General features: G+C 67.1%; 49 protein-coding genes and 1 tRNA gene (2 of these 50 running past the window's edge). 17 read left to right on the top strand and 33 right to left on the bottom strand.

Going from position 1 to position 57,365, the window contains the following annotated elements:
- From BLS50_RS14375 to BLS50_RS14360, 4 genes are all read right to left on the bottom strand, one after another.
- On the bottom strand, positions 1–228 hold the beginning of the coding sequence (locus BLS50_RS14375) for an L-threonylcarbamoyladenylate synthase (RefSeq protein WP_006487045.1). The gene continues 405 nt to the left of window position 1, outside the view; only the first 228 of its 633 coding nucleotides appear in the window; the start codon lies at positions 226–228; its stop codon lies off the left edge, out of view.
- A 72-nt stretch (positions 229–300) separates the two neighbouring features.
- Positions 301–1,131, bottom strand: coding sequence for a 3',5'-nucleoside bisphosphate phosphatase (locus BLS50_RS14370; protein ID WP_027805809.1), 831 nt, complete (start codon positions 1,129–1,131; stop codon positions 301–303).
- An 80-nt stretch (positions 1,132–1,211) separates the two neighbouring features.
- Complete coding sequence (locus BLS50_RS14365) at positions 1,212–2,102, bottom strand: alpha/beta fold hydrolase (RefSeq protein ID WP_006478412.1); 891 nt, start codon at positions 2,100–2,102, stop codon at positions 1,212–1,214.
- Between the two features lie 173 nt (positions 2,103–2,275).
- Entirely contained in the window at positions 2,276–3,136 is an 861-nt protein-coding gene (locus tag BLS50_RS14360; protein WP_176934202.1) for a ferritin-like domain-containing protein, read from the bottom strand.
- Between the two features lie 143 nt (positions 3,137–3,279).
- Between BLS50_RS14360 and BLS50_RS14355 the strand changes: the two genes are divergently transcribed.
- From BLS50_RS14355 to BLS50_RS14345, 3 genes are all read left to right on the top strand, one after another.
- Entirely contained in the window at positions 3,280–3,804 is a 525-nt protein-coding gene (locus BLS50_RS14355; RefSeq protein WP_006478410.1) for a gamma carbonic anhydrase family protein, read from the top strand.
- Between the two features lie 30 nt (positions 3,805–3,834).
- Positions 3,835–4,785, top strand: a complete 951-nt coding sequence (gene hslO / locus BLS50_RS14350; RefSeq protein WP_012328811.1) for an Hsp33 family molecular chaperone HslO — start codon at positions 3,835–3,837, stop codon at positions 4,783–4,785.
- A gap of 138 nt (positions 4,786–4,923) precedes the next feature.
- Positions 4,924–5,289: a hypothetical protein gene (locus BLS50_RS14345; protein ID WP_074802814.1), complete on the top strand. Its 366-nt coding sequence runs from the start codon at positions 4,924–4,926 to the stop codon at positions 5,287–5,289.
- Between the two features lie 89 nt (positions 5,290–5,378).
- Here BLS50_RS14345 and ftsB read toward each other — a convergent pair whose 3' ends face one another.
- The 9 genes from ftsB to BLS50_RS14300 form a co-directional block, all read right to left on the bottom strand.
- Positions 5,379–5,804 carry a cell division protein FtsB gene (gene ftsB, locus BLS50_RS14340; protein WP_011549473.1) on the bottom strand — a complete coding sequence of 142 codons (426 nt, stop codon included), beginning with the start codon at positions 5,802–5,804 and terminating at the stop codon, positions 5,379–5,381.
- 81 nt (positions 5,805–5,885) lie between these two features.
- A complete protein-coding gene (gene eno / locus BLS50_RS14335) occupies positions 5,886–7,169 on the bottom strand; it encodes a phosphopyruvate hydratase (protein WP_006478406.1) in 1,284 nt (427 codons plus the stop codon).
- A 106-nt stretch (positions 7,170–7,275) separates the two neighbouring features.
- Positions 7,276–8,130 carry a 3-deoxy-8-phosphooctulonate synthase gene (gene kdsA / locus BLS50_RS14330; RefSeq protein ID WP_006478405.1) on the bottom strand — a complete coding sequence of 285 codons (855 nt, stop codon included), beginning with the start codon at positions 8,128–8,130 and terminating at the stop codon, positions 7,276–7,278.
- A complete protein-coding gene (locus BLS50_RS14325; protein WP_006478404.1) occupies positions 8,127–9,785 on the bottom strand; it encodes a CTP synthase in 1,659 nt (552 codons plus the stop codon). Before BLS50_RS14325 ends, kdsA begins: the two co-directional genes overlap by 4 nt.
- 191 nt (positions 9,786–9,976) lie before the next feature.
- Positions 9,977–10,822, bottom strand: coding sequence for an alpha/beta fold hydrolase (locus BLS50_RS14320; RefSeq protein WP_074802485.1), 846 nt, complete (start codon positions 10,820–10,822; stop codon positions 9,977–9,979).
- Between the two features lie 190 nt (positions 10,823–11,012).
- On the bottom strand, positions 11,013–13,502 hold the full coding sequence (locus BLS50_RS14315; RefSeq protein ID WP_074802484.1) for a DNA internalization-related competence protein ComEC/Rec2: 2,490 nt from the start codon (positions 13,500–13,502) through the stop codon (positions 11,013–11,015).
- Between the two features lie 56 nt (positions 13,503–13,558).
- Complete coding sequence (locus tag BLS50_RS14310) at positions 13,559–14,347, bottom strand: TatD family hydrolase (RefSeq protein WP_074802483.1); 789 nt, start codon at positions 14,345–14,347, stop codon at positions 13,559–13,561.
- A 66-nt stretch (positions 14,348–14,413) separates the two neighbouring features.
- Positions 14,414–15,109 (bottom strand): lipoprotein-releasing ABC transporter ATP-binding protein LolD, encoded by a 696-nt coding sequence (lolD, locus tag BLS50_RS14305; protein ID WP_034174517.1) that lies wholly within the window; start codon positions 15,107–15,109, stop codon positions 14,414–14,416.
- Positions 15,110–15,167: 58 nt separating this feature from the next.
- On the bottom strand, positions 15,168–16,421 hold the full coding sequence (locus BLS50_RS14300) for a lipoprotein-releasing ABC transporter permease subunit (protein ID WP_074802482.1): 1,254 nt from the start codon (positions 16,419–16,421) through the stop codon (positions 15,168–15,170).
- A 149-nt stretch (positions 16,422–16,570) separates the two neighbouring features.
- Between BLS50_RS14300 and BLS50_RS14295 the strand changes: the two genes are divergently transcribed.
- The 5 genes from BLS50_RS14295 to BLS50_RS14275 all read left to right on the top strand — a co-directional run bounded on the left by BLS50_RS14295 (position 16,571) and on the right by BLS50_RS14275 (position 23,293).
- On the top strand, positions 16,571–17,647 hold the full coding sequence (locus BLS50_RS14295) for a regulator (RefSeq protein ID WP_074802481.1): 1,077 nt from the start codon (positions 16,571–16,573) through the stop codon (positions 17,645–17,647).
- A gap of 14 nt (positions 17,648–17,661) precedes the next feature.
- Positions 17,662–19,359, top strand: coding sequence for a single-stranded-DNA-specific exonuclease RecJ (gene recJ / locus BLS50_RS14290; RefSeq protein ID WP_011694323.1), 1,698 nt, complete (start codon positions 17,662–17,664; stop codon positions 19,357–19,359).
- Positions 19,360–19,512: 153 nt separating this feature from the next.
- Positions 19,513–20,617 (top strand): peptide chain release factor 2 gene (prfB, locus tag BLS50_RS14285; RefSeq protein ID WP_102961735.1). Its coding sequence is split into 2 segments (ribosomal slippage): positions 19,513–19,593 and positions 19,595–20,617, totalling 1,104 coding nucleotides; the frame shifts between segments, so codons are not numbered across the junction.
- 73 nt (positions 20,618–20,690) lie between these two features.
- Entirely contained in the window at positions 20,691–22,217 is a 1,527-nt protein-coding gene (lysS, locus tag BLS50_RS14280; RefSeq protein ID WP_006478395.1) for a lysine--tRNA ligase, read from the top strand.
- A gap of 347 nt (positions 22,218–22,564) precedes the next feature.
- Complete coding sequence (locus BLS50_RS14275; protein WP_027813471.1) at positions 22,565–23,293, top strand: glycine zipper 2TM domain-containing protein; 729 nt, start codon at positions 22,565–22,567, stop codon at positions 23,291–23,293.
- Positions 23,294–23,450: 157 nt separating this feature from the next.
- Here BLS50_RS14275 and iscX read toward each other — a convergent pair whose 3' ends face one another.
- The 12 genes from iscX to BLS50_RS14215 form a co-directional block, all read right to left on the bottom strand.
- Positions 23,451–23,660 carry a Fe-S cluster assembly protein IscX gene (gene iscX / locus BLS50_RS14270; RefSeq protein WP_006478393.1) on the bottom strand — a complete coding sequence of 70 codons (210 nt, stop codon included), beginning with the start codon at positions 23,658–23,660 and terminating at the stop codon, positions 23,451–23,453.
- Between the two features lie 19 nt (positions 23,661–23,679).
- On the bottom strand, positions 23,680–24,021 hold the full coding sequence (gene fdx, locus BLS50_RS14265; RefSeq protein WP_006478392.1) for an ISC system 2Fe-2S type ferredoxin: 342 nt from the start codon (positions 24,019–24,021) through the stop codon (positions 23,680–23,682).
- 87 nt (positions 24,022–24,108) lie between these two features.
- Positions 24,109–25,977: a Fe-S protein assembly chaperone HscA gene (hscA, locus tag BLS50_RS14260; RefSeq protein WP_074802480.1), complete on the bottom strand. Its 1,869-nt coding sequence runs from the start codon at positions 25,975–25,977 to the stop codon at positions 24,109–24,111.
- 54 nt (positions 25,978–26,031) lie between these two features.
- Positions 26,032–26,559 (bottom strand): Fe-S protein assembly co-chaperone HscB, encoded by a 528-nt coding sequence (gene hscB / locus BLS50_RS14255; RefSeq protein ID WP_006491598.1) that lies wholly within the window; start codon positions 26,557–26,559, stop codon positions 26,032–26,034.
- A gap of 96 nt (positions 26,560–26,655) precedes the next feature.
- Positions 26,656–26,979 (bottom strand): iron-sulfur cluster assembly protein IscA, encoded by a 324-nt coding sequence (gene iscA, locus BLS50_RS14250; RefSeq protein WP_011549461.1) that lies wholly within the window; start codon positions 26,977–26,979, stop codon positions 26,656–26,658.
- Between the two features lie 65 nt (positions 26,980–27,044).
- A complete protein-coding gene (gene iscU / locus BLS50_RS14245; RefSeq protein ID WP_006478389.1) occupies positions 27,045–27,452 on the bottom strand; it encodes a Fe-S cluster assembly scaffold IscU in 408 nt (135 codons plus the stop codon).
- 67 nt (positions 27,453–27,519) lie between these two features.
- Positions 27,520–28,743: an IscS subfamily cysteine desulfurase gene (locus BLS50_RS14240; protein ID WP_011549460.1), complete on the bottom strand. Its 1,224-nt coding sequence runs from the start codon at positions 28,741–28,743 to the stop codon at positions 27,520–27,522.
- A 65-nt stretch (positions 28,744–28,808) separates the two neighbouring features.
- Entirely contained in the window at positions 28,809–29,348 is a 540-nt protein-coding gene (gene iscR / locus BLS50_RS14235; protein ID WP_006401955.1) for a Fe-S cluster assembly transcriptional regulator IscR, read from the bottom strand.
- A 114-nt stretch (positions 29,349–29,462) separates the two neighbouring features.
- Positions 29,463–29,945: a low molecular weight protein-tyrosine-phosphatase gene (locus BLS50_RS14230; protein WP_074802479.1), complete on the bottom strand. Its 483-nt coding sequence runs from the start codon at positions 29,943–29,945 to the stop codon at positions 29,463–29,465.
- A gap of 101 nt (positions 29,946–30,046) precedes the next feature.
- The gene (locus BLS50_RS14225; RefSeq protein WP_006478387.1) at positions 30,047–30,274 is read right to left on the bottom strand and encodes a hypothetical protein; all 228 of its coding nucleotides are present in this window, start codon (positions 30,272–30,274) and stop codon (positions 30,047–30,049) included.
- Between the two features lie 128 nt (positions 30,275–30,402).
- On the bottom strand, positions 30,403–31,815 hold the full coding sequence (locus BLS50_RS14220) for a lactate utilization protein B (protein ID WP_074802478.1): 1,413 nt from the start codon (positions 31,813–31,815) through the stop codon (positions 30,403–30,405).
- A gap of 37 nt (positions 31,816–31,852) precedes the next feature.
- Positions 31,853–32,575 carry a (Fe-S)-binding protein gene (locus BLS50_RS14215; protein WP_074802477.1) on the bottom strand — a complete coding sequence of 241 codons (723 nt, stop codon included), beginning with the start codon at positions 32,573–32,575 and terminating at the stop codon, positions 31,853–31,855.
- 183 nt (positions 32,576–32,758) lie between these two features.
- Between BLS50_RS14215 and BLS50_RS14205 the strand changes: the two genes are divergently transcribed.
- A complete protein-coding gene (locus BLS50_RS14205; protein WP_006478384.1) occupies positions 32,759–33,568 on the top strand; it encodes an IclR family transcriptional regulator in 810 nt (269 codons plus the stop codon).
- A gap of 118 nt (positions 33,569–33,686) precedes the next feature.
- Here BLS50_RS14205 and pbpG read toward each other — a convergent pair whose 3' ends face one another.
- The gene (pbpG, locus tag BLS50_RS14200; protein ID WP_027805345.1) at positions 33,687–34,853 is read right to left on the bottom strand and encodes a D-alanyl-D-alanine endopeptidase; all 1,167 of its coding nucleotides are present in this window, start codon (positions 34,851–34,853) and stop codon (positions 33,687–33,689) included.
- Positions 34,854–35,507: 654 nt separating this feature from the next.
- Here pbpG and BLS50_RS14195 point away from each other — a divergent pair.
- Positions 35,508–36,074 carry a phasin family protein gene (locus BLS50_RS14195; protein ID WP_006478382.1) on the top strand — a complete coding sequence of 189 codons (567 nt, stop codon included), beginning with the start codon at positions 35,508–35,510 and terminating at the stop codon, positions 36,072–36,074.
- Between the two features lie 191 nt (positions 36,075–36,265).
- Here the strand turns inward: BLS50_RS14195 and lpdA are convergent, their stop codons facing one another.
- The 3 genes from lpdA to aceE form a co-directional block, all read right to left on the bottom strand.
- Positions 36,266–38,026: a dihydrolipoyl dehydrogenase gene (gene lpdA / locus BLS50_RS14190; protein ID WP_074802475.1), complete on the bottom strand. Its 1,761-nt coding sequence runs from the start codon at positions 38,024–38,026 to the stop codon at positions 36,266–36,268.
- 288 nt (positions 38,027–38,314) lie between these two features.
- Complete coding sequence (aceF, locus tag BLS50_RS14185) at positions 38,315–39,958, bottom strand: dihydrolipoyllysine-residue acetyltransferase (RefSeq protein ID WP_074802474.1); 1,644 nt, start codon at positions 39,956–39,958, stop codon at positions 38,315–38,317.
- 68 nt (positions 39,959–40,026) lie between these two features.
- On the bottom strand, positions 40,027–42,723 hold the full coding sequence (gene aceE / locus BLS50_RS14180) for a pyruvate dehydrogenase (acetyl-transferring), homodimeric type (RefSeq protein ID WP_074802473.1): 2,697 nt from the start codon (positions 42,721–42,723) through the stop codon (positions 40,027–40,029).
- A 273-nt stretch (positions 42,724–42,996) separates the two neighbouring features.
- Between aceE and fixL the strand changes: the two genes are divergently transcribed.
- The 4 genes from fixL to BLS50_RS14160 all read left to right on the top strand — a co-directional run bounded on the left by fixL (position 42,997) and on the right by BLS50_RS14160 (position 49,659).
- A complete protein-coding gene (gene fixL, locus BLS50_RS14175; protein ID WP_074802472.1) occupies positions 42,997–45,513 on the top strand; it encodes an oxygen sensor histidine kinase FixL in 2,517 nt (838 codons plus the stop codon).
- On the top strand, positions 45,510–46,148 hold the full coding sequence (gene fixJ / locus BLS50_RS14170) for an oxygen response regulator transcription factor FixJ (protein ID WP_006493245.1): 639 nt from the start codon (positions 45,510–45,512) through the stop codon (positions 46,146–46,148). Before fixL ends, fixJ begins: the two co-directional genes overlap by 4 nt.
- A 252-nt stretch (positions 46,149–46,400) precedes the next feature.
- Entirely contained in the window at positions 46,401–47,261 is an 861-nt protein-coding gene (gene folD, locus BLS50_RS14165; protein WP_023477455.1) for a bifunctional methylenetetrahydrofolate dehydrogenase/methenyltetrahydrofolate cyclohydrolase FolD, read from the top strand.
- 310 nt (positions 47,262–47,571) lie between these two features.
- Positions 47,572–49,659, top strand: coding sequence for a M3 family metallopeptidase (locus tag BLS50_RS14160; RefSeq protein WP_074802471.1), 2,088 nt, complete (start codon positions 47,572–47,574; stop codon positions 49,657–49,659).
- A gap of 67 nt (positions 49,660–49,726) precedes the next feature.
- Here the strand turns inward: BLS50_RS14160 and dinB are convergent, their stop codons facing one another.
- Positions 49,727–50,902 (bottom strand): DNA polymerase IV, encoded by a 1,176-nt coding sequence (dinB, locus tag BLS50_RS14155; RefSeq protein ID WP_074802470.1) that lies wholly within the window; start codon positions 50,900–50,902, stop codon positions 49,727–49,729.
- 180 nt (positions 50,903–51,082) lie between these two features.
- Between dinB and BLS50_RS14150 the strand changes: the two genes are divergently transcribed.
- Both BLS50_RS14150 and BLS50_RS14140 read left to right on the top strand, forming a co-directional pair.
- Positions 51,083–51,775 carry an aspartate/glutamate racemase family protein gene (locus BLS50_RS14150; RefSeq protein ID WP_074802469.1) on the top strand — a complete coding sequence of 231 codons (693 nt, stop codon included), beginning with the start codon at positions 51,083–51,085 and terminating at the stop codon, positions 51,773–51,775.
- Positions 51,776–52,072: 297 nt separating this feature from the next.
- Positions 52,073–52,876 (top strand): DUF3472 domain-containing protein, encoded by an 804-nt coding sequence (locus BLS50_RS14140; RefSeq protein ID WP_074802467.1) that lies wholly within the window; start codon positions 52,073–52,075, stop codon positions 52,874–52,876.
- Positions 52,877–52,973: 97 nt separating this feature from the next.
- Here the strand turns inward: BLS50_RS14140 and BLS50_RS14135 are convergent.
- Positions 52,974–53,050 (bottom strand) — tRNA-Met (locus BLS50_RS14135).
- A 171-nt stretch (positions 53,051–53,221) separates the two neighbouring features.
- Here BLS50_RS14135 and xth point away from each other — a divergent pair.
- Positions 53,222–53,998, top strand: coding sequence for an exodeoxyribonuclease III (gene xth / locus BLS50_RS14130; RefSeq protein ID WP_053524796.1), 777 nt, complete (start codon positions 53,222–53,224; stop codon positions 53,996–53,998).
- 25 nt (positions 53,999–54,023) lie between these two features.
- Here xth and BLS50_RS14125 read toward each other — a convergent pair whose 3' ends face one another.
- Both BLS50_RS14125 and ntrC read right to left on the bottom strand, forming a co-directional pair.
- Positions 54,024–56,132 (bottom strand): prolyl oligopeptidase family serine peptidase, encoded by a 2,109-nt coding sequence (locus BLS50_RS14125; RefSeq protein WP_074802466.1) that lies wholly within the window; start codon positions 56,130–56,132, stop codon positions 54,024–54,026.
- 87 nt (positions 56,133–56,219) lie between these two features.
- On the bottom strand, positions 56,220–57,365 hold the 3' portion of the coding sequence (ntrC, locus tag BLS50_RS14120; protein WP_074802465.1) for a nitrogen regulation protein NR(I). The gene runs 366 nt beyond the window's last position; 1,146 of the gene's 1,512 nt are visible here — the last part of the coding sequence; its start codon lies beyond the right edge, outside the window — the gene reads right to left on this strand; the stop codon is at positions 56,220–56,222.

Raw genomic sequence — 57,365 nt, 5'->3', positions numbered from 1 at the left:
GGCGAGCTCCGACAGGTCGCGCACGAGCAGCGACAGGTGCTGCTTCTCGTCGAGGCCGCGAATCCGCCGCACGCGCTCGACCGCATCCTTGTCGTCGAGATGGCACGCGAGCGCATAGCTCGAATCGGTCGGCATCGCGATCACGCCGCCCTTGCTGACGATCTCCACCGCCTGCTTGATCAGGCGCGGCTGCGGATTATCCGGATGAATCCTGAAGAACTGGGACATGGGGACACGTAAAGAGGGAGAAGTCGGATGTGCGCATCAACGGCAACGCGGGCGGGCCGAAGCCGCCCGGCGTCAGAGCCAGCGCTCCCAGACCGGTGTCAGGTCGGGCGGCAACGGTGGCAGGCTGCCGAGCTCGATGCGGCCCTCGCCCGGTGCGTGGAAATCCGAGCCGCGCGACACTTCGAAGCCGAAGCGGCGCGCAACGTCCGCGTATTCGCGGTACTGGTCGGGCGTATGGCTGCCCGTGATGACCTCGATCGCGCGGCCGCCGAGATCGATGAACTCGCCGAAGAACGCGTCGAATTCGACCGGCGTATAGCGATAGCGGCCCGGATGCGCGACCACCGCTTCGCCGCCGGCCGCGCGAATCCAGCCAACCGCGTCGGACAGGGACGCCCAGCGATGCGGGACGAAGCCGGGCTTGCCGTCGCCGAGCAGGCGATCGAATACGTCCGACGTCGATTCAGCGTGGCCGTTCTCGACGAGAAAACGCGCGAAGTGCGTGCGCGAGATCAGGTCGGGATTCGATACGTATTTGAGTGCACCTTCGTACGCGCCGGGGATGCCAAGCGTCGCGAGTTGCTCCGCGATCGCCACCGCGCGCGCCGCACGGCCGTGGCGCGTGCGATACAGGCCGTCGACCAGCGCCGGATGGGCGGGATCGATGTTCAGACCGACGATGTGCACGGTGCGCGATGCCCACGTGACCGAAATCTCGACGCCGCTCAGGTAGCGCATGCCGAGCGCTTCCGCCTCGCTGCGCGCCGCCGCCTGGCCGCCGATCTCGTCATGGTCGGTCAGCGCCCACAGGGTCACCCCGCCCGCATGCGCGCGGCGCGCGACGTCGGCAGGCGACAGCAACCCGTCGGAAACATTGGAATGGCAGTGGAGATCGGCGTTCATTGTCGGCATGGCAGGTAAGGCCTCATTCTACTGCAACGCGGCAATTGCGCCGCCCGCCTGCCTGCCGCGGCGCCACGCGCCTACGCGCAGAACGCCTCGATCAACGCCGCGATCTGCTCGGGCTGGTCGTGATGCACCATGTGGCCGGCATCCTCGATGAGCTTCTCGCGCCAGTCGGGGAACGCGTTGAAGCGCGCCTTGAATTCGGGCAGCGGGATGTCGCCGGCCAGGTGCGCGAGCGTCGGAGAATTGACGGCCTCGACGTGCAGCACCTTTGCGCGCACCTGCTTCCAGGTCGCCATCACTTCGTCGAGCCGGTACAGCAGCGGGCCCGGCATCTTGTGCGCCGGATCGGCCAGCAGGTGGTAGAGGCCGTCATCGCCGCGTTTCGACCAGTGCGCGGCCAGAAACGCGGCGCGGCGCGGATCGAGCCGCGGATTGGTCTTGATCAGGCGCGCCGCCACGTCGTCGAGGGATGCGTATGGCCGCAACGCGGGCGGCTCGCGCAGCTCGTCGAGCCAGCCGCGCAGCCGGCGCGGCGCCTGTTCGGCGCGGGCCGGCGCGAGCCCGAACCCTTCGAGATCGACCACGCGGCGCACGCGTTCCGGCCGGGCGCCGGCATACAGGCACACGACGTTCGCGCCCATGCTGTGTCCGACCAGGTTGACCTCGCCGGTCGGCGCGTAGCGGTCGACGAGCGCATCGAGGTCGCCCAGGTATTCGTGGAACCAGTAGTGGCCGCCGCCCTGCCGCGCGACCGGCCAGTCGGACAGCCCGAAGCCGCGCGCATCGGGCGCGATCACCTGCCAGTCGCCCGCGAGCGCATCGACGACGAACTGGAACGACGCCGCGACGTCCATCCAGCCGTGCAGCATGAACAGCGTCGGCGCATCGGGCCGGCCCCAGCGCCGCACATGCAGCTGGACGCCGCGCACCGTGACGAAATCGGAAACAGAACTCGAGGCACTCATCGCAGCCGCCAAAAAAAGAATGGTCGTTCGATTATAGCGGCGACACCCCGGTTCAGGCGGCCGGCAATCGAGGTAGCGCTCTAGCGGCGAGGTCGTACGGCGCCAGGCGGAAAGAGGCTGTCGATTGGGCGCGCAAGCAGGCGGCCCACCGGACGCAGCCGCACGCGAGCTGGCTAATGCGCGGTGCGCCCGTCCGCCGCGTCCTGCGCGGCCAGTTCGTCGAGTTCGGCCTGCTCGAAGCCGGCATCGCGGCGCGCATCGAAATTGAACGGGCCGCGCAGCCGCGGCGCGTGGTATTGCTCGGCGAGCTGCCGATAGGTCGGCACGGGGTCACGGCCGGCTGCGTCGCACAGATGGCGGAACCAGCGGTTGCCGATCGCGACATGGCCGATTTCGTCGCGCAGGATCACGTCGAGGATCGCGGCCGACGCGTCGTCGCCCGCCTGCACGAGTCGCGCGCGGATCGGCGGCGAGGCGTCCAGCCCGCGCGCCTCGAGCGTGCGCGGCACGAGCGCCATGCGCGCGAGCACATCGTCCTTGGTCCGCTCGCACATCTCCCATAGCCCGTTATGCGCGGGAAAATCGCCGTACGCATGCCCGAAGCCGTCGGCGAGCCGGTCGGACAGCAGCGTGAAGTGATAGGCCTCCTCGGCCGCGACCTTCAGCCAGTCCGCATAGAACGCGTCGGGCATGTCCGCGAAGCGCCAGACCGCGTCGAGCGCCAGGTTGATCGCGTTGAACTCGATATGGGCGAGCGCGTGCAGCAGCACGGCGCGCCCTTCGGGCGATCGCATGCTGCGCCGCTGCAGCTCGCGCGGCTCGACCAGCAGGGGCCGCGCCGGGCGCCCCGGCAGACCGGCCGGTTCGCGCAATTGGAGCGCCGGCGCGATCGCCGCCTGCCCGGCGCGCAGCGCATCGTGCAGCGCGCGCACCCGCGCGGCCTTGGCCGCCGGCTCGGCAATACGCAGCGCATCGAGTGCCACGCTGCGCACACAGGCCTGCGGCTGGTCGAAAGAAGAAGACTCCATGCTCATAAACGGGGACACCTTGCGTACGCATCGCGGGAGCATCGGCACGCGACGGTTTACAATATGCGTTTGTTCCGCGGCGCCAGGCGCCGGGCAAACCGGACGCGCCATTCTACCGGCGCCCATCATTGAAGAGACAAGGAGACTCCGTGACGATCTACAAGCTGGGCGAGACGGCCCCGACGATCCACGAAAGCGTATTCGTCGCCGATACGGCGGCCATCATCGGCAAGGTCGTGCTCGAGGAAAACGCGAGCGTGTGGTTCGGCGCGACGATTCGCGGCGACAACGAGACGATCACGGTCGGCGCCGGCAGCAACGTCCAGGAAGGCGCGGTCCTGCATACCGACCCCGGCTTTCCGCTGACGATTGCCGAGAACGTGACGATCGGGCACCAGGCGATGCTGCACGGCTGCACGATCGGCGAAGGTTCGCTGATCGGGATTCAGGCGGTGGTCTTGAATGGAGCGGTCATTGGCCGCAACTGTCTGGTGGGTGCCGGCGCGGTCGTGACGGAAGGCAAGACGTTCCCGGACAACTCGCTGATTCTCGGTGCACCGGCGAAAGTCGTGCGCGAGCTGTCGGCCGAAGACGTCGCGCGGCTGCGCGCGAACGCGAAGACGTATGTCGAGCGACGCGCGCATTTCAAGGAGCAACTCGTGCGGATCGGGTGATTCGATTCGTACGGATTTCAAGGAAGAAGAGTGAGCGACCAGTTACAGAAATTCATGTTCAATGCGGCGCCCGTGCGCGGCGAGATCGTTTCGCTGCGCAACACGTGGCAGGAAGTGCTCGCCCGCCGCGACTACCCTGCCCCGGTGCGCACGGTGCTCGGCGAGATGATGGCCGCGTGCGCGCTGCTGTCCGCGAACCTGAAATTTCACGGCACCCTGATCATGCAGATCTTCGGCGACGGGCCGGTCCAGATGCTGGTCGTCCAGTGCGGGTCCGATCTGTCGATGCGGGCCACCGCGAAGTTCTCCGGCGACGCCGCGCAGACGATCAGCGACGACACGAGTTTCGCGTCGCTCGTCAACGCGAGCGGCCACGGCCGCTGCGTGATCACGCTCGATCCGGCCGACAAGCTGCCGGGCCAGCAGCCGTATCAAGGCATCGTGCCGCTGAACGGCGTCGACGGCCCGCTCGAATCCGTGTCGCAGGTGCTCGAGCACTACATGCATCACTCGGAGCAGCTCGACACGCGGCTGTGGCTCGCAGCCGATCGCGACCGCGCGGTCGGCATGCTGCTGCAGAAGCTGCCGGGCGACGGCGGCATCGTGCCGCGCAACGCCGAAACCGATATCGACACGTGGGAGCGCGTGTGCACGCTCGGCGGCACGCTGTCCGCGAAGGAACTGCTCGAAGTCGAACCGGAAGTCGTGTTCCGCCGGCTGTTCTGGCAGGAAAACGTGCAGCACTTCGAACCGGCCGGCACGCGCTTCCAGTGTTCGTGCTCGCGCGAGAAGGTCGGTGCGATGCTACGCATGCTCGGTCGTGAAGAAGTCGACAGCGTGATCGTCGAGCGCGGCCACGTCGAGATCCACTGCGAGTTCTGCAACCAGCGCTACGAATTCGATCCGGTCGACGTCGCGCAACTGTTTGCCGCACCCGGTGTCGAAACCGGCATCGCGCCCGCGACCGACCAGCGTCACTGAGCCATGCGCCCGTGCCCGCCACCGGCGCGGCACGGGCGCATAATGACGCACGAGCGCCGCACGCGCGGCTCAGGCGCCCAAGGCCCGGCCTTCGGCGCAAGCCGCTTTCCCACGGTCGGCGCGCTGCAGGAGAAACACATGAATCGCCCTCACCCCTTGCTCACCATCCGCACCGTCGTCCTGACGGGCATGGCCGTCGGCACGCTCGCGCTGGCCGGCTGCGCGATGCCGCCGCCGACTTCCACGATCCTGAGCCGCCTGCCCGAACCGGGCGCGTCGGGCGGCCAGCCACCCGTGTTGTCGAGCGCCGAACGCAAGCGCTACGACGAGATCGACCAGCAGGTGCTGCGCGAACAGAACAGCGCGATAGCAGCCGAAGCGGCCGCGCGCGCGTGGGCGTATTACTCGCCGCCGCCCGTGACGGTCTACGGCGGGTACTACGGCGGATGGGGCAATCGCTGGGGCACGGGCGTCAGCTACGGCTACCCGGGCTGGTGGTGGTGAGCGGGCGTCGCCCGATCGATTGACGACTGGCAGGAAATAAAAAAGCGCGGCATTTCCCGCGCTTTTTCAATGGATTCGACGTACCGCGCTCAGTGATGCGCCGGCTTGCCCTTGTCGCCGCCGTGATGGCGCGACGGCTTCGCGATCGACTGCGGATTCGGCACGACCCGCACCGGCGCGGCCGAAACCGCGCCGCGCGTCGACGTATTCGATGGCGTGGTGTTCACCGGCCCTGCCGGCGCATTCGGCGACACGAACTGCACGAATACTTCGCCGTCCTTCACCATGCCCATCTCGTAGCGCGCACGCTCCTCGATCGCCGCGGTGCCGCTCTGCAGATCCTGCACTTCGCCCGCGGTGCGCTCGTTGCGCAGCTTCTCGTCCGCGTTCTTCTGAAGCTGGTCGTCGAGCTGCTGACGCAATTCGTGCACCCGCAGCCAGCCGCCGTGTCCCCACCATAGGGGGTACTGAATGAGCGCCAGCAAGGCAATCAGGACGACAGTGACAAGCCGCATGTAAGAGACGCAGATATAAGAAGCGCCGCTCCGCGCACAGGCACAGAGCGGCGTCGAGATGACGAACCCGATAGTAGCGCGTTAGCGCAGGTTATAGAAAGCCGATTTGCCCGGGTAGCTTGCGATGTCGCCGAGATCTTCCTCGATGCGCAGCAGCTGGTTGTACTTCGAGATGCGGTCGCTGCGCGACAGCGAACCCGTCTTGATCTGACCGGCGTTCAGGCCGACCGCGATGTCCGCGATCGTCGAATCTTCCGTTTCGCCCGAGCGGTGCGAGATCACGGCCGTGTAACCCGCGCGCTTCGCCATTTCGATCGCCGCGAACGTTTCGGTCAGCGTACCGATCTGGTTGATCTTGATGAGGATCGAGTTCGCGATGCCCTTCTCGATGCCTTCCTTCAGGATGCGCGTGTTCGTGACGAACAGGTCGTCGCCGACCAACTGCACCTTCTTGCCGAGGCGGTCGGTCAGCAGCTTCCAGCCGTCCCAGTCGCTTTCGTGCATGCCGTCCTCGATCGACACGATCGGGAACTTGTCGGCGAGCGTCGCGAGGTAGTCGGTGAATTCGGCCGACGACAGTTGCAGGCCTTCGCCGGCGAGCTGGTACTTGCCGTCGTGGTAGAACTCGGATGCCGCGCAGTCGAGTGCGAGCAGCACGTCTTCGCCCGCACGGTAGCCGGCCTTCTCGATCGCCTGCAGGATCGTCGACAGGCACTCGTCGTTGCTGCCGAAGTTCGGTGCGAAACCGCCTTCGTCGCCGACGGCCGTGCTCATGCCGCGGTCGCTCAGGATCTTCTTCAGCGCGTGGAACACTTCCGCGCCGCAACGCAGCGCTTCACGGAACGTCGGCTGGCTGACCGGAACGATCATGAATTCCTGGATGTCCAGGCTGTTGTTCGCGTGCGCGCCGCCGTTGACGATGTTCATCATCGGCACCGGCAGTTGCATCGCACCCGAACCGCCGAAGTAGCGGTACAGCGGCAGGCCGGCCTCTTCGGCGGCGGCCTTCGCGACGGCCATCGACACGGCCAGCATCGCGTTCGCGCCCAGGCGCGACTTGTTGTCGGTGCCGTCCAGCTCGAGCAGCGTCTTGTCGAGGAACGCCTGTTCCGACGCGTCGAGGCCCATGATGGCTTCGGAGATTTCGGTGTTGATGTGCTCGACTGCCTTCAGCACGCCCTTGCCGTTGTAGCGGCCGGCTTCGCCGTCGCGCAGTTCGATCGCTTCACGCGAGCCGGTGGACGCGCCCGACGGCACCGCCGCGCGGCCCATCGTGCCCGATTCGAGCAGCACGTCGCATTCGACGGTGGGGTTGCCGCGCGAATCCAGAATCTCGCGGCCGATGATATCTACGATTGCACTCATGGGTTTCCTCTGAGAATGACGATGGATTCTTCAAACTGCGACGGCGTGCGTGCCGGAACCGCTTTCGCTACAGACGCGCGAAGCCGTCGCAAGGTTCATTCGATCTTTAATTGAAATCGTTTTCCAGGAACGGATTGCGCTTCACCGCCTGGTCGAGCGTGACGAGGGTCTCCAGCAACGCGCCCATCCGGTTCAGCGGTACCGCGTTCGGGCCGTCCGACTTCGCCTCGGCCGGATTCGGATGCGTTTCCATGAAGAGGCCCGCGACGCCCGTCGCGACCGCCGCACGGGCGAGCACCGGCACGAATTCGCGCTGGCCGCCCGAGCTGGTGCCCTGCCCGCCCGGCAACTGCACCGAGTGGGTCGCATCGAACACGACCGGTGCGTTCGTCTCGCGCATGATCGCGAGCGAACGCATGTCCGACACGAGGTTGTTGTAGCCGAACGAGACGCCGCGCTCGCACGCCATGAAGCGGTCTTCCGACAGCCCCGCCTCACGCGCCGCGTCGCGCGCCTTGTCGATCACGTTCTTCATGTCGTGCGGCGCGAGGAACTGGCCCTTCTTGATGTTGACGGGCTTGCCCGAGCGCGCGCACGCATGGATGAAGTCGGTCTGGCGGCACAGGAACGCCGGCGTCTGCAGCACGTCGACGACCGACGCGACCTGCTCGATCTCGTCGATCGAATGCACGTCGGTCAGCACCGGCAGGCCGAGCTGACGCTTCACCTCGCCAAGAATCCGCAGCCCCTCGTCCATTCCGAGGCCGCGAAACGACTTGCCCGAGCTGCGGTTCGCCTTGTCGTAGGACGACTTGTAGATGAACGGAACGTTCAGCTTCTCGCAGATCTCCTTCAGGCGGCCCGCCGTGTCGATCGTCATTTGCTCCGATTCGACGACGCAGGTACCCGCGATCAGGAAGAAAGGCTGGTCGAGACCGACCTCGAAATCGCACAGCTTCATGCTTGCACTCCGCGCGCTTGCTTGTTGGCAAGCGCCGCTTCGACGAACGACTTGAACAGAGGATGACCGTCACGCGGCGTGGACGTGAATTCCGGGTGGAACTGGACGCCGACGAACCACGGGTGCATCGAACGCGGCAGCTCCATCATTTCCGGCAGATCCTCGCTCGGGGTACGGGCGCTGATGATAAGGCCGCCGGCTTCGAGCTGGGGCACGAAGCGGTTATTGACTTCATAACGGTGGCGATGGCGCTCGTTCACGTCCTTGCCGTAGATTTCTTCCGCCATCGTGCCCGGCTTGATCGGGCAGCGTTGCGAACCCAGGCGCATCGTGCCGCCGAGGTCGGATTCCTCGGTGCGCGTCTCGACCTTGCCTTCGCGGTCGTACCATTCGGTGATCAGCGCGACCACGCGCTCCGGCGTGTCCGGATCGAATTCCGTGCTGTTCGCCTGCTTCAGGCCGACGACGTCGCGCGCGAATTCGATCACCGCGAGCTGCATGCCGAGGCAGATGCCGAGGTACGGCACCTTCGACTCGCGCGCGTAGCGAACCGCGGCGATCTTGCCTTCCGTGCCGCGACGGCCGAAACCGCCCGGCACCAGCACGGCGTCGAGATGCTTCAGGCTGTCGACGCCGTTGGTCTCGAGCTCTTCCGAGTCGATGTACTCGATGTTGACCTTGGTCGACGTGTGGATCGACGCATGGCGCAGCGCCTCGATCAGCGACTTGTACGACTCGGTCAGGTCGACGTACTTGCCGACCATGCCGATCGTCACTTCCTGCTTCGGGTTCTCGAGCTTCTCGACGAGCGCCGACCACATGCTCAGGTCGGCGTCCTTCGGCGACAGCTTCAGCTCTTCGCAGATGATCCGGTCGAGGCCCTGGTCGTGCAGCATCTGCGGAATCTTGTAGATGCTGTCGGCGTCCCACACCGAGATCACGGCGTCTTCGGGCACATTCGAGAACATCGAGATCTTCTTCGATTCGTCGTCGGGGATGCGGCGATCCGCACGGCACAGCAGCACGTGCGGCAGGATGCCGATCTCGCGCAGCTTCTGCACGCTGTGCTGGGTCGGCTTCGTCTTCAGCTCGCCGGCCGTCGCGACGTACGGCACGAGCGTCAGGTGCACGAAGCACGCGCTGTTGCGGCCGAGGCGCAGGCTCATCTGGCGCGCGGCCTCGAGGAACGGCAGCGACTCGATGTCGCCGACCGTGCCACCGATCTCGACGATCGCGACGTCCGGCTCGCCGCAGGTGGCCGATGCGGCCCCGCGCTCGATGAACGCCTGGATTTCGTTCGTGATGTGCGGAATGACCTGCACGGTCTTGCCGAGATAGTCGCCGCGGCGTTCCTTGCGGATCACCGATTCGTAGATCTGGCCGGTCGTGAAGTTGTTGGCCTTGCGCATCTTCGTGCTGATGAAGCGCTCGTAGTGGCCGAGGTCGAGGTCGGTCTCCGCTCCGTCTTCCGTCACGAACACTTCGCCGTGTTGAAACGGGCTCATCGTGCCGGGGTCGACGTTGATGTAGGGATCAAGCTTGAGGAGGGTGACTTTCAGACCGCGCGATTCGAGGATCGCGGCGAGGGAAGCGGCGGCAATGCCCTTGCCAAGGGAAGAAACTACGCCGCCGGTGACGAAAACATATTTGGTCATCGCTGGATGCTCGCGGGAAAAACGGATTATACCGTAAAGCCCGCCCTTCTCTCAGCAATTGGCGTGATGATCGCGCCCCGTTCGGGCCGACCCGTGCCGACCCGCGCCGGCCGTGCGCGCCGGTACGAACCGGCCGGCCGGTCGGCGCCGCACGCATGCGCCGGCGGGCGTTCCAGCCGCCCGGCGAAACGTCAGGCGCGCTTCGCGAGCGGCGCGCCGGCCTGCGAAACGCCGCCCTCTTCCGCCTTCAGCGAATTCAGCATCCGCTGCAATGCGCGGGCGGTCTCGATCGGCCGCTCCATCGGGAACAGGTGGCTGCCCTCGAGCCATTCGATGCGCCCCCGCGTCGCGCGGCGCGTCGCATCGAGCCCGACCTGCCGCACCTCGCGCGAGCGCGTGCCCGCGAGAAAGCCGAGCGGCACCGGCGCGCCGTGCGCGAGCCGCGGGCCGAGCGTGTGCGGCAGCGTCCGGTAGATCAGGTATTCGACCTGCCGGTCGAACGCGAGCGCGCGCTCGCCGTCGGCGCCGGCCTGCGGAATCCCGTAGTCGATATAGTCGGCCAGCATCCGTTCGTCCCAGCGCGCGAACGCAGGCTTCTCGCGGAAGTGCCGCCAGACTTCGTCGCGGCTCATCCAGCGGGTGCGCCGGTTGCGCGTCGCCGCGGCCGGCGACAGCCGCTCGTCGAGCCCCGCCCACTGGCTCGCGCGCAGCGCGCCGGCACGCCAGCCCGCGATGATCGGCGAATCGATCATCACGACGCCGCGCACCCACTGCGGCTTCTTCAGCGCGGCCATCAGCGACAGGTAGCCGCCGAGCGAATGACCGACCAGCCAGACCGGACGCTCGTAGCGGCTGCCGATGTCGTCGAGCAGTTGCTCGACGAGATGCGGCCAGTCGCGCGTCACCGGGTAGCGGCGGTCGTGGCCGATCCGTTCGATGTAGCGCAGCTCGTAGTCGTCGGCCAGTTCGGCGAAGATCGTCCGGTACGTCGACGCCGGGAAGCCGTTCGCATGCGAGAAGTGGAGGATGTCCTTCAAACGCCGATGTCTCCTTTGTCGGCGGGAGTTACTGCTTCAGCACTTACTCCCACCCCATGCTTCGCGGTCGACCGGCGTTGGCGCTTTGGCTCTCACGCCAGTCCCATGCTTCGTATTCTGTCGGAACCGTGCCTCGGCACGGCACGCCGGCCCCGGGCTTTCCATCCCGATACGGCGGCCTTCGCCGCGCTCACCGGTCCATCCAGTACCTGCGCCGTTCGTCGCGATAGCGCGCGAAGGCAAACCCGCCGCCGGCCGGCGCGACGTCGAATCGCACGGCGCCGTCGCGATCGGTGCGCGGCAGCGGAATCCCGCGCGCCTCGTAGCGGGCCAGCACGGTCCGGTGCGGATGCCCGAAACGATTGCGATAGCCTACAGGAAATACCGCGACGCGCGGCCCGACCGAATCGAGGAAAGGCTCGACCGACGACGTGCGGCTGCCGTGGTGCGGAACGATCAGGATCTGCGCGGCCAGTGCGTCGCGCGCGTCATTCACGAGCCGCCGTTCGCCGCGCGCATCGATGTCGCCCGTCAGCAGCGCGGACGTGCCATCCGCATCGATGCGCAACACGCACGACTGCCCGTTCGACGACCCCGTGCCCACCCCGCCCGGCGGCCACAGCATCGTGAAGGCGACACCATCCCAGGTCCAGCGCTGCCCGGCCGCGCAGGGCAGCCGGTCGGCCACGCCCGCGGCTGCCGCGTCGCGCCACAGCCGGCTCTTCGGCGCAATGCCGGCCAGCAGCTGGCGCACGTCGGCGGCCGCATAGACGGCCGGTGCGCCGCCCGCGTGATCGGCGTCCGCATGACTGAGCACGAGCGAATCGATCGTCGCGATGCCGCGCGCCCGCAACGCCGGCGCGACGATCCGCGTACCGGCATGGGACGACTCCGCCCCCGGCCCAGCATCGAACAGCAAGGTCCGCCGCGCGGTTTCGACCAGCACCGCCGCGCCCTGCCCGACGTCGAGCACGGTCATCCGGAAGCCGCCGGGCGGCGGCGCATCGGGCGCCGGCGCGACCAGCGGCAGCCACGTGAGCGGCGCTGCCCAGCGCAACGGCCAGCCGCGCGGCATCAGCGCCCACGCGACGCCAACGCATGCGAGCGCCAGCACCGGCCAGTCGGGCATGCGCAGCCAGAACACGCCGGCCGGCCAGTCGGCCAGGTGCCCGAGCAGCGTCATCATCGGCGCGAGCGCCGCATGCGCAAGCCGGAAGGCCGCCGCATCGAGCGGCGGCGGCAACGCGATGCCGGCCAGCACGACCGGCGTCACGACCGAGCTGACCCACGGAATCGCGAACGCATTGCCGAACGGGCCCGACAGGGAAACCTGCGCGAACCACGCGGCGGTGAGCGGCGCGAGCCCGATCGTCACCGCGTACTGCACGCGCGTCGCCTCGGCGAGGCGGCGCCGGCCGCGCGTCGCCCACCCGCGCAACCGGCTCCGCAGGCCGGTCGTGCCGCCTTCCGCACCCGCTTCATCGATATCGTCGACCTCGCGCACCGGGCGCCAGCCGGCAATGGCCAGCAGGATCACGGCGACCGCGCCGAACGACAGCCAGAACCCGGCCGACAGCACGGCCCACGGATCGGCGAGCAGCACGCCGCCGAGCGCCGCGCACAGCACCGCGGACGTCGGCACGCTGCGGCCGGCCAGATACGCGACGCCGCCGCCCGCGATCATCCACCACGCGCGCTGCGCCGGCACGTTGAAACCGGCGAGCGCGGCGTAGCCCGCGGCGGCAACCAGCGCCGCAAGCGCGGCCGCGTACGGCGCCGGCACCACGAGCGTCGCGGCCCGCGCGCGCCAGCGCACGCGGCGCCAGACCATCGACACGAGCCAACCGGCGATCGCGCCGACCAGCCCGACATGGAGACCGGAAATCGCGACCAGATGGCTCGTGCCCGTATTGCGCAGGACGCGCCAGTCGTCGTCGCCGATGCCCGACTGGTCGCCGATCGCCAGCGCGGCGACGATGCCGCGGTGCGCTGCATCGGCACCGAGCACGTCACCGATGCGTGCGCGCAGCGTGTCGCGCACCCGATCGATCGATGCACGCCATCCGGATGCGCGCGCATCGAGCAATACCGCCCGGCGCGGCGCACTGACATAGCCGATCGCACGAATGCCCGCGGCGAGCCACGCCGCCTCGCTGTCGCGCACGCCGGGATTGGCCTCGGCATGCGGACGCTTGAGACGCACGACGAAACGCCAGCGCTGGGCCGCCCGCAAATCGGGAAGCGTATCGCGTGTCGCGGCTGCGCCATACGCGCGCCACGACAACCGGATCAATGGCGGAAAACGGGTGAGCCCCGCATCGTTCGATTCGACCGAGAACAGCAGCCGCGCGCCCGTTTCATCGACGACGGGCAACCCGCGGATCACGCCCGTGACGACGATGTCGCGCCCTTCCCATTCCGCCGGCAGGCTGTCGCTCAAGCGCCATTCGGCTCGCGCGGCCGCATAGCCGAACCCCGCGACGCTGGCCGCGAGCGTCCACAGCATCCATCCGCATGCAACGACCGCACGCGTGCGCGGCCAGCGCACGCACCTCACACCGAGCGCCGCACAGCCCGCGAGCACGGCTGCTCCGGCCGTCCATGCGATCGCCCCCGGCAACGCCGCCTGCCGCTGCAGCACGACGACGCCGAGCGCGAACGCGATCCACCCCACGCGCATTCCGCCTCCTCGTCGACCCGGCGCCACCCCGCCAATACGGCGCCTTCCGGCAACGATTATGCGGACGAAAGTGCGAGTCGCGGCAGCGCGGCGAGCGCGTTAGCCGAAGTGCGTACGGCCAATTCGCCAGTATCGAGCCCGCGCAATTCGGCGAGCACGGCGCCGATGCGCGGCACCTGGTCGGGCGTATTGCGGGATTTGTATGCCCATTCGGGCGCGATGTCGGGCGCGTCGGTTTCGACGACGAGCGCGTCGAGCGGCAACTCGGTGGCGAGCCGGCGGATCTGCCGCGCACGCGCGAAGGTAACGTTGCCGCCGAAGCCGAGATGGAGGCCCTGCGCCAGATACGCTTCGGCCTGCTGGAAGCTGCCGTTGAACGCATGCGCGATGCCGCGCCGCACGCCGAAACGGCGCAGCCCGGCCAGCACGCGGTCCTGCGACTTGCGCACGTGACACAGCACCGGCAGGTCGAATTCCCGCGCCAGCCGGAGCTGGCCCTGGTAGAAGAATTGCTGCCGGTCTTCGTCGAGCCCCGGCACGAAATAGTCGAGCCCGATCTCGCCGATCGCGACGAAACGCGGATCGTCGAGGCTGGCCTCGATCTCCATGCGCAGCCGGTCGAGATCCTCGTCGCGCGCCTGCGGCGTATACATCGGATGGATACCGAGCGCGTACGCTGCGCCCGGCGTGCGCTGCGCGAGTTCGCGCACCGTCGTGAAGTTGTCGCGCCCGATGCTCGGGATCACGATGCGCGACACACCGGCCGCGTGCGCAGCCTGCGCAACCGCGTCGCGGTCGACGTCGAACTCGGCGGCATCGAGATGGCAGTGCGTGTCGATCCACATGGCAGCGGTCCTGCGTCGTTGCGCCGTGCCGCGACGAACCGGCGGCCGGCCAACGGCGTGGCTTTTTTACACCGGCAGCGCCGGCTCCTCGTGCAGCACCCCGTCGCGCAGCCGCATGATGCGGTCGCAACGCGCGGCGAGATCGGGGTCGTGCGTGACGATCACGAAACTCGTTTCGAGCGTCTCGGACAGTTCGAGCATTAGGTTGAACACCGTGTCGGCCGTCGTGCCGTCGAGGTTGCCGGTCGGCTCGTCGGCGAGCACGCACGCGGGCTTCGTGACCAGCGCACGCGCGATCGCGACGCGCTGCCGTTCGCCGCCCGACAGCTCGCCCGGCCGGTGCTTCGCCCGCGGGCCGAGACCGACGCGTTCGAGCATCGCCTGTGCCTGCTCGCGCGCGTCCTCGGTGGTCATCCGGCGGATGCGCAGCGGCATCGCGACGTTGTCGAGGGCGGTGAACTCGGGCAGCAGGTGGTGGAACTGGTAGACGAAGCCGAGCGCGCGGTTGCGCAGCTCGTTGCGCTCGCGTTCGGCGAGTTGCGTAAACGGCTTGCCGAGCAGCGATACTTCGCCGGCGCTCGGCTCGTCGAGGCCGCCCAGCACGTGCAGCAGCGTGCTCTTACCGGAGCCCGACGCGCCGACGACCGCGAGCTTCTCGCCGCGCCGCACCGTCAGCTCGGTGTTGTTGAGCACCTGCACGTTGAAGCCGCCCTGCACGAACGCTTTCGTGATCCCGCGCGCCTGAAGCACGTATTCCTGCATACCTGCCGAATCCTGTCTGTTGTGTTGTTGTCGTGAATCCGCGAATGCGGCCGCGCGGTCATTCATAGCGGAGCGCCTCCGCCGGCTTCACCTTCGCGCCGCGCCAGCTCGGATAGAGCGTCGCGACGGCCGACAGCGCGAACGCGATCAGCCCGATCCGGATCACGTCGCTCGCGACGAGTTCGGACGGCAGCTCGCTGATGAAATACACCGACGGCGGCAGGAACTGCACGCCGAACAGGTGCTCGATCATCGGGATCAGCCACGGGATGCTCCACGCGATCAGGCAGCCGAGCGCGACGCCGGACGCGGTGCCGACGAAGCCGATCGTCACGCCCTGCACGACGAAAATCTTCATGATCGAGCCCGGCTGCGCGCCGAGCGTGCGCAGGATCGCGATGTCCGCCTGCTTGTTGGTCACCGTCATCACGAGCGACGACACGAGGTTGAACGCGGCCACCGCGATGATCAGCGTGAGGATGATGAACATCATCCGCTTCTCGATCTGCACGGCCGAGAACCACGTCTTGTTCTGCTGGGTCCAGTCGCGAATGTACAGACTGCCCGACAGCGTATGCGACAGCTCGACCGCGACTTGCGGCGCCTTCTGCATGTCGGTGAGCCGCAGCCGCACGCCGGTCGGCGCGCTCATCCGGAACAGCGCCTCGGCGTCGCGGATGTTGATCATCGCGAGCGTGCTGTCGTATTCGTAGTGGCCCGATTCGAACACGCCGACCACCGTGAACTGCTTCAGGCGCGGCATCATGCCGGCCGGCGTGATCGAGCCTTCGGGCGCGACGAGCGTGACCTTGTCGCCGACCGTCACGCCGAGGTTGCCGGCGAGCGCGTCGCCGAGCACGATGCCGAACTGGCCCGGCACGAGCGCGCCGAGCTGGCCGGCCTTCATGTCCTTGCCGATGTCGGACACCTGCGGCTCGAGCGACGGCTCGACGCCGCGCAGCATCACGCCGCTCACCGCGTCCTGGCGCGTGAGCAGCGCCTGCGCGTCGACGTACGGCGCGGCGCCGATCACCGACGGATTGCGGCGCGCTTCCTTTGCGGTCAGTTGCCAGTCGGGCATCGACCCCGTCGGCGAGAACACCTCGACGTGCGCGAGCACCGACAGCATGCGGTCGCGCACTTCCTTCTGGAAGCCGTTCATCACTGACAGCACGACGATCAGCGCCGCGACGCCGAGCGCGATCCCGAGCATCGACACGAGCGCGATGAAGGAAATGAAGCCGTTGCCGGTCGTGCGTTTGCCGGCGCGCGTGTAGCGCCAGCCGATCTGCCATTCGTACGGAAGTTTCAAGCGAATCCTTTCTGCTGGTTACGGCGGGAGGCGCGCCGCGGCCGGACCGCCGCCGGGTGGCGGCCGGCAGCCCGGGCACGGTCGAAAAACGGCCGCCGGACGCGAACGGGCCGTCAGCCGGCCCGATCACGCGCGCAGTTTGCCATACAATGCGCACCATCATGCACGACCGACGCCTCCATTTTCTCGTTCCGTTCGCGCTGCCGTCGGCGGCCGATGCGGCCTCGTCCCTGCACACGCTGGACAGCCCCGCGCTCCAGAAGTTGCTCGCCCGCGCGAGCCTCGTCGAGCGCGTGGCCGGCGAGGACTTCCAGCGCACGCTGCCGCACGAGCGCTGGCTGGCCAGCCGGTTCGGCGCCACGCAGGGCAATGCCGCGGACGAGGCGCCGCTCGCGCCCTACATGCTGCTGGCCGACGGCGGCGACCCCAGCACGCACGCGTGGGCGTGCGTCGAGCCCGTGCACGTCGAAATCGCGCACGATCACCTGGTGCTCGTCGATCCGGCCGCCCTCGCGCTCGACGACGGCGACGCGGCCGCGCTGCTCGCGGTCGCACGACCGCTGATCGAGGAACTGGGCGTACGGCTCGAAGCGCCGAACCCGGCGCGCTGGTATCTGTCGAGCGAGCAGCTCGCGCGCCTCGCCGGCGCCGCGCCGCTGCGCGCCAGCGGCCGCAACATCGAGATCTGGCTGCCGCACGAGGCGCATACGGGCGAGCGCTCGCGGATGTGGATGAAACTGCAGAACGAAGTGCAGATGGCGTGGTTCCAGCATCCGGTCAACGAAGCCCGCGAGGCGCGTGGGCTGCCGGCCGTCAATTCGGTCTGGTTCCATGCGCAGGGCACGCTGAAGCCGGTCGGCAAGCCGTTCGCGCGCGTGCTGTCGGCGTCGCCCGCCGCGCTCGGCCTCGCGCGCGCCGCGCAAATCGAAGCCGGCAAGCCGCCTGCGACATTCGGCGCGCTGCCTGCCGCCGACGGCGCGACGCTCGTCGACCTGCCGGCGCTGACCACCCCGTTCATCGAGCAGGACTGGGCGCGCTGGCACGACGGGCTCGCCGCGCTCGAGCGCGACTGGTTCGCGCCGGCGCTCGCCGCGCTGCGGAACGGCGAACTGGCGAGCGTCGATGTCACGCTGTGCGGCGACACGAGCTCCGTGACGCTGCACGCGGCGCGCGGCGATCTGCGCAAGTTCTGGCGCCGCCGCGCGCTTGCCTCCCTGTTCGAATAACCAGCAGACCCCGAATGACCCGGATCGTTACCCGCCCCGTCGCGCCCGCCGACGCCGAAGCGCTTGCGCGCCACGGTCTGCACCCCGTCCTCGCGCGCCTGTACGCGTCGCGCGGCGTGCAGTCGCCCGTCGACATCGAGACCGCGCTCGCGCGCCTCGTGCCGCCCACCGAGCTGAAAGGCTGCGCCGATGCGGCGGTGCTGCTCGCCGACGCGATCGCCGACAAGCGGCGCCTGCTGGTCGTCGCCGACTACGACTGCGACGGCGCGACCGCCTGCGCGGTCGCGGTGCGCGGCCTGCGGATGTTCGGCGCGCAGATCGACTACCTGGTGCCGAACCGCTTCGAATACGGCTACGGCCTCACGCCCGAGATCGTCGAGCTCGCGGCCGCGCGCAAGCCCGACCTGCTGATCACCGTCGACAACGGGATCGCGAGCGTCGCCGGCGTCGAAGCCGCGAACGCGCGCGGCATCGACGTGCTCGTGACCGACCACCACCTGCCCGGCGACGCGCTGCCCGCCGCGCGCGCGATCGTCAACCCGAACCAGCCCGGCTGCGCATTCCCGAGCAAGCACCTCGCCGGCGTCGGCGTGATGTTCTACGTGCTGCTGGCGCTGCGCGCCGAGCTGCGCCGCCGCGGCGCGTTCGCGAGCAAGGAAGCCGAGCCGCGCCTCGACGGCCTGCTCGACCTCGTCGCGCTCGGCACCGTCGCCGACGTCGTGCGGCTCGACGGCAACAACCGCGTGCTGGTCGCGCAGGGGCTGCAGCGCATCCGCAACGGCCGCATGCAGCCGGGCATCGCCGCGCTGTTCCGCGCCGCCGCGCGCGAAGCGCGCACCGCGTCGGGCTTCGACCTCGGCTTCGGCCTCGGCCCGCGCCTGAACGCCGCCGGGCGGCTGTCCGACATGTCGCTCGGCATCGAATGCCTGATCACCGACGACATCGGCCGCGCGTGGGATCTCGCGCAACAGCTCGACGTGATGAACCGCGAGCGCCGCGAAATCGAGGCCGGCATGCAGCAGCAGGCGCTCGCCGATCTCGCCGACGTCGATCCGGCCGACGCGTGCACGATCACGCTGTTCAATCCCGCGTGGCACCAGGGCGTGATCGGCATCGTCGCCGGCCGGCTCAAGGAGAAATTCCACCGTCCGTCGTTCACGTTCGCGCACGCCGATGACGAAGGCCGACGGGTCAAGGGTTCCGGCCGATCGATCGCCGGCTTCCACCTGCGCGACGCGCTCGACCTCGTGTCGAAGCGCGAACCGGACCTGATCGTCGCGTTCGGCGGCCACGCGATGGCGGCCGGCCTCACGCTCGACACCGACAACGTGCCGCGCTTCGCGGCCGCGTTCGAGGCCGTCGCGCGCGAATGGCTGTCCGACGATGCGCTCGCCCGCGTGATCGAGACCGACGGCGAACTCGAGGACGCGTACTTCACGCCGCAGTTCGTCGGCCTGCTCGACGAAGCCGTGTGGGGGCAAGGCTTTCCGGCCCCGCTTTTCTCGGGCGAATTCGACGTCGTGTCGCAGTCGCTCGTGAAGGAAAAGCACCTGAAGCTGCAGCTGGCGCGCGGCCGCCAGCGCTTCAACGCGATCTGGTTCAACCACACCGAGCCGCTGCCGGCGAGCGCGCTGGTCGCGTACCGGCTCGTCGCCGACACGTGGAACGGCGTCACGCGCGTCCAGTTGATCGTCGAACACGCGGCCGGCTGAGCGGGCCGACCGCGCCGCGACGCGCCGCCGCACGCGTGCGCGCCGCGCCGGACGGGGCCGCCGACACGCGTGCGGGCACCGTTTGCGTCACCGGGCAACCCTCCCGATCAGCTATAATTCCGCTTTTTTACGAAGCCGGAACAGCGAACGATCATGGAAGCGGAACGTCTCAACGCGATCGAAAGCTCCCTGCTCGACCTGCGCAATCGCGCGGGCGAGCTTCGGGGGTATCTTTGACTACGACGCCAAAGCTGCGCGTCTGACCGAAGTCAACAAGGAACTCGAAGACCCGAACGTCTGGAACGATTCGAAGAACGCCCAGGCACTCGGCCGCGAGAAGAAGCTGCTCGAAGGCGTCGTCACGACGCTCACCGCGCTCGATAGCGACCTGCGCGATGCGCTCGACCTGTTCGAGCTGGCCCGCGAGGAAGGCGACGAAGACACCCTTCTCGCATCCGAAGACGACGCCGCGAAACTCGAAGCGCGCGTCGGCGACATCGAATTCCGCCGGATGTTCTCGAACCCGGCCGATCCGAACAACTGCTTCATCGACATCCAGGCCGGCGCCGGCGGCACCGAGGCATGCGACTGGGCGTCGATGCTGCTGCGCCAGTACCTGCGCTACTGCGAGCGCAAGGGCTTCAAGGCGGAAGTGCTCGAAGAGTCCGACGGCGACGTCGCCGGCATCAAGAACGCGACGGTCAAGGTCACGGGCGAATACGCGTACGGCTTCCTGCGCACCGAAACGGGCATCCACCGCCTCGTGCGCAAGTCGCCGTTCGACTCGTCGGGCGGCCGCCACACGTCGTTCTCGTCGGTGTTCGTCTATCCGGAAATCGACGACTCGATCGAAGTCGAGATCAACCCGGCCGACCTGCGCATCGACACGTACCGCGCGTCGGGCGCGGGCGGCCAGCACATCAACAAGACCGACTCCGCGGTGCGGATCACGCACATGCCGACGGGCATCGTCGTGCAGTGCCAGAACGACCGCTCGCAGCACCGCAACCGCGCCGAAGCGATGGCGATGCTGAAGTCGCGCCTGTACGAAGTCGAAATGCGCAAGCGCCAGGCCGAGCAGGACAAGCTCGAATCGAGCAAGACCGATGTGGGCTGGGGCCACCAGATCCGCTCGTACGTGCTCGACCAGAGCCGCGTGAAGGACCTGCGCACGAACGTCGAAATGAGCAACACGCGGGCGGTGCTCGACGGCGACCTCGACGACTTCATCAGCGCGAGCCTCAAACAGGGCGTGTAAGCGCCGCGGCGCGGCCGGCCCGCGCCGCCCTTTCCGTTTGCGTTGCCGCACCCCACTCCGAATTCCGACCATCATGACCGAACCGACCCAAACGCAGCCCGCCGTCACGGCGGACGAAAACCAGATCATCGCCGAGCGCCGCGAGAAGCTGCGCGCGTTGCGCGAGCAAGGCGTCGCCTACCCGAACGATTTCCGCCCCGAGCACCACGCAGCCGACCTGCAGGCCAAATTCGCCGATTCGGACAAGGCCGCGCTCGAAGCGAACCCGGTCGAGGTGTCGGTGGCCGGCCGCATGATGCTCAAGCGCGTGATGGGCAAGGCGAGCTTCGCGACGGTGCAGGACGGCTCGGGCCAGATCCAGTTCTTCGTGACGCCGAACGACGTCGGCGCCGACACCTACGACGCGTTCAAGAAGTGGGACCTCGGCGACATCGTCGCCGCGCGCGGCGTGCTGTTCCGCACCAACAAGGGCGAGCTGTCGGTCCAGTGCAAGGAGCTGCGCCTGCTGTCGAAGGCGCTGCGCCCGCTGCCGGACAAGTTCCACGGCCTGTCCGACCAGGAAATGCGCTACCGCCAGCGCTACGTCGACCTGATCGTCACGCCGGAAACGCGCGACACGTTCCGCGCCCGCACGAAGACGATCGCGTCGATCCGCAAGTTCATGGACAACGCCGACTTCATGGAAGTCGAGACGCCGATGCTGCACCCGATCCCGGGTGGCGCGGCCGCGAAGCCGTTCGTCACGCATCACAATGCGCTCGACATGCAGATGTTCCTGCGCATCGCGCCGGAGCTGTACCTGAAGCGCCTGATCGTCGGCGGCTTCGAGCGCGTGTTCGAGATCAACCGCAATTTCCGGAATGAAGGCGTGTCGCCGCGTCACAATCCGGAATTCACGATGATGGAGTTCTACGCCGCGTACACCGACTACCGCTGGCTGATGGACTTCACCGAACAACTGATCCGCCAGGCGGCGATCGACGCGCTCGGCACCGCGACGATCCAGTATCAGGGCCGTGAGCTCGACCTCGCGAAGCCGTTCCATCGCCTGACGATCACGCAGGCGATCCAGAAGTACGCACCGGACTACACCGACGGCCAGCTGTCGGACGACGCGTTCCTGCGCACCGAACTGAAGCGCTTCGGCGTCGACGTGTCGCAGCCGGCGTTCCTGAACGCCGGCATCGGCGCGCTGCAGCTCGCACTGTTCGAGGAAACGGCCGAAGCGCAGCTGTGGGAGCCGACGTTCATCATCGACTACCCGGTCGAGGTGTCGCCGCTCGCACGCGCATCGGATACGGTGCCGGGCATCACCGAGCGTTTCGAGCTGTTCATGACCGGCCGCGAGATCGCGAACGGCTTCTCGGAGCTGAACGATCCGGAAGACCAGGCCGCGCGCTTCAAGAAGCAGGTCGAGCAGAAGGACGCGGGCGACGAGGAAGCGATGTTCTTCGACGCCGACTACATCCGCGCGCTCGAATACGGGATGCCCCCGACCGGCGGCTGCGGGATCGGCATCGACCGTCTCGTGATGCTGCTGACCGACAGCCCGACGATCCGCGACGTGCTGCTGTTCCCGCATCTGCGCCGCGAAGACTGACGGCCGCGACCGCGTGTGCGCCGCGCCCCGTGGCGCGCACGCGTCGGCTTTGTAACGACGCGTAAATCCCGCCAGCCGGCGTCTGCCGGCCTTCGATCCTCCCCTGTTTTATTCCCTTGTCGCGACGCCCTTCTCCGGGTTTTCCCGGTAGCAAGCGTTGATCCCGCGCTGCAATTCGTTACACCTTGATACGGCGCGCCGCTGGGCCGTGGACGACACTCCTGTTGCGTCACCACGCATGACCACGGGACCAGAACGAGGCGCCGGAACGCCGAGTCTGCTCGCTCCCGAGCGTGGGATCCTGCTCCGGCGCAGCGCGCCGATGCGGATCGACCTTGGAGAAAAAAATGGACAACCAGACTCAGACCACGCCGCAAAAGCAACGCCTCCACCCGCTGATCGCCACCGCAGCGGGCGCCGTCATCGTCGCCAGCCTCGCGGCGACGGCAGCGATCACGGGCGTCTTCCCGAAAGCCACCAGCAGCAATGAACAGAACGGCCAGACCCAGGCCGCGCTGATCGCGTCGCAGCCGGCCGTCGATACGGCCGCGGCCGCCAGTGCCGCGCTGGCCGCGCAAGCGCAGCGGCAGGCCGCGGAACAGGCCGCCGCGCAGCAGAAGGCCGCCGTCGCGCAGGCCGAGCCGAAGCCGGCGCCGCGCCCGGCCGCGCCGCACCGCCGCCACACGACCGCGCCGCAGCCGCCGCAATACGCGCAGCAGCCGTCGGCGCCGGCGCAAGCCTACTGCCAGAGCTGCGGTACGGTCGTCGCGATCACGCAAACGCGCACGCCGGGCCAGAGCTCGGGGATCGGCGCCGTGGGCGGCGCAGCGGCCGGTGGCCTGCTCGGCAACCAGTTCGGCAACGGCAACGGCCGCACCGCGATGACGATCATCGGCGCGCTGGGCGGCGGTCTCGCCGGCAACCAGGTCGAGAAACAGGTCCGCGCGGAAACCGACTATCAGGTGCAAGTGCAGATGGAAAGCGGCGCGACGCGCACGTTCACGTACCACAACCCGCCGCCGTTCGGCCAGGGCCAGCGCGTGCGGATCGAGAACGGCACGCTGGTCGGCGCTTGAAGCTGATCGTGTAGTCGCCGGCGTCCCGCTGCCCGCACGTCGTGCGCGGCGTCGCCCAAAACGAAAACGGCTCGCGAGCAAACGCTCACGAGCCGTTTTTCATTGACGCGGCGTGCACCGTTGCAGCGCACGCCGTGGCCGTTCGGGTCGGGGGCGATCAGTCCTCGTCGTCGAAATCCGATTCGTCGATCCAGTGTGCCTGGATCGCCTCGAGGATCTTCTCGCCGGAATGCGTTGGATCGTCGTCGAAGCCGTCGAGCTCGAGCACCCACTGGCGCAGGTCGACGAAGTTGATCCGCTGCGGGTCGATGTCCGGGTGCTTGTCCGCCAGCGCAATGGCTATTTCACGCGAATCGGTCCATTTCATCGCCTGCCTCCGGTTCCTGTCAGTGATTTTCCTTCGCGTGGTTGATCGAGTACTTCGGGATCTCGACCACCAGGTCCGAATCTTCCTTCACGATCGCCTGGCACGACAGGCGCGACGTCGGCTCGAGGCCCCACGCCTTGTCCAGCAGATCGTCCTCGTCCTCCTCGGACGGCGTCAGATCGTTGAAGCCTTCGCGGATCACCACGTGGCACGTCGTGCATGCGCACGACTTCTCGCATGCATGTTCGATCTCGATGCCGTGATCGAGCAGGTTGTCGCAGATACTCTTGCCGGGCGTCGCGTCGATCACCGCGCCGTCCGGGCACAGTTCGACGTGAGGCAGCACCACCAGTTGAGGCATGTTCGTTCCGTCAGTCAGGGTGCGGCGCCGCGCGCCGCACGTTCATCATCGCGCGGGCCGTTGCCGGCCGATGCGCGGTTCGTGGGTTCAGATCTCGTCGAGCCGGCGGCCCGACAGCGCGCGCTTGATGCTCTTGTCCATCCGGCGTGCCGCGAATTCGTCGGTCCCGTCGGCCAGCGCCTTGGTCGCCGCTTCGATCGCATTCGTATCGTCGCCCTGCGCGACCGCGCGCAACGCCGCGGCCAGCGCATCGACCTGCGCGCGCTCGTCGGCCTCGAGCAGTTCGCCGTCGGCCGCCAGCGCGGCCTGCGTCGCCTCGAGCATCCGTTCGGCCTCGACCTGCGCTTCGCGCAGCGCGCGAGCCCGCATGTCGATTTCGGCGGTCTTGAAGCTGTCTTCCAGCATCTTCGCGATGTCGTCGTCGGCGAGGCCGTACGACGGCTTCACGACGACCGATGCCTCGACGCCCGACAACTGCTCGCGTGCGAACACCGACAGCAGGCCGTCCGCGTCGACTTGATACGTCACGCGAATACGCGCGGCGCCCGCCGTCATCGGCGGAATGCCGCGCAGCTCGAAGCGCGCGAGCGACCGGCAGTCGGCGACGAGCTCGCGCTCGCCCTGCACGACGTGGATCGCCATCGCGGTCTGGCCGTCCTTGAAGGTCGTGAATTCCTGCGCACGCGCGATCGGAATCGTCGAATTGCGCGGAATGATCTTCTCGACGAGGCCGCCCATCGTCTCGACACCGAGCGACAGCGGAATCACGTCGAGCAGCAGCCAGTCGTCGCCGGTGCCGCGATTGCCCGCTAGCAGATCGGCCTGGATCGCCGCGCCGAGCGCGACGACCTGATCCGGATCGAGGTTCACGAGCGGCGGCTGGCCGAAATACTTCGCGACCGCGGCGCGGATCACCGGCATGCGCGTCGCGCCGCCGACGAGCACGACGCCCTTGATATCGGCCGGCGTGACCTGCGCATCGCGCAGCGCCTTGCGGGTCGGCGTGAGCGTGCGCTGCACGAGCGGCTCGACGAGCGACGCGAAGGTATCGTGCGAAATCGTCTGCACGAGGTGCGCGCCGCTCGACAGCGTCACGTCGAGCGCCGCTTCGGGCGCCGACGACAGCGCTTCCTTCAGCACGCGCACCCGATCGAGCAGCAGGCGCACGTCTTCGGGCGCGAGCGTCTTCGCGTCGATCCCGGCCTGCGCGAGCACGTGGCCGAACAGCGCGTGGTCGAAATCGTCGCCGCCGAGCGCGGAATCGCCGCCCGCGGCCAGCACCTCGAACACGCCCTTGGTCAGCTTCAGGATCGACAGGTCGAACGTGCCGCCGCCGAGGTCGTACACCGCGTAAAGGCCTTCGGCCGCGTTGTCGAGACCGTAGGCAATCGCCGCGGCGGTCGGTTCGTTCAGCAGGCGCAGCACGTTGAGGCCCGCGAGACGCGCGGCATCCTTGGTCGCCTGGCGCTGCGCATCGTCGAAGTAAGCCGGCACCGTGATCACCGCGCCGACCAGCTCGTCGCCGAGCGAATCTTCCGCGCGATAACGCAGCGTCGCGAGAATCTCGGCCGACACTTCGACCGGGCTCTTCACGCCGTCGATCGTACGGATCTGCACCATGCCTGGCGCATCGACGAATTCGTACGGCGCGTTCGCCGCGCCTTCGACCTCGGCCTTGCCGCGGCCCATGAAGCGCTTGACCGACACGATCGTGTTGCGTGGATCGGTCGCGGCCTGCTCCTTCGCTTCGTGGCCGATGCGGCGGCCGCCCTTCTCGAGGTAACGGACGACCGACGGCAGCAGCACGCGGCCCGCTTCGTCCGGCAATACCTCAGGCACGCTGTTGCGCACGGCGGCGACCAGCGAGTTCGTCGTGCCGAGATCGATCCCGACGGCGAGTCGCCGCTGGTGCGGCGCCGGCGCCATGCCCGGTTCGGAAATTTGCAGTAAAGCCATCTTGGTTCGTTCGGGCGCTCGGCCCGTTTGCTGCGCGTGCCGCAAGGCACGCGGTTAAGTTTCGAGGCGCTCGATCTGCGCGCCCACTTCGGACGCGACCCGTTCGATGAACATCAGCTGACGCACGGCTTCCGCGGCGGCCTGGTCGGCACCGCTGTCGAGCAGCGTGCCGAGGCGTTCGACGCGCACGCGCTTCTCGTCGCGCAGCTCGGCGAGCAGCGCATCGAGCGCGTCGACGTTGCGGGCGGCCGCGGCATCCTCGATGCCCTCGCGCCACTCCATCTGCTGCATCAGGAACGCAGGCTCCATCGCCGTGTTGTTTTCCGCGCCGATGTCGACACCGCGCAGCGACAACAGATAGGACGCGCGCTTCAACGGATCGCGCAGCGTGCGGTACGCCTCGTTCGCGCGAGTGGCCCATTGCATCGCGATACGCTTTTGCGCGTCGCCGGCCGCCGCGAAGCGGTCGGGATGCACCTGCGTCTGCACCGTCCGGTAGGCGGCGTCGAGCGCCGTCTCGTCGAGCGCGAATTGCGCCGGCAGGTGAAACAGGTCGAAATGGCTGTCTTTCAGCGAAACCATCGTCGCGTTCAATTCCGGTTCGTCGTGCGGCAAACGCCGCACATTAAAAAGGCGGCCCGTGCCGCCTCTTGCCCGCATCGCGCGGAGGGAGCCGCGTCACACGCGGAACGATTCCCCGCACCCGCACTCGTCCTTCACGTTCGGGTTGTTGAACTTGAACCCTTCGTTCAGGCCTTCGCGGGCGAAGTCGAGCTCGGTGCCGTCGATATACGCGAGGCTCTTCGGATCGACGACGACCTTCACGCCATGGCTCTCGAACACCTGATCCTCGGGAGCCAGATCGTCGACATACTCGAGCTTGTACGCGAGCCCCGAGCACCCGGTCGTACGAACGCCAAGCCGCAGGCCCACACCCTTGCCGCGACGGACGAGGTATTTCTGAACGTGCTGTGCTGCTTTTTCGGTCAGTGTAATTGCCATGATGTCCTTGCCGCGGCGCCCCACCTGGAGGCCCCGCGTTTCCTTCCCTAGCCGCTCGATGCCGCTCAGGCTGCTGCCTGATCGCTTTCCTTGGTGTCGTGGCGCTTCTTGTAGTCGGCCACGGCTGCCTTGATCGCGTCTTCCGCGAGGATCGAACAGTGAATCTTCACGGGCGGCAGCGCGAGTTCTTCGGCGATCTGCGTGTTCTTGATCGACAGTGCCTCGTCGAGCGTCTTGCCCTTCACCCATTCGGTGACGAGCGAGCTCGATGCGATCGCCGAACCGCAACCGTAGGTCTTGAACTTCGCGTCTTCGATCACGCCGTCCGCGCCGACGCGGATCTGCAGCTTCATCACGTCGCCGCATGCCGGCGCGCCGACCATGCCCGTGCCGACCGTGTCGTCGTCCTTCGCGAACGAACCGACGTTGCGCGGGTTTTCGTAGTGATCCAGAACCTTGTTGCTGTAAGACATGACTCAGACTCCTTGACTCGTTACGTCTGCGTGCGTCAATCCGCCCGCGGTTGCATTCAATGCGGTATCAGTGTGCGGCCCATTCGATCGTCGACAGATCGATGCCTTCCTGGTGCATTTCCCAGAGCGGCGACAGTTCGCGCAGCTTCGCGATCTTGCTGTTCAGCAGGTTGATCACGAAGTCGACTTCCTGCTCCGTCGTGAAGCGGCCGACCGTGAAGCGGATCGAGCTGTGCGCGAGTTCGTCGTTGCGGCCGAGCGCACGCAGCACGTACGACGGCTCCAGCGACGCCGACGTGCACGCGGAGCCCGACGACACCGCGACGTCCTTGATCGCCATGATCAGCGACTCGCCTTCGACGAAGTTGAAGCTGATGTTCAGGTTGTGCGGGACACGGTGATCCATGTCGCCGTTCACGTAGGTTTCCTCGATCTGCGACAGGCCGCGCAGCAGCTTGTCGCGCAGCATGCGGATGCGCTCGTTCTCGGTCGCCATTTCCTCGCGCGCGATACGGAACGCTTCACCCATGCCGACGATCTGGTGCGTCGGCAGCGTGCCCGAACGCATGCCGCGCTCGTGACCGCCGCCGTGCATCTGCGCTTCGATGCGCACGCGCGGCTTGCGGCGCACGTACAGCGCGCCGATGCCCTTCGGGCCGTAGGTCTTATGTGCCGAGAACGACATCAGGTCGACCTTCAGCTTCGCGAGATCGATCGCGACCTTGCCGGTCGACTGCGCGGCATCGACGTGGAACACGATGCCCTTCTCACGGCAGATTTCGCCGATCGTCTCGATGTCCTGGATCACGCCGATCTCGTTGTTCACGTGCATCACCGACACGAGGATCGTGTCCGGGCGCAGCGCGGCCTTGAATACGTCGAGGTCGATCAGGCCGTCATCCTTCACGTCGAGATAGGTGACTTCGAAACCGTCGCGCTCGAGCTCGCGGCACGTGTCGAGCACGGCCTTGTGCTCGGTCTTCACCGTGATGATGTGCTTGCCCTTGCCCTTGTAGAAGTTCGCGGCGCCCTTGATCGCGAGGTTGTCCGACTCCGTGGCGCCGGACGTCCAGATGATCTCGCGCGGGTCGGCGTTCACGAGTGCCGCCACCTGTTCGCGCGCTTCCTCGACTGCACGCTCCGCGTCCCAGCCGTAGGCGTGGCTGCGCGACGCCGGGTTGCCGAACTGCTCGCGCAGGTACGGCACCATCTTGTCGACCACGCGCGGATCGACGGGCGTCGTCGCGCTGTAATCCATATAGATGGGCAGGTGGAGAGTCTCTTGGGTCATCTGTCGCTCCGGGTATTCTGTGCAGGGACTATGTGCGTTATGGGGGTTGGCGGGCGCTTTCGCGCTCACGAACTCGCGATGTTGAACACCGAATTGGGGCCGAGCGGCATCGTGCGCACGGGCTCGGCCGGTGCGGCGACGGGCTCCGGCGCGCGACGGTCGCGCAGCACCGCGGGGGCGCCCTCGCGTGCGCGCTGCTGATCGACGAGATCTTGCAGCGACACCGAATCGAGGTATTCGACCATCTTCTGATTCAGCGTCGACCACAGCTCGTGCGTCATGCAATGACCGTCGGGCTGCTTCGAGCCGTCGCACGTGCCTTTGCCGCCGCACTGCGTGGCGTCGAGCGGTTCATCGACCGCGATGATGATGTCGGCAACGGTGACGTCCTGCGCGCGACGCGCGAGGTTGTAGCCGCCGCCCGGGCCGCGCACGGATTCGACGATTTCATGCCTGCGCAGCTTGCCGAACAGCTGTTCGAGATACGAGAGCGAAATCCGCTGGCGCTGGCTGATGCCTGCAAGCGTCACCGGGCCCTGCTCCTGGCGCAGTGCCAAGTCAATCATCGCCGTGACGGCGAAACGGCCTTTGGTGGTGAGTCTCATGGTGTCTAGGGGACTGCAATCTTGACGATTTTGGTCAAGTATAAATATTTGACGTTTTTAGTCAAGTATCCATGTCTTTGAAAGGGTATTCGCAGACCGCTGAATAGCGTGCGGTCAGCGCGCCGTACGCGCGCGGAGCGTCTCCAGCAGGCCCGCGCACGCGCGCTCGACCTGGTCGAGCACCTGTTCGAAGCCCTGCGCGCCGCCGAAATACGGATCGGCCACTTCGGTTTCGGTCGCGCCCGGCGCGAATTCCATCAGCAGGCGCACTTTCTCGCGATGCTGCGGCGGGCAACGGCGGCGCAGTTCGGCGAGATTCGCCTCGTCCATCGCGAGCAGCAGGTCGAATTGCTCGAAATCCGCCGCGCTCACCTGCCGCGCGCGCAGCGCCGACAGATCGTAGCCGCGGCTGCGGGCGGCCGCCTGCGCCCGCGTATCGGGCGGCTCGCCCACGTGCCAGTCGCCGGTGCCGGCCGAATCGATCGCGATCCGGTCGGCCAGCGCGGCCGCGTCGACCTGGTGGCGCATCACGCCTTCCGCGGTGGGCGAACGGCAGATGTTGCCGAGACAGACGAAACAGATCGCAACGCGGGTCATCGCACTATCGAAAAGCCGCGGCGGACCGCGTAGGAGAAGAACACGCCATTATACAAAGGCGACCGGAATCGCGCCGCCGCGCAAAGCGACGGCGCCATGGCTTACAGCGCCTTCGGCGCAGCGAGCACCATGTCGCCGGATGCCGCCGGCAGCGGCTGCGCCGCGTCGCCGACCAGCCCGAACGACACCGCGCGCGCCAGTTCAGCGGACGCCTGGTGAACCGCGAGCGGGCCGCGCGACGGCGCACCGGCCATCGCATGCAGATAGGCAACCGCTGCCAGCGGGACCACGATTGCCAGCGGCCAGTACATCGATATTGTCTTTTTCATGATGCGGACCTCCTTGACCTCGTACCCCGAAACCCAATTCCGGGGACTACAGACGAGATTCTATAGATCGCATCTATCGAGATAAATATACAAATAGCGAACGCACTGTTGCTGCCCGCTGAACAGTGTCAGCCGAGATGACTTTGCGACGCCGCATACAGCTCGCGGAAGGTGCGCCCGGTCGGCGTCGGCATGTCGCGCGTATCCATCCAGCCGCCCATCATCGGCAAGCGCCGCAGCGTGCCGCCGTTGCCGCCCAGCCGCTCGAGGATGCGCACCGCGAGCTTGGTCGTCAGCGCATACAGCAACGGCCGCCGGGCGAAGAAGCCCCACGCGGCGAGCGCCGCGCGCTCGCGCCATGGCCGCAGGTGGCGCTCGACCTGCTTCTCGCGCAGCGTGCGCAACAGGTGCGACAACGGAATCCCGGCCGGACAGACGCTGTCGCATTCGCCGCACAGCGTCGCCGCCTGCGGCAGGTCGAGCGCACGGTCGAGCCCGACGTAGCTCGGCGTCAGCACCGAGCCCATCGGCCCCGGATAGACCCAGCCGTACGCGTGGCCGCCGACCTTCTGATACACCGGGCAATGGTTCATGCAGGCGCCGCAGCGGATGCAGCGCAGCATCTCCTGGAATTCGCCGCCGATCAGGCCGGTGCGGCCGCCGTCGACGAGCACCACGTAGTTGTGCTCGGGGCCGTCTTCGTCGCCCGGCCCGCGCGGCCCGGTCAGCAGCGAGAAATAATTCGACGTCTTCTGCCCGGTCGCGGAACGCGGCAGCAGGCGCATCGCGGTCGCGAGATCCTCGAGGGTCGGCAGCACCTTCTCGATGCCGGTCACCGCGACATGCACGCGCGGCATCACCGTACACATCCCCTCGTTCCCTTCGTTCGTCACGATCGCGACCGAGCCCGTCTCGGCAATCACGAAGTTGCCGCCCGTCACACCCATGTCGGCCGACATGAAATGCGGGCGCAGCACCTCGCGCGCCTCGCGCGTCATGTCCGGAATCTCGGTGAGCCGCTCGCGCTGGTGCGTGCGCGCGAACAGGTCGGCGATCTCGTCCTTGTCCTTGTGCACGACGGGCGCGATGATGTGGCTCGGCGGCTCGTTGTCGTTGATCTGCAGGATGTATTCGCCGAGGTCCGTCTCGATCGATTGCACGCCCATCTCCGCGAGCACCGCGTTCAGGCGCATTTCCTCGGACACCATCGACTTGGTCTTGATGACCTTCTTCACGTTGTGCCGGCGTGCGATGTCGGCCACGAGCCGCGCGGCGTCCGCGGTCGTTTCCGCGAACAGCACCGTCGTGCCGCGCCGCGTCGCCTCGCGCTCGAATGCCTCGAGCCACACGTCGAGATGCTCCAGCGCGCGGTTGCGGCGCGCCTTGAGCGCGGCGCGCGTGGCCGGGAAGTCGATCAGCGTCATCGCGTCGGCGCGCGCGGACACGAACTTCGTCGACAGCTTCTTCAGGTTCTGCTGCAGGCGCTGGTCGGCCAGTTTCTGGCCAGCGCGCGCCTTGAAATGCATCGATTGGACTTGCATCGCGGTATCGGGGGAGGAAAGTGAGCGGAACCGGGCGTCAGACGTCGCCCGCCAGCACCTGCGCGACGTGCAGCACGCGCGTGTCGCGGTCGCCGGTGCGGCGCAACCGCCCTTCGATGTTCAGCATGCAGCCGAGATCGCCGAGCACGACGGTGCCCGCGCCCGACGCGCGCACGTTCGCGCATTTCTCGTCCGCGATGGCGGCCGAGATGTCGCCGTACTTGACCGCGAACGTGCCACCGAAGCCGCAACAGTGCTCGCAATCCTTCATCTCGGTCACCGCGACGCCGCGCTGCGCGAGCAGCACACGCGGCTGCGCCTTCACGCCGAGTTCGCGCAGGCCCGAGCACGAATCGTGATAGGTGACCGGGCCGGTGAATTCGCCCGGCGCGAGCGACACCTTCGCGACGTTCGCGAGAAAATCGGTCAGTTCGTGGACTTTCTGCTGGAACCGCGTGTAGCGCCCCATCAGTTCGGGATCGTCGCGGAACAAGTCGCCGTAGTGCGCGCGGATCATCCCGCCGCACGAACCCGACGGCGCGACGACGTAATCGAACTGCTCGAACTCGCGCAGCGTCTTTTCCGCGAGATCGCGCGCGAGCGCGCGATCGCCCGAGTTGTAGGCCGGCTGGCCGCAGCAGGTCTGCGCGGGCGGCACGATCACTTCGTAGCCGGCGTCGCGAATCAGCTTGAGCGCCGAAAAGCCGATTTCGGGGCGCATCAGGTCGACCAGGCAGGTCACGAACAAACCGACTCGCATACGTGCTCCTTCGAGAAAACGGCTCTCATTATCCGACGTTTGGCTGGCAAGACCAACGCCGGCCCGTGCGCAAGCCCGCGGTGCGCGAAACGAGGACTTCCTCGAACGGCGTTCGCTTTTTTCACGATACGAGATACAATCGTTCCAACACCGCTTGACGCGTCAACCGATTCCTCCCCCGACATGAGCCAACCCACCCCGGATTCAAAAACGTCGATCCAGGTGATCGAACGCATGATGCGGTTGCTGGACGCGCTCGCCGCGCACAGCGACCCTGTCAGCCTGAAGGAACTTGCGCAGCGCACGGAGCTGCACCCGTCGACCGCGCACCGCATCCTCAACGACATGGTGACCTGCCGCCTCGTCGACCGCTCCGATCCCGGCACCTACCGCCTCGGCATGCGGCTGCTCGAGCTCGGCAACCTCGTGAAGGCACGCCTGTCGGTGCGCGACGCAGCGCTGATGCCGATGCGCGAGCTGCACCGTCTCACCGGGCAGACCGTGAACCTGTCGGTGCGCCAGGGCGACGAGATCGTCTATATCGAGCGCGCGTACTCCGAGCGCTCGGGAATGCAGGTCGTCCGCGCGATCGGCGGCCGCGCGCCGCTGCACCTCACGTCGGTCGGCAAGCTGTTTCTCGCGGCCGACGAAACGTCGCGCGTGCGGGCCTATGCGACCCGCACGGGGCTGTCCGGCCATACGCAGAACAGCATCACCGACATCGCGAAGCTCGAGCGCGAGCTGACGATCGTCCGCCAGCAATCGTGCGCGCGCGACAACGAGGAGCTCGAACTCGGCGTGCGCTGCATCGCGGCCGGCATCTACGACGATTCGGGCAAGCTCGTCGCGGGCCTGTCGCTGTCGGCACCCGCCGATCGCCTGCAGGACGCGTGGCTCGGCCAGTTGAGCCGGACAGCGCTCACCATCTCGGAATCGCTCGGCTACCGGCCGGCGCCCGAGAAGGACGTGGACGGGCTGCAGCGGCAGGCGTGAGCCGCGCCGTCGGCCCCGCTTCCGGCTCCGACTCCGGTTTCACCGGATAAAAAAAGCCCCGCGATTGCGGGGCTTTTTCGTTGCGGCCATCGACACGGCGGCGAACCGCCGCACACGATCAGGTGCCGCCGGCCGGCGTGTTGGCCGCCGTCAGACGCTCGCCGCCGCCGGCATCGAGCCAGTTGCGCAGCCGCGAGGCGTCGGCGAAGCGCGAGTACTTGCCGAACGAATCGAGCAGCACCATCACCATCGGCCGGCCGTGGATCGTCGCCTGCATCACGAGGCATTCGCCCGCTTCGTTGATGAAGCCCGTCTTCTGCAGGCCGATGTCCCACGAACCGTTGCCGCGGATCAGCGCGTTGGTGCTGTTGTAGACCAGGTTGCGCTTGCCCGTGTACACCTCGTAGGTGCGATCGGTCGAGAACTGGCGGATCATCGGGTACTGGTACGCCGCATTGACCATCTTCACGAGGTCGCGCGCGCTCGACACGTTCGAGCTCGACAGGCCGGTCGAATTCTCGAAGTGCGTATCGGTCATGCCGAGCGCCTTCGCCTTCGCGTTCATCGCCGCGATGAACGCCGGACGGCCGCCCGGGTAGTAACGCGACAGCGCGGCCGCCGCACGGTTTTCCGATGCCATCAGCGCGATGTGCAGCATGTCCTCGCGCGACAGCACCGAGCCGACCGACAGGCGCGAGCCCGTGCCCTTCTCGTAGTCGCGGTCTTCGTCGGTGACTTCGAGCTGGTCGGTCATCGGCGACTTCGCGTCGAGCACGACCATGGCCGTCATCAGCTTCGAGATCGACGCGATCGGCACGACCGCGTGCGAATTCTTGTCGAACAGCGGCTCGCCGGAATTCTGGTCGACGACGTACGCGACGCTGGAGCGCAGCGCGAGCGCGTCGGGCGTGTCGTGCAGGCCGAACGCCTGGCCGACCGTCGGACGGCGCGGCTGGAACGCGACCTTGCGCACCGCGCCGCGATGGCCGCCATGCACGCTGTTCGCCGCGAGCGTCATGCGCTTGCGCGACGCTTTCGCGCGCGGCGCATCGGCCGCGGCGACCTTGGCGGATTTATCGGTGGTCGCCTTGGCCGACTTCTTCTTCGCTGACGAAGCAGGAGCGACGGCCTTTTTCTTGGCGGCTTGGGTCTTCGCAGTGGCGGCGAAGGCGTCGGCGGGCGTGACGGACGCGGTGGTCGCCAGCAACGCGACTGCGACCGACACAGCGGTGCCGAGCGTCATGCTCTGCAACAATCTGCGCGGTGAAAACGATTCGGCTTTCATTGGGGTCTGGACAAAGCGGGCGGGAGGTTTCCGCAAGTGTAGTTAAAGCTGAAAAAAAGAGCAATATTAGGCACTTACCGATCGTCTTTAAACCGGAATGTAAGAGTCGGCCAACCTCCGGCCAATCGACCCTTCCGATCCCATCGAAAAAATCCATGGGATGCACTGCCCGACAGCGCCCGTCTCCCGATTACCGCACGGTTAATTGAGATAACGTCACTTCGGAGGCGATTTAAAGCGGGGAAAGTACGTATCCGGTGCTCGGCGTGCCACAGGCGCCGGTCTCGACCGTGGCGGCGGCACGTCGCCACGGCACGCGCATCGAAACAGCGCGTTTTTCGACAAGAACAGAAGGATAACGTTCCATGGGCCTGTCAGGTTTACCTGTGCATGATCATGGTGCGGCGCGCTTGCCCCGCCACCGTGCGCACCATGTGGGAACAAGCCTGAAACCGATTCCGAACGACCGCGATAACTCGTTGTTTTATCGATAATTTGTCGCGATTGTGCAACGCACAAAAAGTGCTTGACATCCGTGCTCTCTGCCCTAAAATAGGCCTCATTGCTGCGTTGCACAAAGCACGCGGCGCCGAAGTTCCCCAGCGTAGTGCCCTTTATTCTGCGATCGACGCGATCGCTTTTCAGGAGCCTGACATGTCCTTGCTGACCCCCGAGCAAATCGCCGCCGCCCAGAAAGCCAACCTCGAAAGCCTGTTCGGTCTGACGACCAAGGCATTCGAAGGCGTCGAAAAGCTGATCGAACTCAACCTGCAGGTCGTGAAGTCGACGCTGACCGAGAGCCAGGAAAACGCGCAGCGCCTGCTGTCGGTGAAGGACGCGCAGGAACTGATCGCGTTGCAAGCGAGCCTGTCGCAGCCGGTCGCGGAAAAGGTGCTGTCGTACGGTCGTCACCTGTACGAAATCGCATCGTCGACGCAAGCCGAGTTCGCGAAGGTCGCCGAAGCGCAATTCGAAGAGCAGAACAAGAAGGTCCAGGCACTCGTCGACAACGTCGCGAAGAATGCCCCGGCCGGTTCGGAAACGGCCGTCGCCGCACTGAAGTCGGCGCTGAACGCTGCGAACACCACGTACGAAACGGTTCAGAAGGCCACGAAGCAAGCAGTGGAAATCGCTGAAACGAACTTCAACGCCGCTGCTGCCGTCGCAACGAAGGCTGCCACCGCCGCTGCCGCACGTCGTTCGAGCAAGCCGGCCGCGTAAGCGTCCCCTGCTCCTGAAAGAGCCGCGCCCAGCGCGGCTTTTTCGTTTCTGGCGCCGGAATGCGCGCGAGCGGCAACTGCCCGCCACATTCGAGCCTGTCACGCGCCACGCAAAAGAAAACGCCGCCGCCCGGATTACCCGGGCGGCGGCGTTTTGTCATGGCCGGCGCGTGGCCGGCCGTGCCGGTCGCGTTACTTCTTGCGCTGCGGCGGCAGGTCCGTGCAGACGCCTTCGTACAGCTCGGCGGCCATGCCGACCGATTCGCCGAGCGTCGGGTGCGGATGGATCGTCTTGCCGATGTCCTCCGCGTCCGCGCCCATCTCGACCGCGAGGCACACTTCGCTGATCAGGTCGCCCGCGTTCAGGCCGACGATCGCGCCGCCGATCACGCGATGGGTTTCCTCGTCGAAGATCAGCTTCGTGAAGCCTTCGTCGCGGCCGTTCGCGATCGCGCGGCCCGAAGCGGCCCACGGGAACACGGCCTTGCCGTACTTGATGCCTTCGGCCTTGCACTGGTCTTCGGTCTTGCCGGCCCACGCCACTTCCGGATCGGTGTAGGCCACCGACGGGATCTGCAGTGCGTCGAAGTACGCCTTTTCGCCGTGCGCGGCTTCCGCGGCGACGTGGCCTTCATGCACGGCCTTGTGCGCGAGCATCGGCTGGCCGACGATATCGCCGATCGCGAAGATGTGCGGCACGTTCGTGCGCATCTGCTTGTCGACGTCGATGAAGCCGCGGTCGGTGACCGCGACGCCGGCCTTGTCGGCACCGATCTTCTTGCCGTTCGGGCTGCGGCCCACCGCGACGAGCACGAGGTCGTAGCGCTGCGCTTCCGCCGGCGCCTTCTCGCCCTCGAACTTCACGTAGATGCCGTCTTCCTTCGCTTCCGCGCCGACCGTCTTGGTCTTCAGCATCACGTTGCCGAAGCGCTTCGCGTTGTACTTTTCCCAGACCTTCACGAGATCGCGGTCGGCGCCCATCATCAGGCCGTCCATCATTTCGACGACGTCGATCTCGGCGCCGAGCGTCGAGTACACCGTGGCCATTTCGAGGCCGATGATGCCGCCGCCGATCACGAGCATGCGCTTGGGCAACTGGCGCAGTTCGAGCGCGCCCGTCGAATCGACGACGCGCGGATCTTCCGGCATGAACGGCAGCTTCACGGCTTGCGAGCCGGCGGCGATGATCGCCTGCTTGAACTTGACGACCTTCTTGCCGTTTTCGCCCTGCACTTCCATGTGGAACGGATCGACGAACGCGCCGACGCCGGTGACCACTTCGACCTTGCGTGCCTTCGCCATGCCGGCGAGGCCCGTCGTCAGTTTCTTGACGACGCCGCCCTTGAAGTCGCGCAGCTTGTCGAGATCGACCTGCGGCTTGCCGAACGTGATGCCGTGCGACGCGAGCGCCGCGGCTTCCTCGACGACGAGCGACGTATGCAGCAGCGCCTTCGACGGGATGCAGCCGACGTTCAGGCAGACGCCGCCGAGCGTCGAATAGCGTTCGACGAGTACGGTCTTCATGCCGAGGTCGGCGGCGCGGAACGCGGCCGAGTAGCCGCCGGGGCCGGCGCCGAGCACGAGCATGTCGCACTCGATGTCGGCGGCGCCGCTGTAGCTGCCGGCTTGCGGCGCGGCTGCGGCCGGAGCCGGTGCGGGCGCTGCGGGCTTCGGCGCTTCGGGCGCTTTCGCGGGAGCGGGCGCGGCTGCGCCTGCCGACGCTTCGACGATGGCGATGAGGGTGCCTTGCGAGACTTTCTCGCCGGCTTTGACCTTGACTTCCTTGACGGTGCCGGCGACGTCGCTGGGCACTTCCATGGAGGCTTTATCGGATTCGAGCGTGATGAGCGTTTGCTCTTTTTCGATCACGTCGCCGGGTTTGACGTTGACTTCGATGACATCGACGCCGCTGAAATCGCCGATATCCGGAACCTTGACTTCGATGAGACTCATGACTGTCCCCTTCTTGATTAGCTGCAGAGAGAGAGGGAGGGACTGGCGAAAAGACGGAACCTGCCTACATGCGGCCTGACAAGAGAACGCGACGTCGGGCGGGAACCACCTTTGCCGTCCGCCCAAGGACGCGCCTTTCTTTTGGTTACTTTTCTTTGGAAGACAAAGAAAAGTGACCGCCGCCCCGCGCAGGGGCGACGCTAATAGACCGTTAGCGCAACAGGTTCAACGACAGGGCGAGGATCACAGACATCGACCCCACGCCCCCGCGAGCCACTCCCACGCTCATCAAAGAATGATGCGACGGAAATCCCCGAGCAACGCCCCGAGATACGCATTGAACCGCGCGGCTTCCGCGCCATCGATGACGCGATGGTCATACGACAGCGACAGCGGCAGCATGAGCCGCGGCACGAACTGCTTGCCGTCCCACACCGGCTTCATCTGGCCGCGCGACAGCCCGAGGATCGCCACTTCCGGCGCGTTGATGATCGGCGTGAAGTTCGTCCCGCCGATCCCGCCGAGCGACGAGATCGAGAAGCAGCCGCCTTGCATCTGGTCCGGCTTCAGCTTGCCTTCGCGCGCAGCCTTCGACAGGTCGCTCATTTCCTTCGCGATGTCGACGAGGCCCTTCTTGTCCGCATCGCGGATCACCGGCACGACGAGGCCGTTCGGCGTATCGGCCGCGAAACCGACGTGGAAGTACTGCTTGAACACGAGGTTGTCGCCGTCGAGGCTCGCGTTGAAGGTCGGGAATTTCTTCAGCGCGGCGACGACTGCCTTGATCACGAACGCGAGCATCGTGAACTTCACGCCCGCCTTTTCGTGCTCCTTGTTCAGCTGGACGCGCAGCGCTTCGAGCTCGGTGATGTCCGCTTCGTCGTTGTTCGTGACGTGGGGGATCATCACCCAGTTGCGATGCAGGTTCGCGCCCGAGATCTTCTTGATGCGCGACAGCGGCTTCGCTTCGAACGGGCCGAACTTCGAGAAGTCGACCTTCGGCCACGGCAGCAGGTTCAGCTCGCCGCCGCCTGCCGGTGCGGCTGCCGCGGCGGGTGCCGCGCGCTGGCCGGTCATCACGCCCTTCACGAAGCCCGTGACGTCTTCCTTCGTAATGCGGCCCTTCGGACCGGAACCCTGCACGCGCGCGACGTCGACGCCGAGTTCGCGTGCGAACTTGCGGACCGACGGCGATGCGTGGCTGGCGCGGTATTCGCCCGACGGCGCGGCGGCAGCCGGTGCCGGCGCAGCCTTCGCGGGCGCGGGTGCCGGTGCGGCAGCAGGCGCCGGTGCGGCAGCGGCCGGAGCCGGTGCGCTGGCCTGCGGTGCGGCAGCCGGTGCGCCGGCGGCTTCGAGCAGCACGATCAGCGTGCCTTCCGACACCGAATCGCCCACCTTGACCTTGATGTCCTTCACGACGCCGGCGGCCGGGCTCGGCACGTCCATCGTCGCCTTGTCCGATTCGAGCGTGACGAGCGACTGTTCCTTCTCGACCGTGTCGCCGACTTTCACACCGATCTCGATCACCGGGACGTCCTTGTAGTCGCCGATGTCGGGCACCTTCACTTCCAGCGTGCCGCCGGACGCCGCCGGTGCGGCAGCGGGAGCCGCGGGTGCCGGTGCCGGTGCTGCTGCCGGAGCCGGAGCCGGAGCCGCGGCCGGCGCGGCCGCGCCGTTCGCCTGCGCGCCAGCGCCGCCTTCGAGCAGGATGATCAGCGAGCCTTCCGACACGGAATCGCCGACCTTGACCTTGATTTCCTTCACGACGCCGCCGACCGGGCTCGGCACGTCCATCGTCGCCTTGTCCGACTCGAGCGTGACGAGCGACTGCTCGGGCTCGACCGTATCGCCCACCTTCACGCCGATCTCGATGACCGGCACGTCCTTGTAATCGCCGATATCCGGCACCTTCACTTCGATCGCTTGACTCATCTGTTTCTGTCTCCATGGCCGCGCGCGCTCCTCGCGGGAGCGGCGCGCGGCATCACACGGCGTGTGCGTTAAACGGTCATCGGGTTGGGCTTGGACGGATCGAGGTTGTACTTGGCGATCGCGTCCGCGACCACCTTGCGCTCGATCGTGCCTTCGTCGGCCAGCGCGTTGAGCGCGGCGACGGTGACCCAGTGACGGTCGACCTCGAAGAAGTGACGCAGCTTCTCGCGGGTGTCCGAACGACCGAAGCCGTCGGTGCCCAGCACGACGAAGCGGCGATCGATCTGGCCACGGATCTGGTCGACCAGCGCACGGACGTAGTCGGTCGATGCGATGACCGGGCCCTGCGTGTCCTTCAGGCACTTCTGCACGTGCGACAGGCGACGCTCCTCGGTCGGATGGAGCAGGTTCCAGCGCTCGACCTCATGACCTTCGCGCGCGAGTTCGGTGAAGCTCGGCACGCTCCACAGGTCGGCGGCGACGCCCCAGTCGTTCTTCAGCAGGTCGGCGGCGGCGATCACTTCGTTGAAGATCGTGCCCGCGCCGAGCAGCTGGACGCGCGGTGCCTTCTTGTCGGTGTCGGCCTTCTTGAACGCGTACATGCCCTTGATGATGTCGGCCGCCACGTGCTCGCCCTGCGGAATCGCCGGGTGCTCGTAGTTCTCGTTCATCACCGTGATGTAGTAGTACACGTCTTCCTGGTCCTGCACCATGCGGCGCAGGCCGTCCTGGATGATCACCGCGAGTTCGTAGCCGAACGTCGGATCGTAGCTCACGCAGTTCGGCACCGATGCCGCCCACAGCAGCGAGTGACCGTCTTCGTGCTGCAGGCCTTCGCCGTTCAGCGTCGTACGGCCCGCGGTGCCGCCCAGCAGGAAGCCGCGCGAACGCATGTCGCCCGCGGCCCACGCGAGGTCGCCGATCCGCTGGAAGCCGAACATCGAGTAGAAGATGTAGAACGGCACCATGATCTCGCCGTGCGTCGAATACGACGTCGCCGCCGCGATCCAGTCGCACATGCCGCCCGCTTCGTTGATGCCTTCCTGCAGGATCTGGCCGGTCTGCGATTCCTTGTAGAACATCAGCTGGTCGGAATCTTCCGGCACGTACTTCTGGCCTTCCTGGTTCCAGATACCGATCTGGCGGAACAGGCCTTCCATGCCGAACGTACGCGATTCGTCCGGGACGATCGGCACGACGCGCTTGCCGAGCGCCTTGTCCTTCAGCAGGATGTTCAGAATCCGCACGAACGCCATCGTCGTCGAGATCTCGCGGCCTTCGCCCGTGCCCTTCAAGAGCGGCTCGAACGCGTCGAGCGCCGGCACCGGCAGCGACGTCGCCTTCTCGCGGCGGTGCGGCAGGTAGCCGCCGAGGTCCATGCGCTTCTGGCGCATGTATTCGAGTTCCTTCGAGCCTTCCTCGAACTTCAGGTACGGCACGTCGGCGATCTGCTCGTCGGTGATCGGCAGGCGGAACTGGTCACGGAACTTCTTCAGTTGCTCGACCGGCAGCTTCTTCTGCTGGTGCGTGATGTTCATCGCCTGGCCCGACTCGCCCATCCCGTAGCCCTTGATAGTCTTCGCGAGGATGACGGTCGGCGCGCCCTTCGTGTTCGTGGCTTCGTGGAATGCCGCGTAGATCTTGTGCGGATCGTGACCGCCGCGGTTCAGCGCCCAGATGTCGTCGTCCGACCAGTCGGCGACGAGCGCCTTCAGTTCAGGCGTGTTGAAGAAGTGCTCGCGAACGTACGCGCCCGACTCCGACTTGTACGTCTGGTATTCGCCGTCGACGCACTCCATCATGCGGCGCATCAGCGCGCCCGACTTGTCGCGCGCGAACAGCGCATCCCAGCGGCTGCCCCAGATGACCTTGATCACGTTCCAGCCGGCGCCGCGGAATTCCGATTCGAGTTCCTGGATGATCTTGCCGTTGCCGCGCACCGGGCCGTCGAGGCGCTGCAGGTTGCAGTTGATCACGAACACGAGGTTGTCGAGCTTCTCGCGGCTCGCCATGCCGATCGCGCCGAGCGATTCCGGCTCGTCCGTCTCGCCGTCACCGAGGAACGCCCACACCTTGCGGCCTTCCGTCTTCGCGATGCCGCGCGACTCCAGATACTTCATGAAGCGGGCCTGGTAGATCGCCATGATCGGGCCGAGACCCATCGACACGGTCGGGAACTGCCAGAAGTCCGGCATCAGCCACGGGTGCGGGTACGACGAGATGCCCTTGCCGTCGACTTCCTGGCGGAAGTTGTCGAGCTGCTCTTCCTTCAGGCGGCCGAGCAGGAACGCGCGCGAGTACACGCCCGGCGACGAGTGGCCCTGCACGAACACGAGATCGCCGCCGTGCTGGTCGGACGCTGCGTGCCAGAAGTGGTTGTAGCCGACGTCGTAGAGCGTCGCCGCCGATGCGAACGACGCGATGTGGCCGCCGACGTTCGTGTCCTTGCCTGCGCGCAGCACCATCGCCAGCGCGTTCCAGCGCGTGTACGAGCGGATGCGGTGCTCGATGTCCTGGTCGCCCGGAATCTTTGCCTGGGCTTCGACCGGAATCGTGTTGATGTACGGGGTATTGGCGGAGAACGGCAGGTGTTCGCCGTGCATGCGGGCGAATTCGATCTGCTTTTCGATCAGGTAATGCGCACGGCCGGTGCCCACGGAGGAGATCACGCCATCGAGCGACTCCAGCCACTCGACGGTTTCTTGCGGGTCGTCGTCACGTTCGGCGGCGACATATTTCATCACTTCGTTCGGTACAGCGGACATTCTCGTCTCCTGGGTCCTGGAATGTGAGGATCGCTCTCGTGCAGACGACGCGACGCGGCCGGCTGCGGGCAAGCTCCGACGGATTGTAATGAGCGTGGACGGGCCTGCGCAACAAAATTTTCGAATTGTGAGATCTTTTCTCGTAATGCGGAATATTGCTGCGCTGCACCCATATTTCGGGGCTCCGCGGCCCGTCTCGTCCGAACAAAACCGTTTCCGTTCAACATATCCGGTATCGGTTTTCCATGTATTGCGCTGCGCTACAATCCTGCCATGTTGACCGATCGGCTTTTCGCACGCTCGGCGCGACCGCCGGGCCCGCCGGCGGAGTCGCAGCCGTCCCGTTGGCACCACGGACCGTGGTGGTCCAACTCCTATTTGCTGACGCCGCTGCTGTCGATCCTGGTGTTCCTCGTGGTGATGAGCCTCATTCTGTGGAGCCTCAACCGGCGCGAACAGCAGCAGCAGGAAGACACCCTGTTCCGCAACGTCGCGTGGGCCCAGCAGCAGATCCGCCTGTCGATGACGGGCGCGCAGGAACAGTTGCAGGCGCTGTCGCGCGACCTCGCGTCCGGCCGCCTCGACCAGAACGCATTCCAGATGGCCGTCGCGGACGTGATGCAGACGCATCCGGAAATCCTCTACCTGAACTGGTACACGGCGCCCGGCGTGCAGCGCTGGCCGACCGTGCATCCGCCGCTGCTCGGCCAGCGCCTCGCGAAGCCTGGCGACGCGCAGATGCGGGACGCCGTGCGCGGCGCGTACGACGAGGCGCGCAGCACGCGCCGCCAGGCCTATTCTCCGCTGATCTACGATGACTTCGGCAACGGCTTCATCACGTTGCAGACGCCCGTGATGCGCGGCGACCGCGAATATCTCGGCTCGATCGCCGCGGTGTTCTCGGTCGAGGGCATCCTGAAGCACGACATCCCGCAGGAACTGTCGTCGAAGTACAAGATCTCCATCACCGATTCGAACAACCGCGAACTGTCGTCCACGTCGACACGCCCGCGCCTGCCGCGCGACTCGCACTACGATCTTCCGCTCGACCCGCCCGGCCAGGGGCTGACGGTGCGCGTGTACGCGTTCCCGCAGCTCACCAACCTGACCAACAACACGCTCGTGTGGCTCGTCGCCGGCCTGTCGTGCTTCGTGCTGTGGAGCCTCTGGAGCCTGTGGAAGCACACGCGCCAGCGCTTCGAGGCGCAGCAGGCGCTGTACGCGGAAGCGTTCTTCCGCCGCGCGATGGAAAACTCGGTGCTGATCGGCATGCGCGTGCTCGACATGCACGGCCGCATCACGCACGTGAACCCCGCGTTCTGCCGGATGACGGGCTGGGACGAAACCGATCTCGTCGGCAAGGTCGCGCCGTTCCCGTACTGGCCGCGCGACGCGTACCCGGAAATGCAGCGCCAGCTCGACATGACGCTGCGCGGCAAGGCGCCAAGCTCGGGCTTCGAGCTGCGCGTGCGGCGCAAGAACGGCACGCTGTTCCACGCGCGCCTGTACGTGTCGCCGCTGATCGACAGTTCGGGCCGCCAGACCGGCTGGATGTCGTCGATGACCGACATCACCGAGCCGAAGCGCGCGCGCGAAGAGCTCGCGGCCGCGCACGAACGCTTCACGACGGTGCTCGAAAGCCTCGACGCCGCGGTGTCGGTGCTGGCCGCCGACGAAGCCGAGCTGCTGTTCGCGAACCGCTACTACCGCCACCTGTTCGGCATCCGCCCGGATGGCCATCTGGAGCTGTCGGGCGGTGGCTTCGATCGCGCGCAGGCATCGTCCGACTCGATCGACATGGTCGACGCGTTCGCGGGCCTGCCGGCCGCCGCGCTGACGAGCAGCACCGCCGATGCGCAGGAGGTGTACGTCGAGAGCATCCAGAAGTGGTTCGAGGTGCGCCGCCAGTACATCCAGTGGGTGGACGGCCACCTCGCGCAGATGCAGATCGCGACCGACATCACGACCCGCAAGAAGGCGCAGGAGCTCGCGCACCAGCAGGAAGAGAAACTGCAGTTCACGAGCCGATTGATGACGATGGGCGAAATGGCGTCGTCGATTGCTCACGAATTGAATCAGCCGCTCGCCGCAATCAACAACTACTGCTCGGGCACGCTCGCGCTCGTGAAGAGCGGCCGCGGCACGCCCGAGACGCTGCAGCCCGCACTGGAAAAGACCGCGCAGCAGGCGCTGCGGGCCGGGATGATCGTGAAGCGGATTCGCGAATTCGTGAAGCGCAGCGAGCCGAAGCGCCAGCCGGCGCGGGTCGCGGACATCGTCGCCGATGCGGTCGGGCTGGCCGAAATCGAGGCCAGAAAGCGCAGGATCCGGATCGTCACGGAAATCCTCGCAAGAATGCCTATTATTTATGTCGACCCCGTGCTGATCGAACAGGTGCTGATGAACCTGATGAAGAACGCAGCCGAGGCGATGGCCGACGTGAAGCCGGCGTCGGCGGACGGCGTGATCCGCGTGGTCGCCGACATCGATGCGGGCTTCGTCGACATCCGTGTGATCGACCAGGGCCCGGGCGTCGACGAAGCGACCGCCGAGCGCCTGTTCGAACCGTTTTACAGCACCAAGTCCGACGGCATGGGCATGGGGCTGAACATCTGCCGTTCGATCATCGAATCGCATCGGGGGCGTCTGTGGGTGGTCAACAACGTCGAGCCGGATGGCCGCATTTCCGGCGCGACGTTCCACTGCAGCCTGCCCATTGGGGAACCCGCTGATCTCGGCCAAGGGGGGCGCGAGGCATCGGCATCACATACCGTTACGGGAGAACTATGAATAGCCCTGTCACCACCACTCAGGAAACCGTCTTTGTCGTCGACGACGACGAGGCCGTACGGGACTCGCTGCGCTGGCTGCTGGAGGCGAACGGCTATCGCGTGCAATGCTTCTCGAGCGCCGAGCAGTTCCTCGATGCCTATCAGCCGGCGCAGCAGGCCGGCCAGATCGCCTGCCTGATCCTCGACGTGCGGATGTCGGGCATGAGCGGCCTCGAATTGCAGGAACGCCTGATCGCCGACAATGCCGCGCTGCCGATCATCTTCGTCACCGGTCACGGCGACGTGCCGATGGCCGTGTCGACGATGAAAAAGGGTGCGATGGACTTTATCGAGAAACCGTTCGACGAAGCCGAGCTGCGCAAGCTCGTCGAGCGGATGCTCGACAAGGCCCGAAGCGAAAGCAAGAGCGTGCAGGAGCAGCGTGCCGCGAGCGAACGCCTGTCGAAGCTGACCGCGCGCGAGCAGCAGGTGCTCGAGCGGATCATCGCGGGCCGCCTGAACAAGCAGATCGCCGACGACCTCGGCATCAGCATCAAGACGGTCGAGGCGCACCGCGCGAACATCATGGAAAAGCTCAACGTCAACACGGTGGCCGACCTGCTGCGCCTCGCGCTGTCGAAGAAGCAGGCCTGAGCGGGTTCTCCGGCCGCGGCGGCACGGCCCACCGCCGGCCGCCCGGCCCGCAACCGGTGTTTGCCGCCCCGCGCGATGCGGCCCACTCGCGCGGCGGCGGTCGTTTCTCCCGGCGCGCGAGCGCCGCGGCCATGACGCTTCCCGTTGATTCGCTGTCGGACGGCAGCAGGCGAACGGTATAATTACGTGCTTTGCTACGGCGCTTCGCGCGCCGTACGCCCGCATTCCAACTTCCCGGCAGGACCCACCACCATGACAGCCCTCCTCATCGACGGCAACGCCCTTTCGAAGACCTTGCGCGCCCAGGCCGCCGAACGCGCCGCCGCGCTGACCGCACGCGGCCACCAGCCGGGTCTCGCGGTGATCCTCGTCGGCGCGAACCCGGCGAGCGAAGTCTACGTGCGCAACAAGATCAAGGCGTGCGAGGACAACGGCTTCTTCTCGCTGAAGGATGCGTACCCGGCCACGCTGTCCGAAGCCGACCTGCTCGCGCGCATCGACGAACTGAACCGCGACCCGAAGATCCACGGCATCCTCGTCCAGCTGCCGCTGCCCGCGCACATCGACAGCCACAAGGTGATCGAGGCGATCGCGCCGGAAAAGGACGTCGACGGCTTTCACGTCGCGAACGCCGGCGCGCTGATGACCGGCAAGCCGCTGTTCCGCCCGTGCACGCCGTACGGCGTGATGAAGATGTTCGAAGCGCACGGCATTGCGCTGCAGGGCGCGAACGCGGTCGTGATCGGCCGCTCGAACATCGTCGGCAAGCCGATGGCGATGATGCTGCTCGACGCCGGCGCGACCGTGACGATTTGCCACAGCAAGACGCGCGACCTCGCCGCGCATACGCGCGAGGCCGACATCGTGGTCGCCGCGGTCGGCAAGCGCAACATCCTGACCGCCGACATGGTGAAGCCGGGCGCGACGGTGATCGACGTCGGCATGAACCGTGACGACGCAGGCAAGCTGTGCGGCGACGTCGATTTCGCGGGCGTGAAGGAAGTCGCCGGCTACATCACGCCGGTGCCGGGCGGCGTCGGCCCGATGACCATCACGATGCTGCTGATCAACACGATCGAATCCGCCGAACGCGCCGCGGCCGCCGCGGCCTGAAGCTGCCTTTGCCCAGCCGGTGCGCGGTCCGCGCGCCGGCGCCTCGCCAGCCGCAATCGCGCGGCTGCATCGCGCCGGCCGGCGCGCCGATGCACCTTGCTGCTCGCCCGCCGCCGGTCGCCCTTGGCCGGTCGCCCTTGGCCGGCCGCCCCTGGCCGGGCGCCCACATCCGACCCTGCGTCAATCGCGTCATTAGAAACTAACGATTGGAAAGCGCACGATGCGCCCCAATAATGTCGGTATCGGGCGCCGCTTCATCGCGCCTCACCCTTTTCATCCCGGTTCATCCGGCAACAGACAGGGAGTCTCAATGTCCGCCAGCGCCAACACCAATCCCCTTCTCGACTTCTCCGGCCTGCCCCGTTTCGGCGAGATCCGCCCGGAACACGTGACGCCCGCGCTCGATACGCTGCTCGACGCCGCCAGCCGCGCGGTCGAAGCGGCGAGCGCGAGCGACACGCCGTCGACCTGGGCCGCCGTCGTCGAGACGGTCGAGCAGGCCACGGAGCCGCTCGGCCGCGCATGGGGCATCGTCGGCCACCTGAATGCGGTCGCCGACACGCCCGAACTGCGCGCCGCCTACGGTGAAAACCTGCCGCGCGTGACCGAGTTCTGGTCGAGCGTCGGCCAGAATCTCGCGCTGTACGAAAAGTACAAGGCGATCGCTGCGAGCGCCGAATACGCGACGCTGTCTGCCGAACGCAAGAAGATCCTCGACAATGCGCTGCGCGACTTCCGCCTGTCGGGCGCCGAGCTGCCCGAGGACCAGAAGCCGCGCTTCGCGGAACTGCAGGAACAGCAGGCCGCGCTGTCGAAGGCATTCTCCGATCACGTGCTCGATGCAACCAACGCGTACGCGTACTTCGTCACCGATGAAGCCGAGCTGGCCGGCCTGCCCGGCGACGCGATCGAGGCTGCCCGCGAAGCCGCGCAAAAGGACGGCAAGGAAGGCTGGAAATTCACGCTGCATTTCCCGTCGTACTTCCCGGTGCTGCAGTACGCGGACAACCGCGCGCTGCGCGAGACGCTCTACCGCGCCTATGCGACGCGCGCGTCGGAGCTCGGGCCGCAGTACGGCGACGGCAAGGCCGAATGGGACAACACGGCGATCGTCGTCGACGCGCTGAAGCTGCGCCGCGAAGAGGCGCAGATGCTCGGCTACCGCAACTTCGCCGAAGTGTCGCTCGCGCCGAAGATGGCCGAATCGCCGCAGCAGGTGATCGCATTCCTCGAGGATCTCGCGACCCGCGCCCGCCCGCACGCGGACAAGGACTGGGACGAGCTGCGCTCCTTCGCCGCGAAGGAGCTCGGCCTCGCCGAACTCGCGCCGTGGGACGTCGCATACGCGGCCGAGAAGCTGCGCCAGCAGCGCTATGCGTTCTCGGAAAACGAGGTCAAGCAGTACTTCCCGGAACCGGCCGCGCTGAAGGGGCTGTTCACCGTCACCGAAACGCTGTTCGGCGTGAAGATCAAGCCGGACGACGCGCCGGTATGGCACAAGGACGTGCGCTTCTTCCGCGTCGAGAACCGCGACGGCTCGCTCGTCGCGCAGTTCTATCTCGACCTGTACGCACGCGAAGGCAAGCGCGGCGGCGCCTGGATGGACGACGCGCGTTCGCGCGCGAAGCGCGGCAGCGACGTGCAGACGCCCGTCGCGTACCTGACCTGCAACTTCTCCGCGCCGGTCGGCGGCAAGCCCGCGTGCTTCACGCACGACGAAGTGATCACGCTGTTCCATGAATTCGGCCACGGGCTGCATCACATGCTCACGCGCGTCGACGAGCTCGGCGTGTCAGGCATCAACGGCGTCGAATGGGATGCGGTCGAACTGCCGTCGCAGTTCATGGAGAATTTCTGCTGGGAATGGGACGTGCTGTCGTCGATGTCGTCGCACGTCGATACGGGCGCATCGCTGCCGCGCGAGCTGTTCGACAAGATGATCGCCGCGAAGAACTTCCAGAGTGGGCTCGGCACGCTGCGCCAGATCGTGTTCTCGATGTTCGACATGCTGCTGCACGTCGACTTCGACCCGGCCGGCGCCACCGGCGTGACCGCGTTCGCGCGCGAGATCAACGAGCGCTATCACGTGATCCCGCAGGCGGCGTTCTCGCGCTGGCCGAACACGTTCAGCCACATCTTCGCGGGCGGCTATGCGGCCGGCTACTACAGCTACAAGTGGGCCGAAGTGCTGTCGGCCGATGCGTACGCGGCGTTCGAGGAAGCGGCGGCCGCCAGCGGCAGCGTACTCGACGCGGCAACCGGCACGCGCTATCGCCGCGAAATCCTCGAGGTCGGCGGCAGCCGCCCGGCGATGGAGTCGTTCAAGGCGTTCCGCGGCCGCGAGCCGCAGATCGACGCACTGCTGCGCCACAACGGGATGGCCGCGTCCGCGCACTGAGCGCGCCGCCCGGCCCTTCCAGTTGTTCAGGCTGCATCGACAGGCACCGCTTCGGCGGTGCCTTTTTTCATGGCGCGGACGTGTCGTCGCCCACTTCGTCGTCGAACAGCAGGAATTGCCCGTGGCGTTCGGCCGTATCCTCGTTGATGCGCACGCCGACGCCGAGCAGCCGTACCGGCTGCGCGCGCCGCAACAACCCCTTCGCGAGAAGCGTGACGGCCGTCTCGGCATTCGTCGCGTCGGCCACGCACTCGACCGTCGTGCGCTGGAAATCGGCGAAGCGGATCTTCACGTACAGCTTGCGGATCGACCGCGCGGCGCCCGCGCGATCGATCCGCGCGTCGAGTTGCACGACGAGGCGGCGGATTTCGTCCGCGCATTGCTCGAGTGTCGTCAGGTCGGTCACGTAGGTCGTCTCGACGCTGACCGACTTGCGCTCCTGGTCGGCCTGCACGGGCCGCTCGTCGATCCCGCGCGACAGTTCGTACAGCCGCCGCCCGAACGCGCCGAACTCGCGGTGCAGGTCGATCAGCGGCCAGTCGCGCAATTGCGCGCAGGTCTGGATGCCGAGCCGGTCGAGCCGCGTGGCCGTCACCTTGCCGACGCCGTGCAGCTTGCGCACCGGCAGCGCCGCGACGAATGCGTCGATCTCGTGCGGCCGCACGACGAACAGCCCGTCGGGCTTGTTCCAGTCGGACGCGATCTTCGCGATGAACTTGTTCGGCGCGACGCCCGCCGACACGGTCACGCCGACCGTATCGCGCACCCGCTCGCGGATCTCGCGCGCAATCAGCGTCGCACTGCCCTGGCAACGCTCCGACCCGCTGACGTCGAGGTACGCCTCGTCGAGCGACAGCGGCTCGACGTCCTGCGTGTAGTCGCGATAGATCGCCATGATCTGCCGCGACGCCGCACGATACTTGTCCATCGCGGACGGCAGGATCAGCAGGTCCGGACACTTGCGCATCGCCAGCGCCGACGACATCGCCGAATGCACGCCGTAGCGCCGCGCCTCGTAGTTACAGGTCGCGATCACGCCGCGCTGGTCGGGGCGACCGCCGACCGCGAGCGGCCGGTTGCGCAGCGACGGGTCGTCGCGCATCTCAACCGACGCGTAGAAGCAGTCGCAGTCGCAATGAATGATCTTGCGCATGCGCGGCGGCGCGTCGCCGGGCAGCGGCGTGGGTAGATCGGCAGGCGGGATGGTGGTCGGGCTCACGGTGCCGATACTGTACAAAAACACAGTGCCGGTTTCAACTGCCGCGTATGTCCGTCGCTCGCCGGCCTCAGCCAGCCGTCCCGCAGCTGGCCGCCTGGCGCCGACTGCGCCGTACCGGCCCGGTTCGTGCGGATCGTACCGGCCGGGCACGGGCAGCGGCACCTATACTCGTCTGCCGCGACACACGAAATCCAAAGGTGACGGATGAAGACAATCGGACTGATCGGCGGCATGAGCTGGGAATCGTCGGCCGAGTACTACCGGATGATCAACCGGCACTCGAAGGCATTGCACGGCGGCCATCACAACGCGAAGAGCGTGCTGGTCACGGTCGACTTCGCCGAAATCGAAGCGCTGCAGCGCACGCACGACTGGGCCGCGCTCGGCGAACGGATGGCCGACGCCGCGCGACAACTCGAAGCGGCCGGCGCCGATCTCGTCGTCCTGACGACCAATACGATGCACCGCGTGCACGACGCGATCGAGGCGGCGGTGACGCTGCCGTTCCTGCACATCGCCGATCCGACCGGCAGCGCACTGCGCGACGCGGGCGTCGAGCGCGTCGCGCTGCTCGGTACGCGCTATACGATGGAGCTGCCGTTCTACGCGGCGCGGCTGCGCGAGAAGTTCGGGCTCGACGTGCTGGTGCCGGACGAACGCGGGCGCAACGACGTGCACCGGATCATCTACGACGAGCTGTGCCACGGCGTCATCTCGGAGGAATCGCGCGCCACGTACGTGTCGATCATCGATGAACTGGCCCGGCGCGGCGCACAGGCGGTGATCCTCGGCTGCACGGAAATCACGCTGCTGATCGGCGCGGACGACTCGCCGCTGCCGGTATTCGATACGACCGCGCTGCATGCGAAAGCAGCCGTCGAGTGGGCGGCGCGCTGAACGACGCGCGCCATCGCGCAAAGAACACCGTCGCCACACGGCATCGCCGCATTGTTTCGCGCGCCGGGATTCACTCTCCCGGCGCGCGCGTCGTCGCTCGGCCGACGCCCTGCTCTCGCCCACCACACGGGGCCGGCACGAACGGCCCGCGAATCATGCGACTCGGTTCCGACGGGCGCGCCGACACGAGGGGTTATCCATTGGTAATAAAGTGACCGCAAATTGGTACGCGAGCAGCGGCACCGCACTCGACGCTGCTCGTCGCGGTCTCTTTTTCCACCAACCGGAAACAGGAACATGAAAAGACTCAGCACCGTGTTCGGCGCGCTGCTCGCCGTGTCGGCCACGCTCAACGCGCACGCGGACCCCAGCATCACCGCCTCGGCCGCCACGACGCCCAGGGACGGCTTCGATCGGATGACGTGGGACATCACGCCCGAAGTCGTGCCGACCCAGGTCAACGCCAGTTACTACTGGGCCAACCAGTTGTCGTCGCAACACGGCGGGCACGCGATCTACACCGGCATCCAGCCGCGCACCCGCAGCACCAACGTGGTGATCTTCAGCGCGTTCGGCACCGGCACGGCGCCGCTGTCGGCGAATTGCCGCGGCGGCGCCGACGGCGGCTCCGGCACGTCGTGCTCGATCGCCTACCCGTGGAAAACCGGCCATGCCTATCGGCTGCAGGTCACCGTGACGCAGGCCAATCGCAGCGACGGGCGCTCGACCGTCGACGGCTTCATCACGGACGTCGCCACCGGCGCCACGACGCCGACCGGCAGTATCGCGGTGCCGGCGAACTGGGGCGGCCTGTCGAGCTCGGCGTACCTGTTCGACGAGTACTTTCCGTTCAACGCCGCGTCGAAGGACCCGATGCAGCGGCCGTGCGTGCCGTATGCGCGCTACATGACGTCGCTGCCGCATTTCTACCTGAAGGATGTGGACTACCCGACGACCGAGCGGTCGATCCGGCTGAATACGGGCAAGGACAAGTGCGCGGTGCTGTCGGGCACGCCGAACGCGCGGGCCACGCTGGTCAACACGACGACCTATCTGCTCGAGAACGGCTTCCTGCCGGGGAGCCCGGGCGCGCCGAAATAACAAGCGGACGCGGAAAACAAAAAACCCGGCATGGAGCCGGGTTTTTCGTGGACGAAGTGCGCATCGGTCAATTGCGCGGCACATCGTCTGGTGTGCTTGGTTGCGGGGACAGGATTTGAACCTGTGACCTTCGGGTTATGAGCCCGACGAGCTGCCAGACTGCTCCACCCCGCGTCAGAGAAATAAATTATAGGGTGAGGAAGTACTCACGTCAATACTTTTGTCACAATTCCTGCCTCCCCTCCTCGCGCGACGATGCGTGACCCTGCATGACACCCGCGTTCGCACCCCATGCTCGCGGTAAGATGACGGCCTCCGAATTCACGCCGCACGCCCCTCCCGTTCATGAAAATAGCAACTTGGAACGTCAACTCGCTCAACGTCCGCAAACAGCACGTGCTCGACTGGCTCGCGCAAAGCGGCACCGACGTCCTGTGCCTGCAGGAACTGAAGCTGCCGGACGAGAAATTCCCGCGCGCCGATCTCGAGGCGGTCGGCTACCGCAGCTGGTTCACGGGCCAGAAGACCTACAACGGCGTCGCGATCCTCGTGCGCGACACGCTCGCCGTCGACGAATCGGACGTCGTGCGCAACATCCCCGGCTTCGACGACCCGCAGCAGCGCGTGATCGCCGCGACGGTCGACGGCGTGCGCATCGTGTCCGCCTACTTCCCGAACGGCCAGGCGCTCGACTCCGACAAGTTCGTCTACAAGATGCAGTGGCTCGACGCGCTGCAGGCATGGCTGCGCACCGAGCTGCAGCGCTACCCGAAGCTCGCGCTGCTCGGCGACTACAACATCGCGCCGGAAGACCGCGACGTGCACGATCCCGCGAAATGGGAAGGCCAGAACCTCGTGTCGCCGCAGGAGCGCGCGCACTTCGCGCAGCTGATCGAACTCGGCTTCGTCGATGCGTTCCGCCGCTTCGAGCAGCCCGAGAAAACCTTCACGTGGTGGGACTACCGGATGATGGCGTTCCGCCGCAACGCGGGACTGCGCATCGACCACATCCTGCTGTCGCCGGCGCTCGCGGCGACCTGCGCGTCGTGCGAGGTCGATCGCACGCCGCGCACGTGGGAACAGCCGTCCGACCACACGCCCGTCGTCGCGGTCGTCGGCTGATCGCCCAGGGCCTGTTCACGCGCAATCAGCGCCGCGCGGGCGCCGGCCCGAGATGGGCCCACAGGAAGCCGAATTCGGCCGCATCGGCTTCCGCGCGTTCGAGATCGTCGGCGCTGCCGTGGCCGCCGTCGGTGTTCTCCCAGTACCACACCCGTTCGTGACCGAGCGCCTGCATGCGCGCGGCCATCTTGCGTGCATGTGCGGGATGGACGCGGTCGTCACGGGTCGACGTCGTCAGCAGCAACGGCGGATACACGACACCTTCGCGCACGCGGTGATAGGGCGAATACGCGGCCAGCGCCGCGCCTTCGCTCGGATCGTCCGGATCGCCGTATTCGTCGAGCCATGCGGCGCCCGCGTGCAGCTTCGGATAGCGCTGCATGTCGAGCAGCGGCACGCGGCACAGCACCGCGCCGAACAACTCCGGCCGCTGCATCATGCACGCGGCGACCAGCAGCCCGCCGTTGCTGCCGCCCTCGATCCCCAACTGCGCGGCGCGCGTCACGCCGGTCGCAACCAGATCCTCGGCGACCGCGATGAAATCGTCGAACGAACGCTGGCGGTGTTCGCGCTGCGCGTCGGTATGCCAGCGCGGCCCGAACTCGCCGCCGCCGCGGATGTGCGCAAACGCCATCACGCCGCCGCGTTCGAGCCAGCCGATGCCGAACGCATCGCTGTAGCCCGGCAGGTTCGGGATCGCAAAGCCGCCATAGCCCGACAGCAGGCACGGCCGCGCGACGCGCGCCCCGCCTGCCGGTGCGTCGAGCGCATCGCGCGGCCCGATCAGCGTGTACGGCACGACCGTGCCGTCGCGCGAACGCGCGCTCGCGCGGCGTACGACAAGCCCAGCGGCGTCGAACTGCACCGGCGGCCGGTCGAGCAGCACGCGGCGCGACGGCGCATCGTCCGCGCGGTCGGCGAGATCGGCCAGCCAGCATTCGGGCGGATCGAGATAGGTGTCGACGTCGACGTACACCTCGTCGTTCAGCGTCGATTCGACGGGCTCGACGTCGATCTGCGCGTCGCCGGGCCAGTCGAACGGCCGCGCGTCCCAGGTCCACGCCCCGTCGCCGGCCTGCCGCGGCTGCCACAGCATCGTGCGGTTGTGCACGTCGTCGAGCCAGCTGGCGATCAGCGTCGTGCGCGTATGCGTCCACGTACAGGCGGACGTCGTCGGCCGCGGCGCGAACAGCGTCGTGAATTCGCGCGCGCCGGCGAGGAACGCCTCTTCGCGGATCGCGAGCAGCGAGCCGCCCGCGTGGCGCACGCCGTCGCAATCCCAGTCGAGGCGCGGCTCCAGCACGAGCCAGCCCTCCCAGAACCCGACCTCGACATGCGTCGGCACGTCGTAGCGCGCCCATTCGCCCGCGTCGGTCAACCAGTACGCGTGTGCGTCGAAGAAATCGACGCTGCGCCACGCGACGTGGCGGCGGTCGATCGGGTCGTACCACGCTCCGGCGCTGATGTCGTCCGGTTCGCCGCTGAACACGACGGGCGCGTCGGCAAGCGCCGTGCCGCGCACCCAGCGCCGCGCTTCATACGGATAGCCGGCGGCGGTCGCATGCGCTTCGCCGCGATCCCAGCTCACGTACACGGTATCGCGGTCGATCCAGCCGACCGTGTGATGGCCCGGCGCGTCGATCGTGAAACCGCCGTCGACGAACCGGCGCTCGACGAGATCGAATTCGCGCACGACGACCGCATCGGCGCCGCCCGGCGACAGCGACAGCAGCACGCGATCGCCGTCCGGATACAAGATCGCCTCCTGCTCGAACACCCACGACTCGCCCTCTTCGGCGCCGAGCGCGTCGATGTCGAGCAGCGTTTCCCAGGCCGGCTGGCCGGCCCGCCAGTCGGCCCAGCGCGTGCGGCGCCACAGCCCCTTCGGATGGAGATCGTCCTGCCACAGGTCGTACGCCCAGTCGCGCCAGCGGGTCGGAATCACCGGGCGTTCGCGCGGCAGATACGCTTTCGCGAGACGCGCGGTCAGCGCGCGATAGGCATCGTCGTCGCGCAGCGCGGCGCGGGTGCGCGCATTCTGCTCGTCGACCCACGTGCGGGCGCGCTTGCTGTCGAGTGCTTCGAGGAAACGGAACGGGTCGGCCCCGGCGGGCCAGCGGAAGGATTCGGACATTGAGGATCGCGGAATGGCAAGCTGCATGCAAACCGCGATTATGTCCGATCGCGGCATGCGCAGGCCCGCGCATGCCGCGAATCATGCTCAGGGCTCCAGATGGAGTTCCTGGATCTTGCGCGTGATCGTGTTGCGGCCGATGCCGAGCCGCTCGGCGGCCTCGACCTTGCGGCCGCGCGTGAAGTCGAGCGCCTCGCGGATCACGGCGGCCTCGAAGCGGCGTGCGAGTTCGTCCATCACGTCGGCCGAGTTCTCGCGCAACAGCCGCGCGACTTCGGTGCGCAGCCCGTGCTCCCACAGCGGGTAGCCGGCCGGCGCGCTGCCGTTCGCCGCGCTCGCGACGGGCGCGGCCGTCGGCGCTGCACCGATCGCGGCAGGCACCGCCGTGTGACCGCCGCTGCCGTGCGCGTCCGCGCCGTCGCCCGTCGCGACGACCGGCGCACCGGCCGGCACGAGGTCGGGCGGCAGATCCTTGATCTCGACCGTCTGCGCGGGCGCCATCACGGTCAGCCAGTTCGCGAGATTCTCGAGCTGCCGCACGTTGCCGGGAAACGGCAGCGACGTCAGGTACGCGAGCGCGTCGTCGGACACGCGCTTCGGCTCAACGCCGAGATCGCGCGCGCTCTTCTGCAGGAAATGGCGCGTGAGCAGCGCGATGTCCTCGCTGCGTTCGCGCAGCGGCGGCAGACGCAGCCGGATCACGTTGAGCCGGTGATAAAGGTCCTCGCGGAACAGCCCCTGCCGCACGCGCGACTCGAGATTCTGGTGCGTCGCGGCGATCACGCGCACGTTCGCGCGCAGCGGGTTGTGGCCGCCCACGCGGTAGAACTGCCCGTCCGACAGCACGCGCAACAGGCGCGTCTGCAGATCGAACGGCATGTCGCCGATTTCGTCGAGGAACAGCGTGCCGTTCTCGGCCTGCTCGAAGCGGCCCTGCCGCGTCGTCTGCGCGCCGGTGAACGCGCCGCGCTCGTGGCCGAACAGTTCGGATTCCAGCAGATCCTTCGGAATCGCCGCCGTGTTCAGCGCGATGAACGGTCCGTTCGCACGCGGGCTGTGACGGTGCAGCGCCCGCGCGACGAGCTCCTTGCCGGTGCCCGACTCGCCGGTGATCAGCACGGTCGCGGCCGAATGCGACAAGCGGCCGATCGCGCGGAACATGTCCTGCATCGCCGGCGCCTGGCCGAGCATCTCGGGCGCCTCGGCCACGCGCTCGTCCTGCGGCGCGCCGCC

This window comes from Burkholderia orbicola (assembly GCF_900100915.1).
In the GTDB taxonomy this organism is placed as follows: domain Bacteria; phylum Pseudomonadota; class Gammaproteobacteria; order Burkholderiales; family Burkholderiaceae; genus Burkholderia; species Burkholderia orbicola.
This window is presented reverse-complemented; position numbering and strand designations above follow the sequence as displayed.

Excerpts from the sequence above, each read along its gene's own strand:
- fixJ (WP_006493245.1), top strand. The coding sequence starts at position 45,510 with ATGAATAGCCCTGTCACCACCACTCAGGAAACCGTCTTTGTCGTCGAC.
- BLS50_RS14140 (WP_074802467.1), top strand. The coding sequence starts at position 52,073 with ATGAAAAGACTCAGCACCGTGTTCGGCGCGCTGCTCGCCGTGTCGGCC.
- BLS50_RS14240 (WP_011549460.1), bottom strand. The coding sequence starts at position 28,743 with ATGACCCAAGAGACTCTCCACCTGCCCATCTATATGGATTACAGCGCG.
- lysS (WP_006478395.1), top strand. The coding sequence starts at position 20,691 with ATGACCGAACCGACCCAAACGCAGCCCGCCGTCACGGCGGACGAAAAC.
- recJ (WP_011694323.1), top strand. The coding sequence starts at position 17,662 with ATGACCCGGATCGTTACCCGCCCCGTCGCGCCCGCCGACGCCGAAGCG.
- BLS50_RS14345 (WP_074802814.1), top strand. The coding sequence starts at position 4,924 with ATGAATCGCCCTCACCCCTTGCTCACCATCCGCACCGTCGTCCTGACG.
- xth (WP_053524796.1), top strand. The coding sequence starts at position 53,222 with ATGAAAATAGCAACTTGGAACGTCAACTCGCTCAACGTCCGCAAACAG.
- aceE (WP_074802473.1), bottom strand. The coding sequence starts at position 42,723 with ATGTCCGCTGTACCGAACGAAGTGATGAAATATGTCGCCGCCGAACGT.
- pbpG (WP_027805345.1), bottom strand. The coding sequence starts at position 34,853 with ATGAAAGCCGAATCGTTTTCACCGCGCAGATTGTTGCAGAGCATGACG.
- BLS50_RS14150 (WP_074802469.1), top strand. The coding sequence starts at position 51,083 with ATGAAGACAATCGGACTGATCGGCGGCATGAGCTGGGAATCGTCGGCC.
- hscB (WP_006491598.1), bottom strand. The coding sequence starts at position 26,559 with ATGGTTTCGCTGAAAGACAGCCATTTCGACCTGTTTCACCTGCCGGCG.
- BLS50_RS14365 (WP_006478412.1), bottom strand. The coding sequence starts at position 2,102 with ATGAGTGCCTCGAGTTCTGTTTCCGATTTCGTCACGGTGCGCGGCGTC.
- BLS50_RS14370 (WP_027805809.1), bottom strand. The coding sequence starts at position 1,131 with ATGAACGCCGATCTCCACTGCCATTCCAATGTTTCCGACGGGTTGCTG.
- BLS50_RS14215 (WP_074802477.1), bottom strand. The coding sequence starts at position 32,575 with ATGCGAGTCGGTTTGTTCGTGACCTGCCTGGTCGACCTGATGCGCCCC.
- BLS50_RS14205 (WP_006478384.1), top strand. The coding sequence starts at position 32,759 with ATGAGCCAACCCACCCCGGATTCAAAAACGTCGATCCAGGTGATCGAA.
- ftsB (WP_011549473.1), bottom strand. The coding sequence starts at position 5,804 with ATGCGGCTTGTCACTGTCGTCCTGATTGCCTTGCTGGCGCTCATTCAG.
- BLS50_RS14360 (WP_176934202.1), bottom strand. The coding sequence starts at position 3,136 with ATGAGCATGGAGTCTTCTTCTTTCGACCAGCCGCAGGCCTGTGTGCGC.
- lolD (WP_034174517.1), bottom strand. The coding sequence starts at position 15,109 with ATGCAGGAATACGTGCTTCAGGCGCGCGGGATCACGAAAGCGTTCGTG.
- BLS50_RS14315 (WP_074802484.1), bottom strand. The coding sequence starts at position 13,502 with ATGCGCGTGGGGTGGATCGCGTTCGCGCTCGGCGTCGTCGTGCTGCAG.
- fixL (WP_074802472.1), top strand. The coding sequence starts at position 42,997 with ATGTTGACCGATCGGCTTTTCGCACGCTCGGCGCGACCGCCGGGCCCG.
- BLS50_RS14295 (WP_074802481.1), top strand. The coding sequence starts at position 16,571 with ATGCGCACCATCATGCACGACCGACGCCTCCATTTTCTCGTTCCGTTC.
- BLS50_RS14310 (WP_074802483.1), bottom strand. The coding sequence starts at position 14,347 with ATGTGGATCGACACGCACTGCCATCTCGATGCCGCCGAGTTCGACGTC.
- BLS50_RS14220 (WP_074802478.1), bottom strand. The coding sequence starts at position 31,815 with ATGCAAGTCCAATCGATGCATTTCAAGGCGCGCGCTGGCCAGAAACTG.
- eno (WP_006478406.1), bottom strand. The coding sequence starts at position 7,169 with ATGAGTGCAATCGTAGATATCATCGGCCGCGAGATTCTGGATTCGCGC.
- BLS50_RS14325 (WP_006478404.1), bottom strand. The coding sequence starts at position 9,785 with ATGACCAAATATGTTTTCGTCACCGGCGGCGTAGTTTCTTCCCTTGGC.
- iscR (WP_006401955.1), bottom strand. The coding sequence starts at position 29,348 with ATGAGACTCACCACCAAAGGCCGTTTCGCCGTCACGGCGATGATTGAC.
- BLS50_RS14230 (WP_074802479.1), bottom strand. The coding sequence starts at position 29,945 with ATGACCCGCGTTGCGATCTGTTTCGTCTGTCTCGGCAACATCTGCCGT.
- BLS50_RS14275 (WP_027813471.1), top strand. The coding sequence starts at position 22,565 with ATGGACAACCAGACTCAGACCACGCCGCAAAAGCAACGCCTCCACCCG.
- iscX (WP_006478393.1), bottom strand. The coding sequence starts at position 23,660 with ATGAAATGGACCGATTCGCGTGAAATAGCCATTGCGCTGGCGGACAAG.
- hscA (WP_074802480.1), bottom strand. The coding sequence starts at position 25,977 with ATGGCTTTACTGCAAATTTCCGAACCGGGCATGGCGCCGGCGCCGCAC.
- lpdA (WP_074802475.1), bottom strand. The coding sequence starts at position 38,026 with ATGAGTCTCATCGAAGTCAAGGTTCCGGATATCGGCGATTTCAGCGGC.
- iscU (WP_006478389.1), bottom strand. The coding sequence starts at position 27,452 with ATGTCTTACAGCAACAAGGTTCTGGATCACTACGAAAACCCGCGCAAC.
- BLS50_RS14195 (WP_006478382.1), top strand. The coding sequence starts at position 35,508 with ATGTCCTTGCTGACCCCCGAGCAAATCGCCGCCGCCCAGAAAGCCAAC.
- aceF (WP_074802474.1), bottom strand. The coding sequence starts at position 39,958 with ATGAGTCAAGCGATCGAAGTGAAGGTGCCGGATATCGGCGATTACAAG.
- folD (WP_023477455.1), top strand. The coding sequence starts at position 46,401 with ATGACAGCCCTCCTCATCGACGGCAACGCCCTTTCGAAGACCTTGCGC.
- BLS50_RS14125 (WP_074802466.1), bottom strand. The coding sequence starts at position 56,132 with ATGTCCGAATCCTTCCGCTGGCCCGCCGGGGCCGACCCGTTCCGTTTC.
- BLS50_RS14160 (WP_074802471.1), top strand. The coding sequence starts at position 47,572 with ATGTCCGCCAGCGCCAACACCAATCCCCTTCTCGACTTCTCCGGCCTG.
- iscA (WP_011549461.1), bottom strand. The coding sequence starts at position 26,979 with ATGGCAATTACACTGACCGAAAAAGCAGCACAGCACGTTCAGAAATAC.
- BLS50_RS14225 (WP_006478387.1), bottom strand. The coding sequence starts at position 30,274 with ATGAAAAAGACAATATCGATGTACTGGCCGCTGGCAATCGTGGTCCCG.
- kdsA (WP_006478405.1), bottom strand. The coding sequence starts at position 8,130 with ATGAAGCTGTGCGATTTCGAGGTCGGTCTCGACCAGCCTTTCTTCCTG.
- fdx (WP_006478392.1), bottom strand. The coding sequence starts at position 24,021 with ATGCCTCAACTGGTGGTGCTGCCTCACGTCGAACTGTGCCCGGACGGC.